Origin of the sequence: Mucilaginibacter sp. OK268, assembly GCF_900103125.1 — a bacterium.
Lineage (GTDB): Bacteria > Bacteroidota > Bacteroidia > Sphingobacteriales > Sphingobacteriaceae > Mucilaginibacter.
The window spans coordinates 288,358-342,293 of sequence record NZ_FNJV01000008.1; the positions used below are offsets into that span (position 1 = coordinate 288,358).

Sequence of the window (53,936 nt, forward strand, 5' to 3'; positions counted from 1 at the left end):
CTAATACCGACTGGCAAAAAGAAGTAAGCCGCACCGGTTATTCCCAAAACCATAATGTGGCCCTTAGCGGCGGTTTTAACCAAACAGCCTACAGCGCCTCTGTTAATTATTTTGATGATAAAGGTATCCTGAAAGGCAGCGCTTTAAACCGTTTAACTACCAAAATAGCTGTAGAGCAAAAGGCCTTTAATGACCGGTTAAAATTGGGTTTATCAGTAAATAACGCCACCAGCAATTCAGACATCATCCCTAACCAAAATATTGTACTGTACAATATGCTGCGTTACCTGCCGACCGTTCCGGTAATGCAAAACGGCGCGTATACCGAAAATTTGCAAAGGGTACAATACTATAACCCGGTAGCTTTACTGGCCGATGCTTATCAAAAAACCAAAAGCAAGCTAAACCTGATCAATGCTACTGCCGAGCTGAAACTACCTTTTAACTTTACCTACAACATCAGCCTATCATCACAAAGCGAACAGGTAAACGGCGGTGCTTATTACAATAGCAAATACACGCTTGATCAGGGTGTAAATGGTGAGGCTTACCGTTCTTCATTTGAAAACAGCCGCAAAGTAGGTGAAACTTTTTTGACCTATGCTAAAGCTACCGGCAAACATGATATCAATGTGCTGGCAGGTTACAGCTTGCAGCAGGATGTTAACGGTGATGGTTTTCAGGCCAACAACCGCAACTTCCCTACAGATGATATCGGTTATTTGAATATTGGTTTAGGCTCGCCACAAGCAGGATTTGTGACCGACTGGGGGCCAAACCTGTATCAAAAACTACGCTTAATATCCTTCTACAGCAGGGCCAAGTACAGTTATGATAATAAATACCTGGTACAGCTGTCATTAAGACGCGATGGTTCATCGGCTTTTGGCGCCAACAACAAATGGGGTACTTTCCCGTCAGCCTCATTAGGATGGAGGATCACTGAAGAATCATTTATGCAGAACCAGCATCTATTTAATGATCTGAAACTGCGCGCCAGCTATGGTATCACCGGTAACTCCCTGGGTTTTGATCCACTGATATCACAGATCAAATACGGTTCGTCAGGTGCATTTTATTACAATGGTACATTCACCAACTCCATAGGCCCATCACAAAATGCCAATCCCGACCTGAAATGGGAAAAAACCACCATGTACAACTTAGGTCTGGATTTTTCGATGTTCAAAGGCAGGCTAAGCGGTACTATCGAAGCTTATGACAAAAAGACCAACGACCTGATCTATTTCTATCCGGTATCAACCACTCAATACTTTGTAGGTACTTTAACAGCCAACGTGGGCTCCATCTCCAACAAAGGTTATGAGATTACTATTGATGCGACACCCGTACAATCGAGCAAATTCCGCTGGAACACCTCTATCAATATAGCGCATAACAATAACAAACTGGTATCCTTATCAAATAACAGCTTTAAGCTGGATTCGATACCACAGGCAGAACCCGGTGGTCAGGGCGAAACCGGCTACAAGGTGCAGATCCTGAAAACCGGTTATCCGGTTGGTCAGTTTCTGTTGTATAAATACGCGGGTAAAAACGCAGCTGGTATATCACAATTCTACAGCCGTAGCGGCGGTGTTACTACCACCCCAACATCTAAAGATTATTATTACGCAGGCAACGCGCAGCCAAAATTACTCTTCGGGTTTAACAACAGCTTTACTTATGACAATTTTGACCTGAACGTATTTATCCGTGGCTCATTAGGTGGCAAAGTATTGAACGCTACCCTGGCCGACCTGAACCGTACCAGCGATGTAAGGAGTTATAATCTGCCCGTTTCATCAGCTAACGAATCGCCAAAGGATGTTAACGCTTACCTGTATTCCGACCGTTATATCGAAAGCAGCTCTTATTTAAGGTTGGATAATGCTACCCTGGGTTATACTTTCCCTAAGTTCACTCCGGGCATCCGCAACCTGCGTTTGTATGTATCAGGCAACAACCTGGCCGTTATAACGGGTTACAAGGGTATCGACCCTGAAGTTTCATTAGGAGGGCTTACGCCGGGTATTGATAATAAGAACTATTATCCGCGTACCAGGGCTTTCCTGTTCGGTTTAAGTGCATCATTTTAAATCATCCCCATTAAGAGATCAACATGAAAACTTCCATTCATAAATACTGCGCCATATTTTTAACCGCGCTAACCATATCGTCATGCACCAAGGTTGATGTACCGGTTGAAACCGAATTAACCCCTGCTAACTTCCCTGTAACGCAGCAACAATTTATCCTGGCATCAGGAGCTGCTTACGCACAATTGAGAGGCTCTTTTGCCCAAGCTTACTGGCAAATGCAAAGTCTAAGTACCGATGAGGCTATTATGCCCGCAAGAGCCGGCGGATGGCGCGATGGCGGCCGCTACCAACAATTACACTATCACAGCTGGAATGCCGACCTTCCGGAGGTACAAGACGCCTGGACATGGGGATTTGGTACCATAAGTACCTGTAACCGTGTTATTGCAAGCTTTGCCACAGCTCCTGATAACGCGGCCAAAACCATTACCATTGCCGAACTGCGGGCCACCCGCGCCATGGTATTCTTCTTTATGATGGACCTATATGGCAATATCCCGGTAGTAACCACTTTTGGTTCGGCTGATAAACCTTCTACCACCGCTCGTAAAGATGTGTTCGCCTTTATTGAAAAGGAACTGAATGCGGTGATCCCCAGCCTGAGCCAGGTGGTTGATCAAACCACGTATGGAAGACCGACTCAATACACCGCTTACGCCATATTGGCCAAAATGTATCTGAATGCACAGATTTATACAGGTACAAGCCGTTATGATGACGCAGTGAAGATGTGTGATAACATTATCCAATCGGGCAAATACAGCCTTGAAGATGATTATATCAAAATGTTTTATCCGGATAACGGTCCTAAGGACAAGGAATTTATTTTCGCTATTCCTTTTGACCATGCACAAGCACAAGGTGAACAGTTTAGCTGGTACAGTCTGCACCCTGCGCTACAGGCCAAATACGGTTTATTGTACCGTTTGAGCAATCCATGCAGCACTATACCATCTTACTACGCACAGTTTAACGACCCTAATGATATCCGTACCAGTATCTGGCTTATTGGTAAACAATATGACTTTGCCGGCAACCCGATCATTATTAAAACCACAAAAAAAGGTCTGGACGCCTCCTACAGCGGCCCGGATCCTACCGCGCCTGTTGATTTCCAGCTAACTTTTACACCTGATTTGACCCTGGTTGATGTACCTACCTTTGAGGTTGGCGGCGATGAACTGGGTAAAGCCAAAGGTATCCGTAACAACAAATACTACCCGGATGTTACGGCTACAGATCGTAACCAGAGTAATGACGTACCGGTATTCCGCTATGCAGATGTATTGCTGATGAAAGCTGAAGCTATTTTGCGTGGAGCAACAGCAACTAATGGTGATAGCCCTTTATCATTAGTTAACCAGTTAAGGGCAAAACGTAAAGCCGCTACCTGGTCAAGTGTCGACTTGCCAAATCTTTTACAGGAACGTGCCCGTGAGCTGAACTGGGAAACCTGGAGAAGGAATGACCTGATCCGTTTTGGTAAATACGAAGAGTCATGGGGTTATAAAACCGACAACAACGTAAACAAACGTCTTTTCCCTATTCCCTCTGCCGAAATTATCCTGAATTCAAAACTGCAGCAAAATCCGGGATACTAATCATACTTATCTAAACTTTATCACAGCCCTTAGCATTTAGCTAAGGGCTTTTTTATTGACCAAAATTTTATAAATAGCACATAAAATTTTATAAAACATATCCGTTATAATGCTTTAACTTTGTTGTCAGATGAAAAGAGCAGCCGTTTTAAGCATAGCAGCATTTTACCTGTTACTCACCACAGGAATGTTTGTATGCCTGGTACATTGTACCGGTCAAAGCTTAATGGGCAACAAAATGGCTATGCAGGCCATGAATCACAAGGCCGCACATCATCATCATAAACACAATTCAAAAAGCGATGATTGCGATTGCTGTAAAAAGCATGGCAATTATGTAATTAAAGAAAATATAAAACCGGCTGGTGTTGATGTACAATTACCGTTCTTGGCTATCGTTACCAGGCCATTTCAATCTATTCCGGCTGCTACACATTACCTCGTTTTAAATACATTTAAGCTAAGTTCAGGTAAGGCCCCACCGGATTTATCGGGCAAAGCAATAGCTATACAACAACGTTCTCTCCAGATCTGATAAGTAATCCTATTTTAATTTGGGGCGACATTACGCCTTGTCATTTGAATCATATGGTTGTTAACCCGTTAACTACCGATTATAATCATCAAAAAAAATAATTGCTTTTTAATCTTAAAAAATCATGAGAACGTTAAAATCCATCATAATACTCTTCACCGCACTGATCACTTATTCAACCGTTAAGGCCCAGGATAAAACAGCCAACACCGCTGTAAACAATGTACTGAGCGCTTATCTGGATGTTAAGAATGCGCTTACTGCCGATAACAACGCGCAAACAAAAGCAAAAGCTAAAGATCTGTTAACAGCCATTACCGCCGTGCCCATGGATAAGTTAACTGCCGATCAGCATAAATTGTGGATGACCTACGCTGAGAAACTGGAGTTTGATAGCCGCCATATCAGCGAAAGCGATGCCATTGATCACCAACGCGAACATTTCACCAGTTTATCCAAAAACATGTACGCCGTAGTTAAAGGCCTTAAACTGAACACCAACACAGTTTATGAACAATATTGCCCTATGAAAAAGGCCACCTGGTTGAGCGAAACCAACGCCATTAAAAATCCATATTACGGCAAGCAAATGCTAACCTGCGGTAAAACAACAGAAACACTGGCTCCCGTTGCCAAATAACAAACAGGCTTTTTATGAAGACTTACCTTTTAATATGGGTAAATCTGTTCCTGGTGGCTACTGCTTTCGGTCAACATCATACGTCTATGAAAATGGATCAGGGTGCTGGCGGTAAGCGGGAGCCTTTCTACACCAAAATAGGCAACAGGGAGATTTACCATTTATATATAGGCGATACCACGGTAAATTATACCGGTAAAGCCAGGCCCGCAATGGCCATTAACGGATCGATACCGGCGCCTACCCTTACCTTTACCGAGGGTGATACCGCTGAAATCTACGTACACAATAACATGATGATGGAAACATCCATCCACTGGCATGGGCTGATATTACCTAACCGGTACGATGGTGTATCTTACCTCACCACATCGCCGGTAAAGGCTGGTGAAACACATCTGTATAAATTCCCGCTGGTACAGCATGGCACCTATTGGTACCATTCGCATACTATGACGCAGCAACAAAGCGGGATGTATGGCGCTTTTATTATTCATGAAAAGCAACCGTCACCCATTAAGGATTATACCTTACTGCTGAGCGACTGGACAGATGATAACCCCGAACAGGTACAGCGCCTGCTGCATAACGCTACCGACTGGTATGCCATACGCAAAGGCAGCACACAAAACTATGCTGAGGCTATTAAAGAAGGGCAATTTAAAACCAAGGTAGCTAATGAATGGAAGCGCATGACGGCCATGGATGTGAGCGACGTGTTCTATGATCGTTTTTTCAGCAATGGCAAAGCACAGAACACCGCCCCGCAGTTTAAAGCAGGCGATCAGGTAAGGCTGCACGTGGTTAATGGTAGTTCATCAACCTATTTCTGGCTTAATTATGCAGGCGGCAAGCTCACCGTAGTAGCCAATGACGGCGAAGATGTGGAACCAGTAAAGGTTGACAGGCTGATCATCGCTACTGCTGAAACCTATGACGTGGTGGTCACCATTCCTAAAGATGGCAGCTATGAATTTTTGGCTACGCCAGAGGACCGAACCAAATACACTTCGCTTTGGCTGGGTTCGGGTACGCAGCATAAAGCCACGCATCTGTCGCGCCTGAAATATTTTGAGGGCATGAAAATGATGAACGGGATGATGGACATGCAAGGCAATATGAAAGAGATGGATGGCATGACCATGACCAACCAGGTGATGGATATGAACACGGTGATGTATCCTGAAATAACCGGGGAGGCAGAAAAACCTGCTGATAAAAAAGGTCAGAAAGCCCATAAAATGGGCAGCATGAAGATGAGCGATAAAAAGGCTGATGATAAGGATATGAGTAGCATGAATATGGATGGCATGGACATGAGCAGTAATTCCTCCGATATTGTTACGCTGAATTACGGCATGCTGCGGTCAACCAAAGTGACTACGCTGCCCGAAGGGCCAACCAAGCTACTTCGGTTTGACCTTACCGGTAACATGAATCGTTACGTATGGACGATCAACAATAAAACGGTATCTGAATCAGACAAGATCCTGATCAAAAAAGGTGAGAATGTGCGCATCATCCTGTACAACAATACCATGATGCGGCACCCCATGCACCTGCATGGGCACTACTTCAGGGTATTGAATGGCCAGGGCGATCATTCCCCTTTAAAAAACACATTGGATATTATGCCGATGGAGAGGGATACCATTGAGTTTAGGGCAAGCGAAAGCGGCGATTGGTTTTTCCATTGTCATATACTTTACCATATGATGAGCGGTATGGGGCGTATCTTCAGTTATGAAAATTCGCCGCCTAACCCCGAGATCCCGGATCCAGCCGCGGCAATTAAAAAGATCTATGCCGATGACCAGCACTTTTACGCTTCGGCAAGGGTAGGATTGGAAAGCAATGGCAGCGATGGTACCGCTGCACTGGCCAATACCCGTTGGAAGTTTTCGACTCTGTGGCATCTTGGTCTGCATGATCATGATGGTTACGAAAGCGAAACCATGTTGGGCCGATATTTTGGCCGTATGCAATGGCTATACGCTTATGGTGGTTTTGATTACCATTACAAGAAAGAAAATGGCGAACCAGAAAAAAACCTGTTTGGCCAGGTAAGTAATAAAGACAACCGTAAAACGGTAGTTGCCGGTTTGGCTTATACGCTACCCATGCTGGTTGTGGCCGATGCCCGTATTGATGGCAATGGCAAGCTCAGGTTTCAGCTAAGCAGGGATGATATACCGCTTACCAGTCGCCTGCGTTTTACCCTTATGGGTAATACGGATAGGGAATACGCGGCCGGATTCAGGTATATTTTTACCCGCAATTTTGCGCTGTCCACTCATTATGACAGCGACATGGGCTGGGGCGGAGGTTTAACGCTTACCTATTAAGTCGCAAAAAGAGGTTTGTATCATCAATCATGATCAACCTCTTTTTCTTTGATCTATCCGGATACTTAATCACAAATTGATGTATAGTTTTGAATTGACTTTATAAACAAAAAGTGGGTTTACATGGTTTACACTTTTTACGGTTTACACTATTATAATTTACTGACAATCAAATAATTAATTTATTTTATCATCAAAAAGTGGGTTTACAGTGTAAACCATAAATTATGTAAATCCAATTTGTATAAATATGATCAGCTTAATTTCAACTCATAGCTGGCACAACACCAAGGGCGGTTAATTTGGTTTATGATACAGTCTCTTTTTCCGCCCCTGTTTATGCTTTCTTCGTCTTAATAAAATCAAGCACCTTTTGAGTTTCCTCGGGGTAAACCGCGATGTGGTGATTTCGCAACAGGTAAGGCGCGCTGGTTTTACCCTGAGAGCCTCCTCCTACCATAATCACATGCGATGATTGCTGCGGCATATGGCAGTTGATACAATAGTTATTAATTACCGCACCTATCTGCGGAGCCATTTTGCAAAAATTGTGCTTGGCCTCGCTATGGCAACTCAGGCACTTCTGGGTAAACATCCCTATACTTTTCTCCTGGTTAACATGCGGATCATGACAGGTATTGCAGTCCATTTTACTCATGATAAAGCATTTGCTGGTGGGTAGCAACGCACTCTGATTACCATGCACATCGGGGCTGGGATGTTTAGGATCATCAGGCAAAAAGGTCATTTCTTTAAACTTGGATAGAGTATCGCCCATATGAAAAGCATATGACGTACGCTGAAAATCGCCCTTTGTACCAGAATGGCAAACCGCGCAGGCATCCATCTTTTGCCCCCTTGTTAAAGATGCATAAGTGGTAATATACTTTGGCTTTTTTTCATCCGGATAAGCGGTATGGTAATTAACGTGATTAGCAGCCGGGCCATGACACCGTTCACAATCAATGCCATATATCAAGGAGGCTTTATCAAACCCTACCTGCATACTCGCCTGAGGCAGATCGCTGATATAGGAGGTGTGGCACTCCAGGCATTTACGCAAAATCGGCCGCTGAAAATTCACACGGGTCGGATCATACCCCGGGCTATTAGCCCAGCCATGTAAAGCCGTGAAGTAGGATACCGGCAATTCAAATAACTGGTTCTCTTTCCAATACAAATAGGTTTGGGCATTTACAAGGCCTACAGTTATCTCAAACTTCTCTGCCTCGGTTTGTTTACCGTTCATGTATCCAACCTGGTAAAGGCTATCACCTCGTTTTTCCATGGCTACATGCAGCCCGCTACCATAATCTAAAATGTTAAACCCTTTGATAAAACTACCTTTAATATTATCGGCTGAGGAGGGACGTGTCGTTTGAAAATGAGCGGTATGCGCATAGGAATTATAAATATCACTATGGCATTTAGCACAACTCTCTGAACCGGCAAATAACTGCCCGCGGGGATCATTCTCCGGAGCACCGGCGTTATAACACTGTGTTAAAATAAAACTTAAGGGGATAAGGGAAATTAAAACAAAAAAGAAGGTCTTTTTTTTAAGCATGTCCTTAATTCACAAATTGGATATGGTGGTTTAAATCTGATTTTATCGGCTGGGGTAAGCTTGTAAAATCAACAACAATTTACTTCAATAATTATATAAAACAAATAAAAAAACAAAGGGCCGCCACATCACGCGGCAGCCCTTCTATATAAGCGGTTATATTAATTATAGCCTGGGTTTTGTTTTACCTGGCTGCCATTGGTTGTCTCGTTCAATGGGATAGGTAAAATTTCATTCACACCTGCTTTAAAGCCTTTAAACGATAAAGCAGTAGGTGCTTGTCCCCAGCGTACCAGGTCAAACCAGCGATGACCTTCGGTAGCCAGCTCTAAACGTCTTTCGGTATACACATTTTGCAGAGTTGCCGCTACAGATGGTAAACCCACACGACTACGCACAGCATCAAGTAAAGTTTGGGCACGCGCAGTGCTGCCACCACCGTTCAAATCGGCTTCAGCTTCCATCAGGTAAGTATCAGCCAAACGGATCTCGATGTAGTCATTAGGCCAGTTCAGTTCGGTAATACCAGTTGTTACTTTATTGGCGTTTATAGGCGCGTATTTCTGTATAAAGTAACCAGTATTCTGATAGCTTGGCGCATAGCTTGTTTTAGTAGCTTTGGTTAAGCTATCGATATTTACAATGGTGTAACCATAACGCGGATCGCCTTTCATGGCATCAGCTAACTGGGTAGTAACCGGGCTAAAGCCATAGCCACCGCTGTAGTAAATTGGACCGGTATAACTTCTTGGGCCAATCATTTGTACATACACGTTTGATTTAAACTGATCCCAGTTGCTCCAGGTATAGCTTTGTGTACCAGAGTGTACCAATTCAAAGATAGATTCACTGTTGAACTTGTTTTTGGTACTGAATATATCACCATAGTTAGGCAGCAGTTTATAGCTGTAATTGGTATTTACATCGTTTAATAAACGTGCGGCATCTGACCATTTTTTTTCGTACAGGTAAACTTTACCTAAAAGGGCCTTTGCAGCACCTTGAGATACACGACCATTCTCTGAAGCGATAATAGTTACTGGTAAACCATCAATAGCTGCCAACAGATCCTTTTCTATCTGCGCATATACAGCATCGGCAGGTGCCTGAGGTTGTTGATACACGTTGTTGATATTTAAAGTAGTTAGTATTAACGGTACGTTTTTAAATAACCTTACCAGGTCAAAGTAATAGTGCGCGCGCAGGAACTGGCCTTCGGCTGTATATCTTTTTAATAGGTCGGCACCTAAACCCGGCACTTTAGGTAATTGCTCCAATAGCACGTCGGCGCGGTTTACACCCTGAAAATTGATAGCCCAGAATTGGTTTTGAGGGCCAACAGTTGGCGACAGGGTATAGTTATTAATAGCCTGCCAGGCGGGTACGTCTGATGAGCTACCACCACCTGCGTAACAATCATCCGATGCAGCGTTCAATGCTCCCAGTGGTGATGAGTAGGTATTATCAATACCGCCTGTTTCGGTAACCAAAGGGTCATAAGCAGCCACTACAGCGGTAAGCGCCTCCGCAGGGTTAGCGTAATAGTTTGACTGAAGGAACTGTCCTTGTGGCGTTAATTCCAGGAATGATTTTTTACAGGAAGCGAAAGCACCTACACCCAGCAAAATTGCTCCCGTATATATAATATATTTTGATTTCATGATCAATCTTGTTATTTGTTATTATAAAGTAATGTCTAAACCAGCCATAAATGTGCGGGCCTGAGGGTAAATACCCATATCAATACCACCACTTATTTCAGGGTCATAGCCTTTGTAACCGGTGATGGTTACCAGGTTGTTGCTGCTTAAAAATACCCTAACCTTTTTAACATCTGCAGATTTTAACCAGCTTTGTGGCAGGTTATAACCTAACTGCAAGGTTTTGATACGGAAGTAAGCGCCATTTTGCAGATAAAAGTTTGATGGGTTTTTAAAATTCTGGTTTGGATCAGCATCAGTTAAACGAGGGTAGTTGCTACTTGCATTTTCTGGCGTCCATGCATTTACAGCCGCTATAGGGTAGTTTGCCGAAGCAATATCTAAACGGCGGTAAGCCTGGTAAATTTTATTACCCCAAACACCCTGACCAAATATTTTAATGTCAAAGTTTTTGTAGCTGGCGTTAAAGTTTACACCATAAGTAAAGGTAGGCAGCGGGTTACCCAGGAATTTACGATCTGACGAAGTTATTTTACCATCACCATCTACATCAGCCCATTTAAAATCACCTGGTTTAGCATTAGGCTGTATTAACTGACCATTTTTGGTATAAGCGTTAATTTCTGCCTGTGAGTGGAATACACCTAACTCCTGGAAGCCATAAAATGCCCCCACCGGCTGCCCAACAGCGGTACGGCCAATTTCATAAGTTGAGCTTTGTACACTACCTACAGTAAAGTAGTTGATTTGATTGCCCAGGCTGGTTACTTCGTTGTGGTTATAAGATATGTTACCACCTACGTTATATTTAAAATCACCTACTTTACCGGTATATCCCAGGCTTAACTCCACACCCTTGTTTTCCATATCACCAACGTTGGCAAATGGCTGACCACTAAAACCGGCATAAGTTGGTAACTGCACATTTTGCAGCATACCCTTGGTCAGCTTCCTGTAAACATCAAAGGTTACGCTTAAGTTATTGAACAAGGTAGCATCGAAACCGAGGTCGGCTGTACGGGTTTCTTCCCATTTCAAATCCGGGTTAGCCGGTGCATTAGGACTGTAACCTACAATCAGGTTATCGTTACCAAATACATAATTACGACCACTACCAATAGTTGCAGCATAAGCAAAATCGCCAACGGCCATCTCATTACCTACAATACCGTATGAACCACGCAGTTTAATAAAATCAACAAAGGTATTTTTCGGGAACCAATCTTCGCGGCTGATCACGTAACCAGCTTCGGCTGATGGGAAGGTACCGTAAACATTGTTGCTACCAAACCTTGATGAACCATCGCGGCGGATGATACCCGTGAACAGGTATTTTTGATCATAATCATAAGTAACCCTACCAAAAAACGAAGCCAGTGTATGTGGTTGAGCAATAATACCCGTAGCTATCCTGTTAGCTGCTGGTAAAGCGAACCCGGTTGAAGCGTCGGCAAATGAATTTACCGGCTCACCAATGAAAGTACCACCCAGGCCTGATGACGTGATTTTCTGCGCACTGGTACCCACTAAAGCAGATAAATTGTGCTTACCGAATGAACGGGTATAAGTAGCTGTATTATCCCAGTTCCATGACAGGTTTCTGTCGTTTTCCTGATACTGTGAAGTGTTCGAAAGGTTGCTTGTACTTGAGTTTAGATAATAAAGCGGTGTAAAACCATCTTGCCCATAGTATGATTGTTTAGCACCTATCTGCGTACGGATCTTTAAACCCTCAATAGGTTCAATCTCGGCAAAAGCATTACCCAAAAGATTGGTAGCGTAACTGTAATTACCTACACGGGTTTGAGCATATGCAAAAGGGTTGGTGATCTCCTGCGATACATAGTTGGATATACCATATGGCAATCCCTGTGCATTTCTTACTATGTAATTAGCCTGATCTGTATAAACAGATGCGTTTGGTTGGGCACCAATATCACTTACTGTTACCGGGGTAAGTGGATCGAGGTTTAAAGCAGAGCTAAGCGGACCGCCAAATACACTATTAGTATTACCTACACTTTTATTGCGATTGTAAGAGTATGTAAAGTTTTCACCAATAGTGAACCATTTTTTTACTTTATAAGTAGTATTGGTTGTAAAGTTGAATTTCTTGTAATCAGAAATATCAGGCATTACTATACCTTTTTGATCAAGGTAACCAAAAGAAGTATAGTAAGTAACTTTATCAGTAGCACCGCTGATATTCAGGTTATGATTCTGAATCAAAGCATTGTTACTGAAGATCTCATTTTGCCAGTTGGTACCCGCACCTAATGATCCTGGATTGGTGAATATAGGAGCTTTGCCATCATTAACCTGTGCTTCATTTCTTAAAGTGGCATACTGTGACGCATTGGCCAGTTTAACCTTACTTACCGGCCCCTGAAAACCAACATAGCCGTTATAGCTAATTACAGCATCCCCTTTTTTACCTTTTTTGGTAGTGATGAGGATAACACCATTTGATGAACGTGAACCGTAGATAGCTGCAGACGCATCTTTCAAAACCTCCGTTGATTCAACATCATTAGGGTTCAATAACGATATGTCATCAACAACAACTCCGTCAACAACATATAACGGCTCGCTATTTATTCTTGATGTAACACCCCTTATACGTATTTGCGGAGCAGCGCCAGGCTGTCCGGAGCTTTGTACAACGCTTACCCCACTAACGCGACCTCTTAAAGCATCATCAATACGAGTTACCTGCTGATCTTGTATATCGGCAGCTTTAACACTGCTGATAGCACCTGTAACGGTAGCTTTCTTTTGTGTACCGTAACCTACCACAACAACCTCGTTCAGGTTTTTAACGTTTTCAACCAGGGTTATGGTAATGGTGGTTTGGTTACCAACAGTTATCTCCTGGTTATTATAACCAATATAGGCTACTACCAATACCGATGACGGACCGGCTACATTCAGTTTAAAATTACCGTTCAGATCTGTTGACACACCATTTGTAGTGCCTTTTTCAAGAATGCTGGCTCCAATAATGGGCTCACCACTTTGGTCAACAATTTTACCGGTTATTGGCGTTGTAGCAACATCCGTTTCTGTATTTGCCGGAGTAGTTACAGGAGATGGGGCTGTTTCATCAACGGCGCCGGCTTTACCCAGGATGATCCTGCCATGCAGTACTTCATAGCTTATGCCTTTACTTTTTAATACTTCGTCAAGCACATTTTTAAGCGACTCGTTTTCCATGTTAACAGAAACCTTCTGAGTGCCGTTGATAGCTGTGCTGCTGTATATAAACTTAATATCATCATTCTTTTGCAAATGAGTTAATACATCAACCAGGGTGGTATTATTTAATGATATACTTACCTTTTTATCAAGTATACCCTGGGCACTCAAGGGGTTTGAGTATGCCATACCGGTTAACATGGTTGATATCAGAATTTGAATAAATGTTATCCTCATGATTTGATACCAGGGAATGGGTGTTCGTAAACGAAATTTCATATATTTGTTATGTTTCTTTTTAAAAATGAGACAATTAACGCCCCGCCACCATTAAAAATGGTGTCAATTGATTTGGGCTAATCTGAACTTAGGAGTGGTCGTAACACTTCTAAGTTTTTTTATTTATACCAGTTTTCTTACTGGCTTATAACTGATTTTTAGGCTTTTGTTCTCTCTTTCATTCAATCATGGGTTTGGTTAATAGTTGGTTTATTTAAGTTCGATGGTGTTATTTTTTATTTCGTAATCAATACTTAACGACTTATTAAGAGCCTCCAGAACGTCGGGCAGGTTAAAGCCCGTAAAATCGGCGTTAAGCATATAGTGGTTCAATTTTTCGTTGGCTACAACAATGTGTGTTTTATACCTCGCGTTTAGTACAGGTACAATATCTTTCATCAGTTTATTATCAAATAACAAATCCTCGTGGTTCCATATTTTAAGCGCACTTTCATCAGATTTGGTAACTGGCTTTAGCGTATGATCATATGCAGAGTATATCGCTTTTTGATGAGGATAAAGCATCACATCCCCATTTTCTATATTTAACCGGGTGTTGTTTATATTCTGTTTGGTTTTAATACTCACGGATACTTTACCGGTAACTACAGCCACATCAGCTTCGCTGCTTTGCTCATTGTCACGCACGCGGAAACTTGTCCCCCAAACTTTGGTGATAATAGAATGACTACTGATTATAAAAGGACGTTCTGGATTCTTAGTGACCTCAAAAAAGCATTCGCCCGACATAAAAACCATACGTGACGATGCTGCAAATTCCTTTGGATATTTTAATTGTGCGTTGGGGTTTAACCAAACCGTACTACCATCGGGAAGTTTTGATTTATAAATACGGTGGGAGTTATTAGTGATAGCAACCATTTCCTGCTGGTTACTGGCCAGCATATCTTGGTTACCCGTATTTGTTTGACGGTATAAACCTATCATTATAGCTATCAATAACATGGCAGCCACTGCACCTACCCATAACCAGGTATTACTTCTCTTATTTATTACAAGCGCATCCTGATCATTTACAGCATCTATATTGTTCAGTATACTGTTATATATCTTTTCTTCCAACTCTTTTTGCTGAGCGGCATTCAGGGCCGAAGTATAATTAGCATCATGTTCAAATGACAGGTACCATTGTTTTACCTGGGCAGCCTCATCATCCGTGCATTCGCCATTAATATACCGTTCCAGTAATTCAATAGATAGATGTTCTTTCATGAAAAGAAAAAAATTCGGTTTATACTATGATTGACGTTTGAGAAAGACACATCCCTTAGTCGGTTTGAAACTTTTTTTAAAAAAATTATTTTAGCAGCAAAAACAGCATAAGAGTAAGGTAGTGGGTAAGGGTAAGCCTTATTTGTTTTATAGCTTTGGTAAGATGCTGTTCTACCGTTTTCTCGGATATGCCCAGGTATCTGGCTATTTCTTTATTGCTTTTATGTTCTTTACGGCTCAGCTCAAATACGGAGCGGCATTTATCTGGCAGATGGCTTATTTCTTCATCAATGGTATAAACCAGATCTTTTAACATGATGGAATCTACGGTTGAGTTATCAACCTCGGTATGTACAACTTTAAAAGCTTCTTTATACCTTGAACGCACCAATTCCTTGCGATAAATATCAATAACCTGGTTAGCTATGGCCGAATACAGATATGCACCTATAGTAGTATTGATTTGAAGTACTTGCCTTTTTGTCCAAAGGTTAGTAAAAAGTTCCTGTACAACCTCCTCTGCCAGCTCTCTGTTCTTTAGCCTCTTATATGCCTCGTCAAATAGTTTTTTCCAGTACCGGGAGTATATCTCATGGAATGCACCAAGCCTGTCTTGCTTCAACAATCGTATCAGTTCCTCTTCGGACAGCTCTTCTGTGAAATCAATCATAACCTAGGTAACAGCAGGTTAATAAGACGTAATTAAAATATTAACCAATCGACAAAACTGAAAAAAAATCAACAACCTATCAAGTCTGGATTGTAATAGTTTCGTTGATTTTTTATTTTTCCCCGTAACATTTTAGCTATTAAAAGTTTACAAAGTGTTATTAAAACACTTTGCTGTATAAAAACGGACTTACAACTACATTATTATTTACCTGGTTAAGAATAATCAAAAGCAACAAAATTGCATTTATTAATTATATTTGCTTCAATTTAAACAGACTGAAGAATGAGCGTGACAGCAGCAAAGCCCGTTACCATAATCACCGGCTTTCTCGGCGCCGGTAAAACCACTTTCCTGAACGGGTTGATAGCCTACAAAAACACTGAGAAACTAGCCGTGATTGAAAATGAGTTTGGCCAGGAAGGGATAGATGGGCAATTGGTTATTTGTGCCGATGATAAGCTGTTTGAACTCAGCAATGGCTGCTTGTGCTGCACTTTGAATGAAGACTTTTACTCGCTGCTGGAAGTTTTATGGGAAGGTCGCGAAGAATTTGATGAACTGGTGATAGAAACCACTGGCATAGCTAACCCAGCATCGGTAGCAGCGCCCTTTCTCACTAATGCTAATGTGCCTTATTATTACAAACTCAAACGGGTAATATGCCTGGTAGATGCCCGTAACATTGAACAACAACTACGCGAAACCGACGAAGCACGCAATCAGATCAGCTTTAGTGATATTTTACTCATCACTAAAACAGACATGGTGACCGCTGAACAACTGCCCCATATTGAAAATATTTTGAGAGGTATTAATCCACTGGCTATTGTATTATCTGGTCATCGTGAATGTTATCCTTTTGACGAAATTTATCAGGCAACACGCGAGGCTGTAATTGAAGTTAAATTGCCTAAAGTAGGCAACCGGACCTTTGCACTGCAGCGCCACCAACATGAGGATCTGGTTTCATTAAGTTTTAATTTCAATGAACCATTTGACCTGCAATTGCTATCACACCGCTTAACCGTTTTCCTGAATTTTCAGGCTAAAGATGTTTACCGGGTAAAAGGCATTTTTAATATTCACGATCAACTACAAAAAATCATCATACAATCAGTCATGAACGACCTGGCTGTTGCCGCCGGCGATACCTGGGCAAATGAAGTTGAAAGAAACAGCCGGATTGTATTTATCGGTAAAAACCTGGAGCCTGCCGGCTTTGAAAAAATGTTACGACAATGCTTATACCGACACATTTAAATATACCCGTGTACATTACCTGGAACCCCAATCCCAACATTTTTGACCTTGGCTTTTATGCCCTGCACTGGTATTCCGTTTTGTTTTTAGGCGGCTTTGTACTGGGCTACCTGATCATTAAACAGCGTTTTAAAACTGCTTGTATTAACCCCTACCTGCTTGAACGCCTTACTCTTTATACAGTAGCCGGCAGCTTGATTGGCGCCCGGCTGGGCCATTGCCTGTTTTACGACTGGGAATATTATCATTCGCATATCATAGAAATAATTTTACCTTTTCAGTTTACACCCCATTTTAAGGTCACCGGTTATCAGGGACTGGCCAGTCACGGTGGTGGCATTGGTATATTTATAGCACTTTGGCTTTACCACCGCAAGTACCATAAGGATATAAACCTGCTGTGGGTAATGGATCAACTGGCTTTAGTAGTTCCGCTGGCAGGATGTTGTATCAGGCTGGGCAATCTCATGAACTCCGAAATTATCGGCCGTCCAACGCAAATGAGTTGGGCATTTATTTTTGTCAGGGATGATAGTGTTCCCCGACATCCCGCGCAACTTTATGAAGCTATGGCATATCTTGGTATCTTTATCATTTTGAACTTAGTAACCAGATACAGGCCATCAAAAAATGGTTTTCTGTTGGGTTTATTTCTGACTTTGGTATTTACGGCCAGATTCCTATTAGAAGGTATAAAGGAAGATCAAGTGGCCTTTGAAGCCCATATGTCATTAAATATGGGACAATTATTAAGTATCCCTTTTATTGTGGCGGGCATTATTCTAATGATCCTTAAAAGCAGAAAAGGTACCGTAATACGTGATAAGGTGGAAACGATATAAACAAAACAGGTAGCTTGAATATTCATGCTACCCGTTTTGTTTTGAACAAGCGATTGCTTAATTTTTATGTATATCCAGCTCGCTGATCAGGTTATCGGCATGACCCAATTTATCCATACACCATAACACATAGCGAATATCTACACAAATAGTTCTTTTGTACTTTTTGTCGAAAGCGATATCTCCGCTCATGGCTTCCCAATTACCATCAAACGCCAAACCGATCAATTCACCATTGCCGTTTATAACCGGTGAGCCAGAGTTCCCGCCTGTAATATCATCGTTGGTGATAAAACATACAGGCACAGTCCCATCAACGGCATACTGACCGAAATCTTTTTTCTTGTATGCATCGATCAATGAGGACGGGAGATCAAATTCGCTATCGCCGGGTTTATACTTTTTCATCACCCCATCCAAATTGGTGGTAATATTATACTGCTTACCATCTTTGGAGGCATAATCCTGCACGTTACCATAACTAATACGCATGGTTGAGTTAGCATCGGGATACATCAATCTGCCCTGGTTTTTCTCAAGTAAAGCTTGCAGGTACAGCTTATCCAGCTTTTCTTTTTGCTCTTCAAAATTGCTAACCTTTGAACCAAAAGCATTACGGGCATAAGCCCTGGGGCTCACCTGTCTGGCGTATTGGTATGCTGGGTCGTTACCCAATGTTTCGATAGATGGGTTTTGCATGAAGGCCTTAAATTTATCAGGGTTAATCACGATGCTCTTACTCCAAAGCTCATCAGCGAATTTTGTAAATGAATCTTCAACAGTAGCTCCCTTGTATTTCTTAACAATGTCTTCAATAAATTGCGGGTGCTGATCTTTCGGAACGCCGGCATAATAAGTAGCCATGATCTGCGCGAAGATTTTTTTATCGGCCGTTTCATTATAGTTACTTACATAACCATCATTTACTTCCTTGAGGTCTTTTTTTAGATCTTCAACAGCCTTAGCATCATCCTTACGAGCCTGAAGCCCCCTTAAAATATTATAAGTAACCAGCGTATTATATACAAACCCGGGGGCCAACAAACCCTCTTCTACAAATGTGCGATGAATGGCATAAGGTTCATAGGTAGCATACATTTTCTTATAGTTATCCATTAAACCTGAGTAGGTCGGCTTATCAGCGGCCCATTGTGTGAACTCGGCCTCTTCTTTCAATTTTTGGTCATAAATATTCAGCTGCTTTAACTGTTCGGTTTGACCAATAAAGTATTTCCAATAATTGGCTATCTCGGCATATTTTGATGATAACTTAAGGCGGATATCCACACTCTTATTCATCTCCTCTTTCCAAGCCTTGAGGCGGATATCACGCAATTTTACAATTACCGGATTAGTTTCTTCAGTAGCTAATCTAACACCATTTGATGTCAGGAACCTGTCTGTATGGCCTGGGTATCCATATACCATGGCAAAATCTCCATTTTTAACGCCCTTGATAGATACCGGCAAAAACTTCTTAGGTACCAACGGCACGTTATCAGTTGAGTAAGCGGCCGGTTTACCATCTTTACCGCTGTAGATCCTGAAAATAGAAAAATCACCTGTATGCCTTGGCCATTCCCAGTTATCGGTATCACCTCCGAATTTACCTATTGATGAGGTGGGGCACCAACCAGACGAACATCGCTATAGGTTTCATACAGGTACAAAAAATATTGGTTGCCGTCGAAAAAATCTTTGATAGCCCCCTCATAACCACTGTTCCTGGTGGCATCAACTATAAGCTGATTTTTAACCTCTTCCAGTTTTTCTCCACGGTTGGATTCTGTAGCACCTTGCAAAGCGGCAGTTACCTGCGGGGTTACATCTTCCATTCGCACCAAAAACTGTACAAATAATCCAGGTATAGGCTTCTCTTCGGCATAGCTTTTAGCATAAAAGCCATTGTCCAGAATATCATTCTGTGATGTTGAATTGGCTGATATAGCCTCGTAACCGCAGTGGTGATTAGTAAAAACCAGTCCTTTGTTGGATACTACTTCACCTGTACAGAAACCCCCACCTAATGAAACGATGGCATCCTTTATACTGGCTTTATTAATGTTGTACAGATCTTCTGGGGTTAGTTTAAAACCCTGCTTCTTCATCTGATCATAATTTTTACCTATCAGCATAGGAATCCACATCCCCTCATCAGCTTTAGCTGCCTCCATAAAAACAATTGGAAGCAACAATGTCACAATCATTAATTTAAGTTTACTCATACTATTGGTTTAATATTTAAATGTAGTTATTGTCTATCAAATCCTTATTAATAAATGCGCTTGCTGCTGTCCCCAATGCAACCGACATGGATACCGCGCGCATAGGGGTAGTGCTATCGCCAGCGGCATAAACTCCGGGTATATTGGTGCGACCAAAACCATCTACATTAATATAACCCGCATCCGTAAGGTCGCATCCGAGCTTCCCGGGCAGGTCGCAGTGCTGTATAAAGGCCGGGCGATTATATAAAGCATTTATCAGATAAATCCTGTCATTTTCCAGTGATATGCCTTTGATATAACCATTTTCATGTACTATTTCCCTCACCTTGCTTTCCTCAATATTAATATTGCGCGACTGCAATGTTTTCATCTGTTCTACACTTAATGTTGATGCTCCATTGGTAAACAGTGTAAGATCTTTTGTCCAGTTGTTGATAAGCTTAGCATACTCATAACCTCCGTCTCCATTTCCTAAAATACCGGTAGGTTGCTGCCGAACTTCATAGCCATGACAATAAGGACAATGTATTACAGAAATGCCCCAACATTCAGCAAAGCCAGGTATATCTGGCAAAATATCTTTTATGCCGGTAGCAAAAAGCACTTTCTTTGCAATATACTTTTTGCCGGATAGCGTTTGTATGCGAAAACCATCTTCTTTTGCTATAGCATTTGTAACGGTATCTGCAATTAGCTTGACTGTGTTATACATCGAGAGTTGTTCAAGAGCTATTTGAGTAATAGCTGCCGGTGTTTCGCCATCACGGGTCAAGAAGTTATGCGAATGCGGGGTTTGCCGGTTACAAGGCTTACCAGAATCAATCACCAAAACCTTGCGCAACGCCCGCCCTAAAGAAGTGGCCGCAGACAGTCCCGCGTAACTGCCACCAATAATTATCACTTCAAAATCTGTTTCGAAACTATTCATCACTTCATTTTATTATTTCGGTTGAAAGTAATAAAGAATAAATACAAATGCAACTTTATTGCATTTGATGAATAATTATGATAAAACAATGAATCACAGGCGAATAATCTGCCAGATTTCTAACCTACATTTTTCTTACATATCAGGGAATGAGTACCAATGTTACCTGGCTTATTTTTCTTGAGTATCCTGAATATAGGCCTGCTTCCAGTAAGCTTCGATATTTTCTAATGAACGGCCCTTGGTTTCAGGAATGAGCTTAAAAGTAAGCCACAACGCAGGTGAGCAGCAGAGTGCGAATAGCCAAAACGTCCATGAGGATCCCAGGCCTTCCAGCATAATGGGTGTTAGTTGCCCTACTAAAAAGTTACCTACCCACAATGATAGTGTAGCCAAAGCCATAGCCTTTCCCCTGATAGCATTAGGAAATATTTCACCTACAACCACCCAGCAAACCGGCCCGAAAGAGAATGCGAAACAGGATATAAATGTTATTATAAAGATCAATATCCATGGCCCGGTAGTTATTCCGAGTGCGAACAAGGCCCCGATAATGAGCAATGAAATAACCGCGCCCCCAATACCAACAAACAGTAAAGGTCTGCGCCCCCATATATCTATGGTAAAAATGGCTACAAAAGTAAATACCACGTTAACCAGTCCTATGGTTACCTGCCCGCCAAGCGCATTGTTAAGCGTGAAACCAGCCTGCTCCAAAATTCTGGGGCCATAATAAATAACCGCATTAATACCACACACTTGTGACAGGAAGGGCAACAATAAGCCTATCCATAAAGCCTTACGATAAACCGGGGTGAATAGTTCTTTAATAGAACCTTCATTATTATCGCTATCTAGTGTTTTAAAGGCATCTATTTCTTTCTGTGCAGCTTCCGCACCATCAATTTTAATCAGGATAGCTTTTGCTTTTTGCTCCTGGCTTTTTAACAATAACCACCGTGGTGATTCAGGGACTAAAAACAGGCAGATCAAAAATATACCAGCGGGTAATGCCCCCAAACCCAGCATACCACGCCAAACCTCGGTCGAAAATATTTTGTTTATATCAGCATTATTAAATACACCTGATGTATGGCTTGCCAAATAAGCGTTTGAAAAATAAGCCAGCACAATACCAATGGTTAAGGCGAGTTGATATAATGATACCATCATTCCACGGAAGCGCGATGGTGAGAATTCAGAAATATATAGGGGCGATACCATAGAAGCTACGCCAATACCCAAACCGCCTATTAACCTGAATATAATTAAAGTAGTAAATGAATTTGAGAACATGCAGCCCAAAGCCGATGCCAGAAAAAGCACTGCCGAAATGATCAGCACAATCTTACGGCCATATTTATCGCTCAATTTGCCAGAAAGGCTAACACCTATGATACAACCTAATAATGCACAACTTACAAACCAGCCTTCGCTAACAGCATTTAAATTAAAATCGTGTTTAACCAGGCTTACCGTCCCTGAAATTACAGCGGTGTCAAAACCAAATAAAAATCCGCCGAGAGCGGCCACAAGACATACGAGATACAAGTAAGTGCTATTTTGTTTTACTGTCATGTGGCTAATGCTTATTTTAAAAAGGCTTTGATCACTTTTGCCCGGCTTTTACCCAGGTTAGTTAATGTATAGGATTGTGCCGCTGCCGGTACCACAAAAGTTTCGGCGTAGGCAAAAGTTTGTTCGGTTCCATTGGCTGTTTTTATAGCAATGGCCGATCCTTCAACCAACATCATTACGTGGCATTGGTTATGGATTTCAACAGTGATCTCTTTGTCAAATTCCATCCGGTGAACATCATAAAAATGCTCCTGGTGTGTGGGTACATGCACCAGTTGCCAGTCTTCTCCCTGCTGGATAACCTCTTGTTTAGAAATAAGCTCCGCCTGGACTTTTTCACCTTTACGATCAAAATTAAGGTTATTAAAGGCGTGATCAATGTTAATGGGGCGGGGGTTACCATCAAGGTCAAGCCTTAGCCAATCGTACATCTTAAAGGTGAAAATATAAGGTGTGGCGCTGATCTCAAGCACCAGGTTATTGGCCCCTGCGCTATGCACGGTACCGTTTGGGATCAGGAACAGGTCGTGTTTTTTAGCCGCATGCGCCTGAACATAATTCGTGATTTCTACTTCCTTATTTTCACGCTGACTGGTTTCTAATACCGATCTGAACTTTTCGGGTTGAATGTTGTCTTGAAAACCAAGGTAAACCTCAGCCTCGTCCTTACAATCCAGTATATAATAGGTTTCGTCCTGGGTTATGGTCTCACCAAAATTATCCTGTATATATTTTAGTGAAGGATGGCACTGGATAGACAAGTTACCACCGTCATAAGTATCCAGAAAATCAAAACGAATGGGAAACTCGTCGCCAAATTTTTGTGCGTGAACACCCAGCACCTCTTGTTGGTTATTAAACATCAGGAAATCAAAAGATACCTCGAGCAAGTAACCGTCGCTTTCAAACACCAATCCATTTTCCGGCACAATCAGCTCAAAAGACCAGGCATAGTTAACCACATCCTTATTGATATTTTTGATATGCTCACGTATCCAATGACCACCCCATGCTCCCGGTTCAAACCAGGGCCTAACCCTGATCACCGACTGGCTAAGCTGGTTCAGACCATCTGTAAGATCGGCTTTGTACATCCAGTTAATATCATTTGCCCACTGCCCATCAGCTATAACGGCTATTTTATCAAGTATTTGTTTTTTATAATTATTGAGTAAAACCCAGTCGACAAAGTAAAAACGTTTGTACATGTAAAATGGTTCATTAGCCCCATTGGCACCCAGGTTGGTTATAACTCCTGCTCTCATTCGAAACTGCAATTCATTTTTTGGCAGATCGATATAAATTACCGGGGCATCCCAACCACTCAACGCCGCTCCAGGCCCCATCACTATGTTAAGATCTGCGGCTTCATTTGGTAATTGCTCTGTTAACTTATCCAGCTCATACAAATCGTGAAGAGACAAGGTACATTTAGTTCCCCAAACAGCATCCGGAGCCCCTAAGAATGGTTCGATCAATGTCTCAACTACTTGTGCAGGTTTTAAATATGCTGTAGTTTCTATCCAATTAACCGTTAATCCATCCGCTATAAAATATTCGTTTAACGATGTCTTTATTATATCCCATAAAACTCCTGCATAACCATCAATGATCACTCTTTTTTTTCTGATGATGTATTGTGCCAATGAATGATAGCCGTTAAAAATTTTCCCTCCTCCCAGTGAACGAACTGGGTAAACATTATATTCATCCTGTGTAATATTGTTGTTATTTAATCTTACAGGCATTAAAAATTGCGAAGTTCTTCGAATCTGCTCGTAGGTGATTTTGTGTAAGGCTGGGGTATTTGAAGGGCTTGGATTAGTATTCATTTATTTGTAATAATGTACATACATATTAATTTATGCCTGTAAAAATCCTTGGAGGATTTTTTCCTATAAGTAAACATCCATAATCCGTCGACTTATTATTTATTATGTACAAACATATAAATAAATTCATCGTACAAGTAATTTCTAATTAATTTATTTTTGTACTTAAAATATATGGTTGCCAAATACTAAAAACTGTTTCAGCACGTCTTTATGTAGCAACAAATAAACTTGTTGAATAAAATGGTTATTATTGTAATTTACACTAATAAATGAAATACGCTATAGATCATAAAAGTCCTATTCCTTTACACGTACAGGCCGAAGCCCTTTTAAGAACGTTGATAGCAGAAGAAGAGTACCAGGAAGGTAAACTTTTGCCCAATGAGGTCGACCTTGCCAAAAAACTAGCCATATCACGTACAACTTTAAGACAAGCAATTAACAAACTGGTTTTTGAAGGATTACTGGTGCGCAAAAAAAGGTTCGGTACCAAAGTTGCCCAGGCTGCAGTTAGCTCAAAGTCAAACAACTGGTTAAGCTTTTCGCAGGAAATGGCGTTAAGAGGTATCCCGATCAAGAACTTTGAACTGCACGTTACCTGGGTATTCCCGGATGAGGCTCTTGCAAAATTCTTTGAAATAAAAACCGACCGCAAAATATTAAAAATGGAACGGGTAAGAGGCCGTACCGATGAGCCATTTGTTTATTTTGCTTCCTATTTTCATCCCCGTGTTGGCCTTACAGGCGATGAAGATTTTAAGAGACCATTATACGAAATGTTGGAGCAGGATCATTCCGTTATCGCCACCTTATCAAAAGAAGAGATCAGTGCAAAATCAGCCAATACCTCTATTGCCGAGAAATTGCGGATAGCCGTTGGCAGTCCGGTACTATTCAGAAAAAGATTTGTTTTTGACCAGGGTGAACGGCCAATTGAATACAATTTAGGATATTATAAAGCAGATAGCTTTGTGTATACTGTAGAGAGTACCCGGTAAATACCCAACCTATCATTATATTTAATTTGATGCCTGACTCATCAAATTAAATTTTCACATCATTCCTTCCTTTATTTTTTATAACCTGCTGCATCTGGCGAATAGCTGGTTACACTATTACTTTATACTAAGTACGTGGCCTCTTAGGATTAAACGCTACTAAATAGGTTAGTTCCTCATTCAAACCATTACGCGTTCCTTCTTTGCGGTCTTCCTGGTGGCTTGGCTGATCAAGCCTTGATTTAATTGTATGAAAAACCTGTAATAATATTTCCGGGAATATTCTGGCTGCGATGGTTGGATAGTAATCCTTTTGAATTTTTATTCGTTCGGTATCGGTCGCCATACTTAATTCCCAGTTATCTTCTCCTTTAAAACCATGTTCTTTGGCTGTATTCAACAAATCGAACATGTACATACGGGTTTGCTTTTCTATTGCTTGCTTGTCAACTATCATTATTTCTTTGCTTTAATGTTTACAACAGCAACGACAATTCATGATACAATAACATTGTTTTTAAACAAGGTAAACAAATGCTTTGCTCATTTTGGCGGTGATGCTGGTATTGTTTTATTAGCTAAAACTTAATTATCACCGTGTCAGAAAATGGCAATGCCTAAGAATTTATTTAGTGGTATGAAAGGAATTGCTTAAAGATAAGCATATTTTATGGCATCAGCGGTTTTAATTTAGCTGGTGCCCTAAAAACAAAATGCGCTCCGGGTTTTACCCCGGAACACACTTGTTTTCCAAAAACTATAACCGCTTATAGTGGAAATCTTTAACCGACCTAATTAATATAACTGCGGCGGCACCAACTAAATGGTTTTACAGGTGTAAAATTAACACGTATTCCGTCATAATTAGTATATTTTTAAAAAATTACTTCTTACGTTATTAACGAATCAGTATCTTTTGGTTTGTTGGGATTCAGCTGAGCAAAGAAACTATACCGAAGATCTTCGGTTATTTGTTCGCTTGTTTTGATAAGCATAATTCCGGATTTTTGCGCTTGTTTCATACCATGCCCAGAAACAGGAAAGAAAGAAACCCGAAAAACCGTCTTTGTAGCCCCTTGCAGCGATAAAACTGTTACGGAATGATCGGAAAGGCTGCAATGCTATTTCACGAGGCGTGCTCCGGATTCCGTTTTTAAAGCGGGCTTCCCCTTCGTTACGCAGATACCTGGAATGTTTCTCAAAAAGTTTCCTGAAACCTATCATCCAGTAATGATGAATAAAATTTTTGCCCTTAAAAACAATATCGTAGGTGGTATATCCCTCTTTTATTTTTCGACCCAGGTGAATAAGCTCCCGGAATTCAAAGCGATTATGATTTACCAATAATATTCTCCGGTTTATGCCGCCCCAGTTAGTACCGTAAAGCCTTTTCCCTTTAAAATAAAAGATCCAGGGTGAGCTAATCGCTCCAATATTTTCAAGTGGTACTCCGCCATTAAAAATATGATGAATTTCGGCGACCAACTCTTCGCTCAGTACCTCATCCGGATCAGTGATCAACACCCATTCATGTTTTGTTGATTTGGAATATTTGGCATGTATCCACTCGCAACTGTCAACCCGGGCATGATCAATTACTTTCGCGCCGAATCGCAAGGCTATTTCTTTAGAATCATCCGCAGAGCCCAGGTCAAAGTATAAGATCTCATCACAGAACGACAATGGTTTTAAGGCCTGCTCCAATAACCGGGCTTCATTGTACCCTACAATAATGGCGGAAACAGGTAGTTTATTAATCATAGTTGAACCAGTGATAGCGAACTAAAGTAAATAATTTTATACATTAGTTCGCTATTAAATCTATGTCAGATAAGCCTTTCTTTTCCATTATAATACCGGTTTTTAATAGTGCAGCCACACTATCAAATGCTTTAGGCAGCATTCTGAGTCAAACATTTACTAACTACGAGGTAATTATAATCGATGGTTTGTCCACAGACAATACTATGTCCATCATCAATAGCCATGTCAAAGATTTACCGCTTAAATATTTAACCGAGCCAGATAAAGGCATTTATGACGCCATGAACAAAGGGATAAAACTAGCTGAAGGTGGTTGGTTATATTTTATGGGTGGTGATGATATATTGTATGATACAAGGGTATTATCGACTATACACCTAGAGTTAAGTAACAAGCCATGCCACCTGATATATGGTAATGTTATTGGTCAGTTATCAAACACAAAATATGCTTACGATACAGTGGACAAAGTTTTAACAGAAGGCCTGCATCACCAAAGCGCGTTTTATAAAAGAGATCTTTTTGACGAGTTAGGTACCTACAATAACTCCTTTAAAATAGCAGCCGATTATCATTTCACCTTAAAAGTATTTGTCAGCAAATTATACAAAACACAATATGCAAATATCGATACCTGCATCTATGGCGAAAGTGGTTTTAGTTCTCATAACTATGATTACAGGTTTTATAGCTATCACTACAGGTTCTTGTCAAAAAACAATGCAGTAAAACAAACCGGGGTATTTCAAAAGTGCCTGGACGATTCTGTGTACTGCTGTTTATATTTGGCGATGAACAAAACAGACCTATTATTTGCCTGGCAAAACCTGCTGTTTTACCTGTTTCAAAAAAACGCATTTACTTTTAAATACAGAATAAAAAAAGGCCTCCAAATGCTCCGTTGGAGCATACTTAGCAGCAAGTAAAATTCAGGTCCTTTTTAGATCCCAGCCCTTCCTTTCCTCAAAAAGCCAAAATCATAACATTAAAGGATAGTTTCGGTCAATTTTATTGAACCTTGTTTAAATATCTTTGTTAAAAATATTCGCGGCTAAGGCTGCTTGTATGATCATCTATTATAAACATCTGTCATGGCTAACCCATTTAAAGAAACCAGTGTCGACGAAATAAACCAGGTAATGCAGCGCTCATACGCCGCGTTCGGGATCTATCGAAAAAAGAGCATCGAAGAAAAAAGTACCTTCCTGGATACCATAGCCCAGGAGATAGAAGCGTTGGGCGATGCCCTGCTGCAAAAAGCATCCGAAGAAACTAACCTGCCCATTGGCCGCCTAACCGGCGAACGTGCCCGCACTACCGGACAGCTGCGCATGTTTGCTACCATGCTGCGCGAAGGTAGTTGGGTAGAAGCCACTATTGATACCGCACAACCCGAACGCACACCCATGCCCAAACCCGATCTGCGTAAAATGCTGATCCCCCTGGGCCCGGTAGTAGTTTTCGGGGCGAGTAATTTTCCCTTCGCTTACTCTACTGCCGGCGGCGATACCGCCAGTGCACTGGCCGCGGGCTGCCCGGTAGTTGTAAAAGCCCATCCGGCCCATGCCGAAACTTCGGAAATGGTGTATGAGGCTATAAAAAAAGCCATAGCCATCTGCAATATGCCTGTTGATGTTTTTCAGCATGTACACGGCACTTCGTTTGAAAGCGGCAAAGCGTTGGTACAAGCTGAGCATACCGCGGCGGTAGGCTTTACCGGCTCAACCGCGGGCGGTAAAGCACTGTTTGATTATTCGGCGCAAAGAGCAAACCCGATACCGGTATTTTCTGAAATGGGCAGCATCAACCCGGTGATATTTTTACCGGATACCCTGCAAAAAAACACCGCCGAATTGGCCGCACAATACACAGGTTCTATTACCTTAGGTATGGGGCAATTCTGCACTAATCCAGGCTTAATGCTCGCGGTAGAAAGTCCGGCCCTGCATGATTTCCTGGAACATTTAAGCACCGGCATTAAGGCAGTACAGCCCGCCAAAATGCTGCACGCCGGTATCCATTCAGCTTATCAGAAAAAAAGTAACGCCGCACTTAAACAGGATGGCGTAGCCCTGGTTGAACAAGCCCAAGCTACAGCACACGATATAGAAGCATTGCCCATCATCGCCCAGGTAAGCGGCGAAACATTTTTGCAGAACCCACTACTGCACGAGGAAGTTTTTGGCCCTTACTCGCTCATGGTAAGCTGCCGCGATGAGCAAGAACTGATAGCGGTTTTAAAATCAGTATCTGGCCAGCTCAGCACCACCATAATGGGTACAGAAAAAGACCTGATCGACCATCCAGAGCTGATAGATCTGCTGCCATCTATCGCCGGCAGGATATTGTTTAACGGTGTACCTACCGGGGTGGAGGTTTGTGCCAGCATGGTACATGGCGGTCCTTCGCCAGCCACTACCGATAGCCGCTTTACAGCTGTGGGTATTAATGCGGTAAAACGCTGGGTTCGCCCGGTATGTTATCAAAACTGGCCCGATAGTCAGTTGCCGCCGGCCCTGCAGAATGCCAACTCACTCGGCATTTGGCGGATGGTTGATAATGAGTGGAAAAAGTAACCCCCCTGAGGGGGCGAAAAAGTGGGTTTACATGGTTTACACTTTTCATGGCTAACACGCATCTATACAATTGATAACCAACTACATAGATTCATTTATGCAAGAAAAACTGGGCTTACATGTAAACCATGGAGATGTGGGTTTACAACATTTGTGGATTGGAGTCGGCCGACTGTGGTGATACTCTTCTTTTTAAAACTATGTCATTGCGAGCGATAGCGTGGCAATCTCCTCGCAATGACATAGTGGAATTATTTACGCCATTTCCTTTATAAAAATTTCCTTGATGCTTTCTATCTCTTTGGCGTAGATGGTTTTCTTGCGCATGGAAAAATACAGAGTATTCTCTACCTTTTTCCGGCCTTCCCATATTAGTTTTACATCACCGTTTTCTATCTCCCGCTTGCATAAAAAATCAGGGATCACCGCCAGGCCTGTACCACTGCTCAGGCACCGTACTATCGAATTTAAATTCGGCACAATAAAATTGGGCTTAAAGTTAGGCCGCCTGTTAAAGTTGTTGTACCAAAAACGCAGCCAATGCTCCATATCGCCCGTAGTACCATACCAGCGCTGCGCGCTAAGCCATTGTTCTAAACCAGCCATATCGTCCTGTGCCAACAGTTTATCAAATTCGGCACAGTCAATATTTTTCCCGGCAACCAGTACAATGGTCTCTTTGGAAAAAGGGATGTATTCGATGCTTTTATTACTGCCTTTTTCCGGGGTAATGATGAGGTCGAGGATACCATTGTCCAGGTCGGCCAGCATCTGCGGGTATTCGCCAAACTTAATGATCACGTTAAAGGGCAGCGTAGCCAGGTAAGGCTCCAGCGTGATCTGGAACGTTTCAAAACACATGCCTATGCTAATGGTGGGCGTATCCTTTTCGGTACTGCGGTGGAAATGCTTTTCGGCCAATTCCAGCTTTTGCAGTGCTTCCTGGATATAGTTATACAGGATCTTGCCCCGCTCGGTCGAAACCATTTTTCGCGAGGTACGGTCGAACAGTTTATAACCTACATAAGCCTCTAACGAACCCAGGTGCAAACTCACGCCAGGCTGCGATACATACAGCGCTTCGGCCGCGCCGGTAAGGGTTCCGGTTTCGTATATCGCTTTAAAAGTCCTGTACCACTCTAAATTTACCATGATCCTACTATTATAATTATGATACAAATGTATGATTTAAATTATTTTAATAGTAGATAAATCCGACATAATTTTGTGCCATCAAAATTAAATACAACAATATGAAAAAAATATTTGTAATAAACGGAGGACAAAAATTTGGTCATTCCGGAGGTCAATTCAACAAAACCATCAGCGATGCCAGCGTCGAATTTTTCAGCAATCAACCTGGTTATGAGGTAAAATATACCGATGTTAACGATGATTATGATCCGGCCGAAGAAGTTGAAAAATATGTTTGGGCCGATGTGGTGATCTATCACACCCCTATCTGGTGGTTCCAGGTGCCGCATGCGCTAAAACAATATATCGACCTGGTGTTTACCGAAGGTCATGCCAAAGGTATTTACCATAGTGATGGCCGCAGTTCAGAAAACCCGGCTATTAATTATGGCACAGGCGGCATGCTGCATGGCAGGGAGTACATGATCACTTCATCATGGAACGCCCCGCGCGAAGCTTTTACCCTGCCTAATGAATTCTTTAACGAAACCAGTGTAGACGACGGCGTACTGTTCGGTTTTCACCGCATGAACGCCTTTACCGGGATGACGCCTTTAAAAAGTCTGCATTTTCACGATGTAGAGAAAAATGCCGACGTACAGCGCGACCTGGCCATCTATATTGATCATCTTACCGAAAATTTCATCACTACCCAAAAAATACAAGAACATGAGCATTTACTTAACTGCAATAGTTAAAAGCATACCCGGCGAGGCCGAAACTTTAAAAGCACATTTACTGGAATTGGTAAGCCATTCCACCAAGGAAACCGCTTGTCTGCAGTATGATCTGCACCAGGCCGAAGATGAGAATACGTTCATCTTTCACGAAGAATGGAGCGATGCCGCCGGACTGGAATTACATAACAACCAACTGCACATCCAGCGCTTTATTAGCAACACCGCCCATCTGCGCGATGGCGATATTTTGATTTACAAAACCCAGCCGGTAAAATAAGCCCGGCAACACAACAAATGGAATACAGAAAATTAGGAAATACAGAGCTGCAATTATCAGCCATTACTTACGGCGCATTTGCCATTGGCGGTAATATGTGGGGCGGTAACGAAGAACAGGAATCGATCAAAGCCGTACAGGCATCTATCGATCATGGCGTTACCACTATTGACACCGCGCCGTTTTATGGCTTTGGTTTAAGCGAAGAGCTGATAGGCAAAGCCGTGGCCGGTTACGATCGCAGTAAAATACAATTGCTTACCAAATTTGGCCTGGTATGGGATCAAAGCAACAACGGAAAAGGCGAGTTCTTTTTTGACGCCGCCGATGATAATGGGAATAAGTTACCGGTTTATAAATATGCTGCTAAAGACAGCATCATCCGCGAGGTGGAAGCCAGCCTGAAACGCCTGGGCACCGACTATATCGACCTGTTGCAAATTCACTGGCCAGATGCCGCCACCCCCATAGCAGAAACCATGGAGACGCTCGAACTGCTCATTAAACAAGGCAAGATAAGGGCGGCAGGTGTGAGCAACTACAGTCTTCAGCAAATGGAAACCGCGCAGCAAAGCATTCAACTGGCATCAAATCAGGTGCCTTACAGCATGCTTAACCGCGCTATTGAACAGGATGTGGTGCCTTATGCTATGGAGAACCATATCGGCATTATCGCTTACAGTCCGCTGGAGCGTGGCCTGCTGACCGGCAAATACAAACCCGATTTTAAACTGAGTGATGATGATCATCGCAACGGCTATTTCAACCAGTTTTCGATAGGGAAAGTAAACCTGTTTTTAGAGGCTATCCGCCCGCTGGCGAAGGAAAAAGGCGCGAGCCTGTCACAACTGGTATTACGTTGGACAACCCTGCAGCCAGGTATCACCGTGGTACTGGCAGGCGCCCGCAACGCCGCCCAGGCCATTGATAACGCTAAAGCGGTTAACTTTACGCTTTTGACAGAGGATCTGGCTTTTGTTAATAAGACATTTGAGGGAATTTTTGGGTAAGGAAAGCGCCCTTCTATCACACGCGTCATTGCGAGGAACGAAGCAATCTCTATGCTATACAGAGCCGACTTTTCTGATCGACCTGCTTGTGTAGAGATTGCTTCGTTCCTCGCAATGACGTGTAAAGAACAGAGAGCCCAAACAAGAGGCTCTACCGCGGCCTATATTTCCCCACGGCGGTTTTCTTAAACTCTGCCACCTCTTCAACAGCATGTTCATTGGCCCAGGTTTCCAGAGCGGACAGTGCGGGCCCCAGGGCCTTTCCTTTTTCAGATATGCGGTAACTCACTTCTGGCGGGAACCCATGTTTTTCTTCTCGGATGATGAGGCCGTCGGCTTCCATTTGTTTTAAATGATCAAGCAATACCTTTTTGGCCACCTTAGGAATGATGCGCCAGAGTTCGGTAAAACGCATTTCGGCATTGTGAAACAAATGATACAGGATGATGGGTTTCCATTTACCCGAAAGTATGTTTAAGGTAACATTAAGACCGCAATGTCTGAACTGATTGTAACTCATGGTAACCAAATAGTGAACTGGTTACTAAAAGGTAACCTTCTTGGGCTTGCTAAATGATAGCCCGATCTTTGAAGCGTCAAATTTAAATGCTTTACCATGAACTTGCAATTATTGCGCCACGCAACCCAGATATTATCTGCCAATGGCAAAACCATCCTCATTGATCCGATGCTGGCCCCCAAAGGCAGCTATGATCCTTTTCCAAATACCGGTAATACTTTAAGAAATCCATTGGTCGATCTCCCTGTTGACGAAAACGAGCTGAAGTTATTGATTGACCGTGTAGATGCCGTACTGCTTACCCATATACACATCGACCATTGGGATATTACCGCCCGGGAACTATTGCCCAAAGATATTACCCTGTTTTGTCAACCTGCCAATACCGAAACGATCCGGGAAGCAGGCTTTACCAATGTTATCCCCGTTAATGACGAATTGGTTTGGGAGGATATCCGCATCAGTCGCACCGGTGGGCAGCACGGAACAGGCGAAATAGGGGAACGCATGGGTACTGTTTCGGGCTATGTGATCAACTATGCCGGCGACAGCATCTATATTGCCGGCGATACCATTTGGTGTCCAGAAGTACAGGATGCGTTAGATAAATATCAACCCGTTCATATCGTACTCAATGGTGGCGCCGCCCGCTTTATAACCGGCGATCCTATTGTAATGGATATAAACGATATCATAACCGTTTGTAATTACGCGCCCAAAGCCTGCGTTTATGTAGTGCATCTGGAAACCGCTAATCACTACACGGAAAACCGTGCCGATATCAAAGCGAATTTAGCAGCGCATAACCTTATACAGCGATGTCATGTACCTGATGATGGCGAGTGGTTTATATAACCCCTCACCGTCATTTGATATTTATTTTTTGCCTCCTGGCCAATTACATACAATTTGCCTTACGCCTGGGTTACCATTTAAAGATCATTAAGTAAAATTTTCTGCATTTGGTGTAGGGGTAAAAGCTCATGTTGGTGTCACAGCCTCAAACAACAACATGGAAAGAGTCCGCGAAACAATTATTGCTTTACTGATGATCTTTTTATTGATAGGAACACTGATCGTCATTTACAGTTTATTGATCTGGCAGGAACTGCCTAAAATACTGACACTGGTTTTACTTTTTTCACTGGTATTACTAAAAAGCTGTATTGCTCATCTGCATCATGATCAAACCACCCGCGAATTAACTTACACTGATATCAGGGCCATTAAATTCTTTTTACTGAGCATACTGAGTGCCTTTTGTGTGGTGATATTTATTTCGTACTTGCTTAACAGTCAGCAGCAGCCAGCCGAACTGGCCTTTGGAACAAGTTTACTGACTATAAAAAAAGCGCTCGACTTTTTGCCCTCCGACTAATTCCCTGTACACAAATGTTTTTTTATTGCTTAAACCTTTTCATCAGATCAGGTGTCATCAGGGGGAGTTTAATTTTATAGCGATAGCCGCCATCAAAAGTATCCTCCTCCTTTAAAAACTCATGGCCTTTTTTGCTTATCCAAAAAGTCTGCGTGTAATGCTTGCCCTGGGAATCGCCTTCGGTAAACAGTTTCCAGCAATCAACCCTATCATTGTTTAAAGTGCTGAGCAAGTCGCTACCGATTACTTTATACAACATGTATGCAGGGGGCTGTAAACCGGCATCATAAAAGTTAATGGCAAAGGTTTTACCAGCTGCCAGTGGCAGCATCTCAAAAGTTTCGATATCCAGGTTCCAGTTAAAATTGGGTTGTGTAAACGCAAGGGAAAAGTTTTTAGCTGTATTATCCTTTACACTGTCGGCCCCGGTAATTTTATCCACGCCCCAGTTATAGGCCTTTGTTTTATTGTTAATGGTTTCTGCATGGTAAAGCGGTGCAAAATCAGCCGTTCTGTTAACCGAATACACCGACCGGTAGGCCAACGTATCGCTGCCAAACCAATGTTGGTTTACGGTAAATACCTCTTCGCCATTACGGTTTTCGATGGAAGTATTACGTATCCAGTACCAGAAACGTAAGTTCTTTTTGTTTTTCAGCATTTGAAAATACACCAGGTATTGGCGGTTGCCCGGTTTCAGTACCTGTGTCATCAGTCGTTTATCAGTCAGTCGTATGGTATCGGCCTGTGCCCATACCGGTTTTAAATTACCCATTAGCGCCCATAGCAAGGCCAAAGTGGTAATAATAAATTTAAAGATGGAGCAGTCGGTTCTCATGATAGTTAATTGTTAAGGTTATTACTATTTAATGATCAAAGCTGTTGTTTATCGATTGTCACTAAAAATCATTTCAACTGGTGTAGGCCTATTTTTAACCATAAGGGGGATACTTTCAACCAAGCTACTATAGACCAAGTAGTTGACTCTCAGAGCCGGTTAGTTGAATAAAGCAAGGTAAGCGTTGAAAAAAAAACAGAACCCCAAAAAACCTTTGTAATTTTAGGCATGATGCAAGTGTTTAAGGGTAAGGCTACAATTACCCAACTCCAGTGGCTGGTCTGGATTTCTGTTTATATTATACTTTTCCTGTCGTTCACCTCTATGGATGGCATTAAGGAAAGTGTGTTTTATACCAACATGTACATTGTTTATTATGTATTGATCATATACGGCAACATCCGATTTCTGTATCCACGTTTTTATGAAACCCGCAGGTATGTTTTGTATGCACTGCTTTCCCTGCTCCTGTTATTCGTTGCAGGCATAGGCCGGGGTTATTTGAGTACCTATTTTTATAACACCTATTTTGCCAAACCCGGACAAACCGAGCCGATAACATTTCCCGCCTTATTGAAATTTGTTTTGGGTGGCGGCTTGATATTCGCGCTCAGCTTTATATTCCGTATCGCTATTGCTTACTTTAAATTAAAGCAGCAAACCGAAGAGATCATGGTACAAAAAAGCCAGGCCGAGCTCAACCTGCTCAAATCGCAGGTACAGCCTCACTTTTTGTTCAATACGCTCAACAATATTTATTATGAGGCTTACCGCGAAGCTCCCCGAACAGCAGCGCTGATAGAGCGCCTATCAGACATTATGCGTTATTTTTTAGATGAAAGCCCGCTAGACGAAGTTTCCATTAATACCGAAGTTAAATTTTTGGAGAATTACCTGGAGCTGGAAAAGATCCGTATCCGTCATGAAGTGCAACTCACCTTCACCAAACAATTTAATACCGATTTGCGTATCCCGCCTATGCTGCTGATGACTTTTGTGGAGAATATTTTTAAGCATGGCATCGATAAATCAAGCCTGGATAATTGCATCAAAATTTCGCTGGTTCAGGAGGATAATTACCTGATGTTTGAAACCGTTAACCGGATCTATGACAAGCCAAAGCAAAACGGGAGCAATGGTTTTGGTATCACTAATTTGCGTAAAAGACTTACCTTGCTTTATCAAAACAATTTTGAACTGGATACCCATAAAAACGAACAATCATTTACGGCTTTTTTAAAGATCCCTTTAGCGTGAATTTAAGTTGTATTATTATTGACGATGAACCCAATGCGGTAAAACTGCTGGAAATGCTGATTGGTCAAACCACGCAATGGCAGCTTTTAACCAAGTGCTACAACGGTTTGGAGGCACTCGCTTTTTTAAAAGAGAACAAAAACAAGGTTGATTTTATATTTTTAGATATCAACATGCCCCATCTGAGCGGGATGGAGCTTGCTGCCCTGTTACCAACCGATACAAAAATTATTTTCACTACAGCCTACTCTGAGTTTGCTGCCGAAAGTTATACTTTTAAAACCATTGATTACCTGCTGAAACCTATTACCCTGAAACGTTTCCTGGCGGCACAGCAAAAAATAGAGTCGTACTTTGGTAAAGCCCCGGCAGCGGTCGCCATGCCTGTACAAGCCGACCAGGAATACTTTTTTGTAAAATCGGGCAAGGTGCTGCGCAAGATCCTGCTGGAACATATCCTGTATTTCGAAGGCGAAAAGGAATACGTGCGGGTAGTGACCCATACCGATCAACTATTGATCTATCGCCGCTTAAAGGATATTGAAGAACAGCTTACAGTACCATTTGTGCGGGTACACAACTCCTATATCGTCAATACCAAACAGCTCAACAAGATCCAGGATAACCACATCTACATTGGCGACAAGCACATCCCCGTGAGCGAAAAGTTTAAGGATGGCTTTATGGCGGTTATTAATCAAAGGATATTTTGAGGGGCAGATTTATTCTCTTACGCGTCATTGCGAGGTACGAAGCAATCCCTAAGCTGTACAGAGAAACATGCTTGGTTGCCCCTGCCTGTGTAGAGATTGCTTCGTACCTCGCAATGACGCGCATATCTACGATACCGTAATCTCGCCCCTTAAATCAAGCTCCATATAATATTTTACCTGGGCCGGATCATCAAACATCCCCAGCAGGTACATCATTTTGGTTACAGCCGATTCAAAGGTCATATCATAGCCATTAGCTACGCCTATATCTTTCAACTGGCGGCTGGTATCGTACCTGCCCAGTTCAACCGTACCTACTTTACATTGCGAAATATCCACGATAACCTTACCGCTGTCAATAGCGCCTTTTAGCAAATCAATAAACCAACTATCTGTAGTTGTATTGCCTGCTCCAAATGTTTCCATTACTATACCCCTTACATCGGAGTTTAGAATAGTCTCCACCACTTTAGTACCAATGCCCGGATATAGCTTTAATACGGCCACATCACTCACCAGGTTATTATGGATAATAAGTTCAGAACCCTCCTGTGGGTGCCGTATATCATTGGCGCTGAAACGCAGGTGAACGCCTGACTCAGCCAGTATAGGGTAGTTAGGTGAACGGAACGCCTCAAACTTGGACGAATTATATTTAAACGCCCGGTTACCACGGAACAGTTTATAATCAAAGTAAATGCAAACCTCTGGTACACGCGCACGGTCGCCTTTTTTTGATTTGGCAATCTCAATGGCCGTCATTAGGTTTTCCTTGGCATCGGTGCGTATAGCGCTTATAGGCAGTTGTGAACCGGTAAATATGATGGGTTTACCCAGGTTTTCGAGCATAAAGCTTAAGGCCGATGCGGTATAGGCCATCGTATCGGAACCATGCAATATCACAAAGCCATCGTTATCGTGGTAGTTTGACAGGATGATGCCAGCCAGTTCGCTCCAGATAGCCGGGTTCATGTTTGATGAATCAATGATCTCATCAAAAGAGTGAACCTTAATTTTGCAGTTTAATTTTTCAAGTTCCGGAACATTATCCATGATATGCTCAAAGTCGATAGGTTTTAAAACTTTGGTCACAGGATCGGTCATCATTCCAATTGTCCCTCCGGTATAGATGATCAGTATCTGGCTCATGAAATATTAGTATGCTGTATAAAATTCAATAAATAATTTTGTTAAATACCAAATAGCCTTTTTGAATTTTCGGTGGTTGTATCGGCCACTTTATCCAGGGGTATTTGATGCAGCTCCGCCACCTTTTGTGCAATGTAGATCAGGTATGAACTTTCATTAGGCTTGCCGCGGAACGGAACGGGTGTAAGGTACGGAGAATCTGTTTCTAAAACTATATGTTTCAAGTCAATTTCGGCTACAACTTTATCCAAACCCGAATTTTTGTAGGTAACCACCCCGCCTATACCCAGGTAAAAGCCCAAAGCCGTTACCTTTTGGGCCTGCTCCAGCGTGCCGGTAAAGCAGTGGAATACACCACGCAGGTTTTCGTCCTGCTCCTGTTGCAGCACCTCGTATACCTCATTAAAGGCATCACGGCAATGGATAACGATAGGGAGTTTAAGACTTTTTGCCCAGTTGATCTGTTGACGAAAAGCTTCTATCTGCTCATTCAGTGTGGTTTTATCCCAGTACAGATCGATACCGATCTCGCCGATGGCTACAATTTTATGTTGCTGATGAGCTTCCCGAATATCGTTAAGTTCCTGTTGCCAGTTTTCTTTTACCGAGCAGGGGTGTAAACCCAGCATCGGAAAGCATTGGCCGGGATAAGCCTGCACCAGGTCAAACACCATTGGCACGGATTCCCTGTCTACATTGGGTAAAAACAGGCGGCTGATGTCATTGCTCAAGCAGCGATCCATTAAGGCCGTACGCTTATCGGCAATGGTTTCGTAATATAAGTGGGTGTGCGTGTCGGTTAGTACCATAATGCAAAAATAAAAAAGCCTTCTGTTTTTTGGCAGAAGGCTTTTTTATTAATTTGTCTTTTTAGTGAGCGTTTTTTTGTAAACCCGTTTTTTAGCCGGGCTAACTACACCGGTTTTAGCCGGGGCATGTTTGCCTGGTTTAACCTGTACCAATTCTATATCAAATATCAATGTGCTGTATGGTGGTATATCCTGACCGGCGCCCCTATCGCCATAAGCCAGGGTCGATGGAATGATAAATTTAGCTTTTGATCCTTCGTTCAGTAACAGCAAGCCTTCGTCCCAACCAGGTATTACCTGCTGCTGGCCAAGCACTACGCTTATCGGCTTATATTCACGACCTGGTTGATCCAGACCCGCGCTTTTAGCATCGGCTGCAATGCTTGAGTCAAATACTTTTCCATTTAATATACGCCCGGTATAATTTACCAGTACCGTATCGCCAGCTAAGGGTTTGCGTTTTACTGATGGCTTGGTAACCACATATCTTAAACCAGAGCCAGTTGGTATCGCGTTTATCTTATTGGCAGCTAAATAACTGTTGGCCGCTGTTAGTTCTTTATCTTTTAGTTTTTGTCCTTCAGTATTCTTCTCAACAATAGCTTCATTCAACGATTGGATCTTTTCTATCTTAATAACAAAGGTTAAATAACTGCCTTTCGGAAAAAACGGAGGACGGGCCTCTTCATGTCCTTTAAAAACAGAGTCGGTAGGTACTTTAACCAGGGCGCTGTCTTTAGCGGCCAGCAAAGGGAATACCTCCATCAGGTCACCTACGTTTTGTGATGCTTGTATTTGCGCCTGTACCGGCTTACCGGATTTATAGGTACTGAACAATAGCGAATCTTTATCCGTAGTTTGGATAAAGTTAAAGGTGATCACGTCGTTCTGTTTTGCTTTTACACCAGTGTTGCTGGTAAATATCTTATACAAGGCACCATTGGCAGTCTTTTTCAGATCGGTTACTTGCGCCTTTACGCTTATGGTAAATAAGGCAATCAGGGGCAGAATGAAATAAATAGCACGTTTCATATTAACAAAAAAAAGCCTTTTTGCCCGCGGGCAAAAAGGCTGTGTTCAATTTCTTTTAATTATTTAGTTGGTGGCGGTGTTAATTGCGGTACAACCGGTTTTGGAGCGTTAGGATTTGGTTTAACTACATCAACCATTTCCATTTCAAACACCAATGGAGAGTATGGACCGATTGGGCCAATTCCCTGATCTTTATAAGCAATGTCAGATGGAATGATGAATATGGCTTTTGCTCCTTTGTTTAACAATTGCAAGCCTTCGTCCCAACCTGGTATTACTTTGGCCTGGCCAACAGGGATACGGATAGGTGCAAACTGACGCATTGGATCAACAGGTATTTTTGCTTTAAGAGCTTCTGCTTTAATGCTGGTATCAAATACTTTACCGCTAACCATTTTACCGGTATAATTTACTACCGCGGTGTCGCCAACTGCTGGTTTTTCGCCAGTACCAGGAGTGGTAATAATGTATTGCAAGCCAGAAGCTGTTTTGGTCAATGTAAGGTTATGATCAGCAATATATTTTTTGATCTTGGCTGGTTCCTGTGCTTTTAAAGCATCGCCTTGTGATTTGATATAATCCATTACACGGCCACGGAACACCTGCTCATTAAGAGCGCCTTTAGCTATCACTTTTTCAACTTTAACTACAAACACCAGATATTTGCTTTTAAAGCCCGGAGGACGTTGCTGACCACCTTTAAATATCGAATCGGAAGCTATTTTAAAAGTAGCGCTATCACCTTCGCCCAGTAAACCAATACCTGCTACCACATCACCTTTGGCTTGTGGTTTTGGCATAGCCATTCTTGTAGGCTGGCCGCTTTCATAAGTACTGTTTAGCACAGAGTCGCCATCGGTTTTTACCACCATGTTAAGGCTTATAAAGTCGCCTTCTTTAATTTTGGCTCCACCTTTAGAAGTGTGAATATTATAAAGCAAGCCGCCATCGCCCTGCTTAAATCCACCGTTGCAACTTGCTAAACCTATAGCCGCAAGAGACAAGAACATCAATTTTCTTTTCATTTTTACTGTTTTACTGTATTAATAGTTTTTTATATTCTGGTAATATTAGTTTAAACTGTTGTATAACCTGTTCAAGGCTGTCTTCAGAATGACCGCCGGCCGCATTACGATGACCGCCACCACTAAAGTATTTCTTAACGATCTCATTAGCCGGAAATTCTCCTTTGGAGCGCAGCGAAAGTTTTACCTTATCGCGTCGTTCTACAATAAATGCTGCCAGGCGTATACTCGCCATGGATAAAGCATAATTCACAATTCCTTCGGTATCTCCGGTATCAACGTCATATTTCTCAAGATCGTCTTTACTAACTGCAATAATAGCAGTATTATATTCGGGCAGCACTTCCAAACAATTGGCCAGGCAATGCCCCAGGAACCTGAGCCGGCCTTCTGACGCGCTATTGTAAACCAGCTCATGTATGCGCCAGTTAACCGCGCCCGCGTCAATCAGATCGGCTACTATACGATGTACGGTTGAGGTAGTATTGGGTAACCTGAATGATGCCGAATCTGTCATGATGCCGGTATACAGACAAGTAGCTACATCTTTATTAATTAATTCAGGATGTTTCAGCTCATTCACAATAAAATCATAAATAAGCTGGGCGGTAGCACAGGCGTTGATGTTCCAATGGCGGTAATCATCAAAATCTTCGGGCTCCAGGTGATGGTCGATCATGATCTTGTAGGCACTGCTTGCACCTACCAGCTCACCCATTTGATTGATCCTGCCCAAGGCATTAAAATCCAGACAGAACACGATATCGGCATCAGCAATGAGCGTTGCCGATTGTTCCTGATGCTCGGTATAAATAATAACCTCCTCGTTACCAGGCATCCAACTCAAAAAATCGGGATAATCTGTAGGGGTGATCACCTTAGCATGATGGCCCTGCTGTATCAGATAATTATATAAACCTAAGGACGAGCCCATCGCATCACCATCAGGTTTATGATGGGTAGTGATCACTATTTTTTGAGGCTGTGCTAAAAGTTCTTTAAGCGAGGCTAAATCTAACATCAATTTTAAAAAAGAGTTGCAAAGCTAAATAAATAAATTAAATACAAACCATCTAATTTAATTCAAAACGCTTTATGTTACAGATGTAAAAACCTATTTTTGCGCCAATTTTAAAAAGCAATAATGAAACCATATAGTATCAGGTAATTAGTATCAAGTATCAGGACAGTTTCTAAAAGTGACATTAATAGGTTACAAGAAATCTTGATACTTGATACTAATTACTTGATACTAATTAATTAAAACAAACCATTTCAATGAAAACCAACAGAACTTTTACCATGATAAAGCCCGATGCGGTAGCAAACGGCCACATTGGTGCGATTATAGACAAGATCACAAAGAGTGGATTCAAGATCATCGCTCTTAAATATACTTCATTAAGCCCCGAAAAAGCAGGCCAGTTTTATGAAGTGCATAAAGAACGTCCTTTTTATAGCGCCCTGGTTAACTTCATGTCATCAGGCCCGATCGTAGCCGCTATATTGGAGAAAGACAACGCTATTGAAGATTTCCGTAAACTGATCGGCGCTACCGATCCGGCTAAGGCAGAAGAAGGTACCATCCGTAACCTGTTCGCTAAATCAATTGACGCGAACGCTGTTCACGGATCTGATTCTGATGAAAACGCTGATATTGAAGGCAACTTCTTCTTTTCGGCTTTCGAAAAGTTTTAGTTGTACATAGCACATAGCTACAGTATGACTGCATTTGTAAAAAATAACATCCTGCGAAGGCAATCATAATTATAGGCTACCCTGGTAAAAAAATTCCCGGAAGTACCTTCGCAGGAAAGTTATTTAATTAACAAAGGCAAAGACCGTGCTAGTAATGCTCACATTACTGAATGTGGCATGCCCCTCGGAGGTGGTAACAGATTGCCCATTGAACGTAAAAGTATGCGTTCCGGGTGCGGAAATATACATGTTTACATAATAGGTGCCGGCCGTGAGGGGGCCATAGGAAGAACCGCCAGGGCCAAAGTAAGAGCTAATATTAGTAGGCCCATACAGGTAAATGGAGCCATTATAGCTGGTGTTATTACCCAAATTTAAACCAATACTAAAAAATTTATTGATGTGGATGTGTTTTTTTGCCTGAGTATTTTGCAAGGGTAATAAGGCAAATGAACAGACTACGAGCAGTCGAATGAGTGTTTTCATAACAGTGATTTTTAGGTTTGGGGATAGCTTTAAATTATCCAGGCTGGTTTAAGGTTTAATAACACAAATATAAAAAACCTTGGCATAAATGTCTAAAAAACATGTAAAATCTAAATCTTCACAGCAAATGCGGAAATCAAAGGCAATTTCTTCTTTTCGGCTTTCGAAAGATTTTAACTTTTAGATAACTTACCAGTGTAATTCAGTTAATTACACCGGTAAATGTTATTTTCTTGTTTTAGTTTGGTATATGTTTTGTAGATTTACCCAACAGGGTTAATATTACATTTTTATAGAGTTTATCCTGGATTAATAAACCCGGTAATTTTTAAAGCTATACTGTATGAAACTATTTCTGAAATGTATCATATACCTCTTACTCATCGTGTGCCTGGCAGCAGCTTCTATTCTGTTATATAAAGCCCACCCCGAGGTTCAGCTGGCTTTTATCATTCCAGGCATATTCATTTTTGCCTACTCCATGATCAGTGATGATATTAGTGTAAAGCATAGGCTTCGTTTTTCTAAAGAAAAATAACTTCCTCAACCAGTATCCCGTTTGCTTTTTCGTTTATCTTATCCATGATCTGGGCGCGCATCATCATGAGCTCGTTTTTGATCACCGATGATTCGATACGCAGAAACAATTTTTTATCGCGGATAAATAACTCTTTGGTACGGTTGGCCACAGGTTTACCTACCAACTCGGGCCAGGCGGCCACTACAGCAGTTTCGTCAAAGCGGCGTTTAATTTTATAAACGTTCAGCATTTGGTCAATAGCATCCTTTAACGATTTGTCATTTGCTTTACGCATCAATTACCCCTCCTGTTACTTTAAATAGTTTTACGTCTACGTTTATTCGCTGAAAAATGTCCTGTACGCGATTTACGCTTGTATCGGTGATAAATACTTGTCCAAAATCATTATTGGATACCATTTTCATCAACTTGGTAACGCGTTCATCATCCAGCTTATCAAAAATATCATCCAGCAGCAGCAAAGGCTTAAACCCTTTTTGCTGATATAAAAAAGTATACTGCGCCAACTTAAGCGCTATTAAAAACGACTTTTGCTGCCCCTGTGATCCAAATTTTTTCATTGACATACCATGGATGCCAAATTGCAGATCGTCCTTATGTATGCCCACGGTGGTACGCTCCAGCGCCCGGTCGCGCTCCACATTCTTTTTTAACAAAGCCGCGAAATCATCCTGTAGCAGTTGCGATTCATAAACCAATTCAACACGCTCGGCCCCATCACTTAAAAAACTATAATGACTGTTAAAAATAACGGTAAAACTTTCCATAAAAGCTTTACGTCTTTCAAATATACGGTTGCCGGAACCCGTAAGCTGCTCATCGAGTACTTCCAGCAAGCTGGGGTCATAACGGCCGGTATCAGCAATCAATTTTAACAGCGCGTTGCGGTTAGCCAGCACCTTATTATAGGTAATGAGCTCATCCAGGTAATGATTATCGGTTTGCGATATTACATTATCAACAAATTTTCGGCGCTCTTCGCTCCCTTCGGTAATAATACTGGTATCGTATGGGGAGATCATCACCAGCGGTAGTAACCCTATGTGATCGGCCAGGCGCTGATAGTCCTTTTTATTCCGTTTAAACTGTTTTTTCTGGTTACGTTTAACAGAACAAGCCACCGCTTCAGTTTGTTTATTTTTATTAAAAACACCGGTGATAATAAAAAAATCCTCGTCTTGCTTTATCTGCTGGCTATCTATCGGGTTAAAATAACTTTTACATAACGACAGGTAATGAATAGCATCTAACAGGTTGGTTTTGCCGGCTCCATTGTTACCGGTAAAGGCATTCACCCCCGCGCTAAACACAAGCTCGGCCTCCTGGTAATTTTTAAAATTGATAACTGACAGTTGCTGCAAATACATAACGGGGAGGCAAATTTAGTTAGAATTGTTCATTAGTTCAGTAGTTCATTGCTTCATTATTTTGTCTGAACCATGATTTGCCTGATTTGGGGATTACTACGAAAAAAACAGGAGAATCCTTTGATTGCATAATCATGGTTCAGAAAAAATAACAACTTAAATAACCCATTATTCCCCAATAATCTTTGGTATAATTGGGCGTAAAATCATCTCCATAAAGATTTAATACAAAAGCTATTGCCAGAAATTTTGAAAACCGTAACTTTGCACACTTAATTTTAGAACAACAATGTCAAAAACCCAGGCGAACACCAAAGCTGCATCACCAGAAAATAATTTTGGACAAAGCGGAAATTTCGTGCGCGAGAATCAAAAAAGCCTATTATTTATAGGTGGGGCCATCATTGCCCTTATTGCTATTTATCTTTTATATCTGAAATTATATTTAGGTCCGCGCGAAGTTCAGGCTGCCGACCAAATGCACGTTGCGCAGGATTTTTGGGCCAAAAAAGATTGGGACAAAGCCATTAAAGGCGATGCCAGCTATCCGGGTTTTGAAAAGATCATTACCGAGTACAGCAATACCAAGGCCGCTAACCTGGCTTATTTTTACTTAGGCACCGCTTATTTAAACAAAGGCGAATACCGTAAAGCGCTTGATAACCTGAACAACTATCGCGGCGACGACAGCATGGTAGCTGCCGAAGCATTGGGTAGTGCCGGTGATGCTTATGTAGAACTAAAAGACTATGATAAAGCAGCCTCATCATTTAACAAAGCTGTTGATAAAGCGAAAAACAAATTTTTATCGCCTCTTTACTTAAAGAAATTAGGCTTGGTTTACGAAGAACAAAAAGATAACAAATCAGCCACCGAGGCTTACAAAAGGATAAAAACAGAATATCCTGAAAGTGCCGAAGCGCAAAATATTGACGAGTATATAGCTCGTACCGAAGCGAAACTTTAATTGTTTAAAGGTTGCAATGTTTAAAGGTTGTAATGTTACGAGAGCTGAATCTCCCGTAATTTTATAACCTTTAAGCGTTTAAAAGGAGTACGTTCTTAACCTTAAAACTTTTCAACTTTTTAACTTTACAACAAAATGGCTACACAGCTTAAAAACCTATCAGATTTTTCAAATACCGAGATCCCATCAGCAAAGCCATACCGCTTTGGTATTGTTGTAGCCGAATGGAATGCCGAAATTACCAATGCCCTTTACCAGGGTGCCTATCAAAGCCTGGTAAATAATGGCGCCCTGCCCGAAAACATTGTAGTATACCCGGTACCCGGCAGCTTTGAGCTTACATCAGGCGCCGACTTGTTGTTAAAAAAAGGCGGACTGGAAGCGGTGATATGCCTGGGTTGTGTGATACAAGGCGAAACCCGTCATTTTGATTTTATTTGTAATGCTGTGGCAAATGGTGTAAGTAATGTTGCCATAAAATATTCAAAACCTGTTATATTTGGTGTATTAACCACTGATAACCAACAGCAGGCTATTGACCGTGCCGGTGGCAAACATGGTAACAAAGGTGATGAGGCTGCTATTACAGCTATAAAAATGGCCCATCTTGCCGAAACATTAAACAACTGATCAACGTAAAAACCTGTATCAATTAATACGATGAAAAAAATTATTTACATAGCGTTTATAGCCCTGGTAGTTGGTTGCACGATCTCGTCATGCTCCAATAAACTATGCCCAGCTTATGGTTCATATCCTAAAAGCCGTCGTTAACAGGCAATTGTCATTTTTTATTTTCATTTAAAGCTATAGGAAGTTTTTTGCGTTATTTTGTGTTTTAATAACACTTATAGCACTGTACACTATATCATTATCTTTATGAATTGGATTTCGTTGGAGTCGGTAGATCAATTGAATAGCATTAAACAACACCAGGGCTACAGTCTGATATTTAAACATAGCACCCGCTGTTCCATCAGCATGATGGCTAAAAAACGTTTTGAGTTGGACTGGGAAGATCTTCCCGAAGACATGCCCCTTTATTTTTTAGATCTCATCAGTTATCGTGATCTGTCAAAACAAGTGGCCGAAATTTTCCAGGTACACCATGAATCACCGCAGCTGCTGCTGATCAAAGATGGTGAATGTGTACTCGATCAATCTCACGGAGAGATCTCGGTTGACGAAGCCCTGTCGGTTTTAAACTAGCAGTTTCTTAGTATATACCCCACTCGTCATTGCGAGGTACAAAGCAATCCCTACATAAGCAGGTTAACTATGTACGTTTGCTCTGTACAATATAGAGATTGCTTCGTACCTCGCAATGACGTAGGTTTTTATTCTTGTTTCCTGATTCTTATCTCTTGATTCTGATCCCCCTATTATAATTTATTCGTAAAACTTGTACTATAGCCCATAAAGGGTTATTTGGTTTTTAATTACATTTGTACCATGATTGATTTGCCGGTAATTCCTGCTGTTAGCCAACAACCCCAACGCAAGCCAGATTGGCTTAGGGTAAAGCTGCCTATTGGAAAAGAGTATACACATGTACGCAGTTTGGTTGATGAACATAAGCTGCACACCATATGCGAGAGTGGTAATTGCCCTAATATGGGTGAGTGCTGGGGAGCCGGCACAGCTACCTTCATGATACTGGGTAATATTTGTACCCGTTCCTGCTCGTTTTGCGCCGTAGCAACCGGCAGGCCATTAGCCGTTGATATAGACGAGCCTAACCGCGTAGCTACTTCGGTAAAACTAATGCAGGTAAAACACTGCGTGATCACTTCTGTTGATCGTGACGACCTGAAAGACGGCGGATCCATTATCTGGGCCGAAACTATCAACGCTATACGCCGCGAAAGCCCCGATACTACATTAGAAACTTTATTGCCCGATTTCAGGGGTAACTGGGATAACCTGGCACGCGTGCTGGAAACCCGCCCTGAGGTAGTCTCACATAACCTGGAAACCGTACGCCGCTTGACCAAAGAGGTTCGCATCCAGGCTAAGTATGATCGTAGCTTGGAGGCTTTAAAACACGTATCAGAAGCCGGTTTACGAACCAAATCGGGCATTATGCTGGGTTTAGGCGAAACCGAAGACGATATTTTAGAAGCCATGGACGATTTGCTGGCGGCCGGTGTACACATACTTACTTTAGGCCAATACTTACAGCCAACACGCAACCATCACCCGGTGATTGACTGGATCCATCCCGATCAGTTTGCCCGGTTAAAACAATTTGGATTAGATAAAGGTTTCAAATACGTAGAGAGCGGACCACTGGTACGTTCATCCTATCATGCAGAAAAGCATCTGTTTGATATGTGATAATTCCTTTATATATTCACACTGTTGAGTAAGAAACATAAAATATCGCTGACCGAGGAGCAGTTGGTTTTTTCATTGAGAAATCATGAGAAAATTGCTATTGAAGCGTTATATGATATGTATTCTGCTGTATTGTTCGGCGTAATTTCACGCATTGTTGTCGACACCGCCATTGCCGAAGATGTTTTACAGGAAACTTTTGTAAAAATCTGGCACTCCTTCTCCAGCTATAGCACCGAAAAAGGCCGCCTGTTTACCTGGATGGTAAATATCGCGCGCAACCTGGCTATAGATAAAATCAGATCAAAGGATTTTAAGAACCAGAATAAAAACCAGGAACTTGAAAATACCGTAAATTCCATTGACGAGCAAAGGAGCACGGTTTACAAGCCTGAGTTGATGGGTGTTAAAGATCTGGTTGATACATTAAAGCCTGAACAAAAATCAATAATCGATCTGGTGTATTTTAAAGGTTACACGCATGTGGAAGCTGCTGATGAATTAGGCGTTCCGCTGGGTACCATTAAAACGCGGTTACGAATGGGTATACAGCAACTCAGAAAACATTTTAATTGAAGTAGTGGAAGATATAAGAGCATATATAGAAACAGGGATACTGGAACTTTACGTTCTGGGGGATGTAACCCCCAACGAAAAGTTGCAAGTGGAAGAGATGGCCCAAAAACATCCTGCCGTAAAAGCGGAACTGGATGAAATTGAGCGCTCCCTGGAACTGTACGCTCAGGAAAATGCTGTTGAACCTTCAGAAAATTTACGTGGCCGGGTAATGGGCAGTATCCTTACCAATTTAGGCGACGATAATAACTTCCCCGAAAAGCCACACCCCGTTAACCATAAGTTGGTGGAATTAACTGCACGCAAGGAAAACAACTTTTATAAATATGCCTTTGCTGCCAGTTTGGCTTTGTTGGTAGCCAGTACCATTGCTTTGGTGAGCGTTTACTCGCGCCTCAAAAACTCTAACGATCAGTTGGAGGCTATGCAATTGCAAAATCAACATTTTAGTAACCGCGTAAATTTAATGGACAGGGAACTGGGCATTTTCCGCGACCCATCTTTTAAATTATTGAAACTACAGGGAACAGCTAAAACCCCGGCATCAGTAGTAATGTTGGCATTTAGCCCTTCCAAGAAAAAAGTAATGATCGACATGGGCAATGTTAAACTGCCCGAGAACGATAAAGATCATCAATACCAGCTTTGGGCATTAGTTGGCGGCAAACCGGTTGACCTGGGTGTTTTTGATGCCAAAAATGATTCGACCGGTATGAAAGAGATGAAGTCGATAGCGCTTGCCGATGCTTTTGCCGTAACCCTTGAGCCAAAAGGCGGCAGTGTTAACCCTACCATGGATCAAATGATGGTTCTGGGTAAATTCTGATCCTCGCTATCCTCCCATTTTATTGCATTTATCATACTATGGCTCCCGTAGTCCATTCCCTATTCCCGATAGTTTTAACAAATTTTAACACAGTTTATACCCCAATTAAGGCTATTTTAAGCTATTTTTGGAAACAAACCAGTACCTTATCATGTTATTTAACAATTATTTAACCGAAATCCACACAAAATATTTGTTTTTTTGTAACTATTAGGGTAGTTGATGCGTCTTATGTATAGTTAGATCGAAAAACCTAATGAATATCATAAATCTAACGCCATAAATTTGAGTATTTAGTTCTTTATAAGATCAGTTAATAGTTAATCAAAAACGGTTGTATCAATACTTGCAACCGTTTTTTTTATGCTATTAATTTGGCCATGGTGATTGGCAATTGCGCGGTGAGCTTACCCGGCAAAACCACATTCAACCTATTAGGCAAGGCCAATTCATCGCCGGCTTTGCCGTGTACATAAATACCAATAAGGCAGGCTTGCAAGGGAGCATATTTTTGAGCCAACAATGCGGTAATGATGCCGGTTAACACATCACCCATACCACCCGACGCCATAGCCGCATTACCCGATGAATTAAAGTAAGCCCGCCCCTCCGGCGATAAGGTTATGGTATAATCATTCTTTAAAACGATATGGATATTCAGCTTTTTAGCCTGCTGCATACCTGTTTGCAACCGCTGCCACCAGTTTTTATGCTCGCCAAACAAACGATCAAACTCTTTCATGTGAGGTGTTAGCACGCTTCCTTCCGGTAATTTTTTCAATAAGTCGGGATGTTCTGCCAACAAATTAAGCGCGTCGGCATCCACAACTATGGGCTTTTTATAGTTTTTGATCAATGCCGATAACAATTGAAGGGCATCATCAGCTTTGCCCAGGCCAGGTCCAATGGCTATCGAACTAAATTTATCCCATTCAATTTCGGGCAGTTCATTTTCATTGCGCACAATGGCCATAATTTCGGGCAGATAGCTATTGAGGGCGATGAGTCCGCTTTCGGGTACGCAGGCAGTAGTAAGCCCCGCACCGGCATGAGCAGCGGCCGAAGCGCTCAGCAGGGCCGCTCCCATGGTTTTGGTCTGCCCGGCTATGATAAGGGCATGACCGTAAGTCCCTTTATTACTAAAATGTCGCCGAGGTTTCAGTCCGGCTTTTACATCCTTTTCCTCTATAAACTGGTAAGGTGAGTTTATGGATCGTACATACCCCTCGTCAATGCCGATATTTACCGTTTCCCAGCAATGAATATAAGGGGCCGATTCTGGCAGCAAAAAATTGATCCTTGGTTGCTGAAAGCTGATCACCAGATCGGCTTCAATAGCTATGGCCTCCGGTTGTATCTCTCCGTCGCAGAAAAGCCCTGTGGGCACATCAACAGCCACAACCGTTTTGTTTAGGGCATTGATATGTTTAACCAATCGCTCATAATCGCCGGTAAGCGGTTTATTTAAACCGCTTCCTAAAAGGGCGTCGATAATGATGGTGCTGCTTTCCTCAGGTAGATCGTCGCCTTTATTTATTTCCGTTACCGGGATATCAATTTGCTTTAAACGCTCCAGGTTTATATCAAAATCGGCAGAGGTTTTATCACTACAACGCACAATCTTTACGGTCAGTTTTTTATAATGATGCTGATGGAGTATGCGTGCAATAGCCAACCCGTCGCCGCCATTATTGCCTGTGCCACAGTAAAAACTGATCGATTGTTTTTTATCCGGAAAATGATTGATGAACCAGCCCACAAATGCTTTAGAAGCCCGCTCCATCAGATCAACAGAAGAGATGGGCTCATGAGCTATAGTATAGGCATCAGCCTGGCGTACTTGTTCGGCAATTAATAAAGGCAGCATATTATTCTAAAGTAAGGAATAATATGTTTTGTTTTTGTAAAGTTCCTAATGCGCAAAACTAAACTTCCCCATCAGCACAGCGAGGTTATTACCAATGGTCATCGGTTCACCACACAAGGCCTCGTTACCCAGCAAGGCAAATAGTATGGCTTCCTTGGCATCGGGATCGATTCCCAGGCTGCCGGTATCGGCAATTTGGGTATCGGCCAATGCCTGTTTTAAATAATTAATTACAAAAGGATTTCGGGCACCACCGCCGCTTATAAATACATGCAGATCATGGGCCTTGATATTTGTCCGGATAAAATGTTCAATAGCTACCGCGGTAAACATGCTTAAGGTACTTACCAGGTCCTCGTTTTTAATGTGTTCTGTACCTGTACGTAACTGAGCCTGCTCCACATAAGCCAAACCAAATAATTCCGGACCCGTGGTTTTTGGAGCCGCTTCCTCAAAAAAAGCATGATTGAGCAATGCCCTGAGCAGGTCTTCATTTACTTTACCACCATAGGCAATAGCCGAATCTTTGTCATACGCCGTATTAAAAAATTTACGACAAGCCGCATCGATCAGCGTGTTTCCAGGACCGATATCTGTGCATAAGATTTGATTGGCATCGCCATTGGCAGGCAGATAGGTGAGATTGGCTATCCCTCCTATATTCAATAGTATCCGGTTTTCGCCGGGTTTACTGCCCAACAGCACGTCGCCATATAAAGCCAAAGGCGCACCTTCGCCACCTGCGGCGATATGTTTCTGCCTGAAATCACTGATGGTTAATATCCCGGTTTTTACCGCCAGATGATCACCATCACCTATTTGCAGGGTGGCATTTGGGTAGTTGGCCCGATGGTGCAGCCGCTGAGGCGCATGGTAAATGGTTTGCCCGTGACTGGCTATAAAATCAACCGTACCTGCATCTACACCCCAACCGGCCAATGCTTCCAAAACCAGTTGGCCATGATAGTTACCTATAAAAGCATTCAGTAAAGTTACCTGCTCCAGGTCGGCCGTTTTGCGGGCAAAAACCTGTTGCACTTCGTCCTTAAAACTTTGCAGATAAGGTATGGTTATAAATTGCAATAGCTCGAACTGGGTTTGCAGACCGCTGCCGGTAAAACTGCACAGGGCGATGTCGAGCCCATCCAGCGAAGTACCCGACATGAGACCAATACCCAATTTTTTATTTTTTTGGGCGATATTGAACAGCTGCTGCAGATTTTGATTAAACGGTAACATGGCTTTAAATTACGATTTGTTGCGGGGCTTTGCAAAAGTTAAATTAATAAAAGGCCTCACCCCGACCCTTCTTCAAAAGAGAGGGCTTAACACAAACGTTTGCGAATCAAAGTCCTCTCCTTTGGAGAGGATTTACACTAAATTAATAGCTGCACTACATAAATATCTGATATATTTGTTTTGGAACAAGCATATAAACTTATTAATACTGATACATGGCCCGATTAAATTTATTGGAAGAGACCCGGTACGAGAAGCTGCCGGTAAGCGTTTATGGTACCCAGCAACAAGCCTCGGTAGCGGTGGCTGC

At 42.1% G+C, this 53,936-nt stretch carries 48 protein-coding genes and 2 pseudogenes (1 of these 50 running past the window's edge); 26 read left to right on the forward strand and 24 right to left on the reverse strand.

Features of this window, described 5'->3' with window-relative positions; all coding sequences use genetic code 11:
- From BLR84_RS23010 to BLR84_RS23030, 5 genes are all read left to right on the forward strand, one after another.
- Positions 1 to 2,099, forward strand: partial view of a TonB-dependent receptor gene (locus BLR84_RS23010; RefSeq protein WP_090472604.1) — the 3' portion only. It extends 1,096 nt beyond the left edge of the window; 2,099 of the gene's 3,195 nt are visible here — the last part of the coding sequence; its start codon lies off the left edge, out of view; the stop codon is at positions 2,097 to 2,099.
- A 23-nt stretch (positions 2,100 to 2,122) separates the two neighbouring features.
- On the forward strand, positions 2,123 to 3,703 hold the full coding sequence (locus BLR84_RS23015) for a RagB/SusD family nutrient uptake outer membrane protein (RefSeq protein ID WP_090472605.1): 1,581 nt from the start codon (positions 2,123 to 2,125) through the stop codon (positions 3,701 to 3,703).
- A 130-nt stretch (positions 3,704 to 3,833) separates the two neighbouring features.
- Complete coding sequence (locus BLR84_RS23020; protein WP_090472606.1) at positions 3,834 to 4,238, forward strand: HYC_CC_PP family protein; 405 nt, start codon at positions 3,834 to 3,836, stop codon at positions 4,236 to 4,238.
- Positions 4,239 to 4,362: 124 nt separating this feature from the next.
- Entirely contained in the window at positions 4,363 to 4,878 is a 516-nt protein-coding gene (locus BLR84_RS23025) for a DUF3347 domain-containing protein (protein ID WP_090472607.1), read from the forward strand.
- Positions 4,879 to 4,892: 14 nt separating this feature from the next.
- The gene (locus BLR84_RS23030) at positions 4,893 to 7,223 is read left to right on the forward strand and encodes a multicopper oxidase domain-containing protein (protein ID WP_218128455.1); all 2,331 of its coding nucleotides are present in this window, start codon (positions 4,893 to 4,895) and stop codon (positions 7,221 to 7,223) included.
- 337 nt (positions 7,224 to 7,560) lie between these two features.
- Here BLR84_RS23030 and BLR84_RS23035 read toward each other — a convergent pair whose 3' ends face one another.
- From BLR84_RS23035 to BLR84_RS23055, 5 genes are all read right to left on the reverse strand, one after another.
- On the reverse strand, positions 7,561 to 8,790 hold the full coding sequence (locus BLR84_RS23035; protein WP_090472608.1) for a multiheme c-type cytochrome: 1,230 nt from the start codon (positions 8,788 to 8,790) through the stop codon (positions 7,561 to 7,563).
- Positions 8,791 to 8,951: 161 nt separating this feature from the next.
- Positions 8,952 to 10,451, reverse strand: coding sequence for a RagB/SusD family nutrient uptake outer membrane protein (locus tag BLR84_RS23040; protein WP_090472609.1), 1,500 nt, complete (start codon positions 10,449 to 10,451; stop codon positions 8,952 to 8,954).
- Between the two features lie 21 nt (positions 10,452 to 10,472).
- A complete protein-coding gene (locus BLR84_RS23045; RefSeq protein ID WP_218128456.1) occupies positions 10,473 to 13,883 on the reverse strand; it encodes a TonB-dependent receptor in 3,411 nt (1,136 codons plus the stop codon).
- 252 nt (positions 13,884 to 14,135) lie between these two features.
- Entirely contained in the window at positions 14,136 to 15,158 is a 1,023-nt protein-coding gene (locus BLR84_RS23050; protein WP_090472610.1) for a FecR family protein, read from the reverse strand.
- An 85-nt stretch (positions 15,159 to 15,243) separates the two neighbouring features.
- The gene (locus BLR84_RS23055) at positions 15,244 to 15,828 is read right to left on the reverse strand and encodes an RNA polymerase sigma factor (protein ID WP_090472611.1); all 585 of its coding nucleotides are present in this window, start codon (positions 15,826 to 15,828) and stop codon (positions 15,244 to 15,246) included.
- Between the two features lie 285 nt (positions 15,829 to 16,113).
- Between BLR84_RS23055 and BLR84_RS23060 the strand changes: the two genes are divergently transcribed.
- Together BLR84_RS23060 and lgt are read left to right on the forward strand one after the other, a co-directional pair.
- The gene (locus BLR84_RS23060; RefSeq protein WP_090472612.1) at positions 16,114 to 17,091 is read left to right on the forward strand and encodes a CobW family GTP-binding protein; all 978 of its coding nucleotides are present in this window, start codon (positions 16,114 to 16,116) and stop codon (positions 17,089 to 17,091) included.
- Positions 17,070 to 17,933 carry a prolipoprotein diacylglyceryl transferase gene (gene lgt, locus BLR84_RS23065; protein ID WP_090472613.1) on the forward strand — a complete coding sequence of 288 codons (864 nt, stop codon included), beginning with the start codon at positions 17,070 to 17,072 and terminating at the stop codon, positions 17,931 to 17,933. Before BLR84_RS23060 ends, lgt begins: the two co-directional genes overlap by 22 nt.
- A 57-nt stretch (positions 17,934 to 17,990) precedes the next feature.
- Here the strand turns inward: lgt and BLR84_RS23070 are convergent.
- The 4 genes and pseudogenes from BLR84_RS23070 to BLR84_RS23085 form a co-directional block, all read right to left on the reverse strand.
- Positions 17,991 to 20,158, reverse strand: a pseudogene (locus BLR84_RS23070) (S46 family peptidase).
- 16 nt (positions 20,159 to 20,174) lie between these two features.
- Positions 20,175 to 21,089 (reverse strand): NAD(P)/FAD-dependent oxidoreductase, encoded by a 915-nt coding sequence (locus BLR84_RS23075; protein ID WP_090472614.1) that lies wholly within the window; start codon positions 21,087 to 21,089, stop codon positions 20,175 to 20,177.
- Between the two features lie 171 nt (positions 21,090 to 21,260).
- Positions 21,261 to 22,667: a sugar porter family MFS transporter gene (locus tag BLR84_RS23080; RefSeq protein WP_090472615.1), complete on the reverse strand. Its 1,407-nt coding sequence runs from the start codon at positions 22,665 to 22,667 to the stop codon at positions 21,261 to 21,263.
- 11 nt (positions 22,668 to 22,678) lie between these two features.
- The gene (locus tag BLR84_RS23085; protein ID WP_255367025.1) at positions 22,679 to 24,415 is read right to left on the reverse strand and encodes a class I mannose-6-phosphate isomerase; all 1,737 of its coding nucleotides are present in this window, start codon (positions 24,413 to 24,415) and stop codon (positions 22,679 to 22,681) included.
- Between the two features lie 356 nt (positions 24,416 to 24,771).
- Between BLR84_RS23085 and BLR84_RS23090 the strand changes: the two genes are divergently transcribed.
- Entirely contained in the window at positions 24,772 to 25,500 is a 729-nt protein-coding gene (locus BLR84_RS23090) for a GntR family transcriptional regulator (RefSeq protein WP_090472617.1), read from the forward strand.
- Between the two features lie 127 nt (positions 25,501 to 25,627).
- Here the strand turns inward: BLR84_RS23090 and BLR84_RS23095 are convergent, their stop codons facing one another.
- Both BLR84_RS23095 and BLR84_RS23100 read right to left on the reverse strand, forming a co-directional pair.
- Positions 25,628 to 25,957 carry a hypothetical protein gene (locus tag BLR84_RS23095; protein WP_090472618.1) on the reverse strand — a complete coding sequence of 110 codons (330 nt, stop codon included), beginning with the start codon at positions 25,955 to 25,957 and terminating at the stop codon, positions 25,628 to 25,630.
- 491 nt (positions 25,958 to 26,448) lie between these two features.
- On the reverse strand, positions 26,449 to 27,261 hold the full coding sequence (locus BLR84_RS23100; protein WP_090472619.1) for a glycosyltransferase family protein: 813 nt from the start codon (positions 27,259 to 27,261) through the stop codon (positions 26,449 to 26,451).
- Between the two features lie 62 nt (positions 27,262 to 27,323).
- Between BLR84_RS23100 and BLR84_RS23105 the strand changes: the two genes are divergently transcribed.
- Both BLR84_RS23105 and BLR84_RS23110 read left to right on the forward strand, forming a co-directional pair.
- Entirely contained in the window at positions 27,324 to 28,190 is an 867-nt protein-coding gene (locus BLR84_RS23105; protein WP_090472620.1) for a glycosyltransferase family 2 protein, read from the forward strand.
- Positions 28,191 to 28,355: 165 nt separating this feature from the next.
- On the forward strand, positions 28,356 to 29,840 hold the full coding sequence (locus BLR84_RS23110; protein ID WP_090472621.1) for an aldehyde dehydrogenase (NADP(+)): 1,485 nt from the start codon (positions 28,356 to 28,358) through the stop codon (positions 29,838 to 29,840).
- 255 nt (positions 29,841 to 30,095) lie between these two features.
- Here BLR84_RS23110 and BLR84_RS23115 read toward each other — a convergent pair whose 3' ends face one another.
- Positions 30,096 to 30,992: a LysR family transcriptional regulator gene (locus tag BLR84_RS23115; protein WP_090472622.1), complete on the reverse strand. Its 897-nt coding sequence runs from the start codon at positions 30,990 to 30,992 to the stop codon at positions 30,096 to 30,098.
- A 101-nt stretch (positions 30,993 to 31,093) separates the two neighbouring features.
- Here BLR84_RS23115 and BLR84_RS23120 point away from each other — a divergent pair, with 101 nt between their 5' ends.
- From BLR84_RS23120 to BLR84_RS23130, 3 genes are read left to right on the forward strand one after another with little or no spacing between them, the layout of a single operon-like run.
- Positions 31,094 to 31,732, forward strand: coding sequence for an NAD(P)H-dependent oxidoreductase (locus BLR84_RS23120; RefSeq protein WP_090472623.1), 639 nt, complete (start codon positions 31,094 to 31,096; stop codon positions 31,730 to 31,732).
- Positions 31,704 to 31,991 (forward strand): putative quinol monooxygenase, encoded by a 288-nt coding sequence (locus BLR84_RS23125; protein ID WP_176852136.1) that lies wholly within the window; start codon positions 31,704 to 31,706, stop codon positions 31,989 to 31,991. The genes BLR84_RS23120 and BLR84_RS23125 overlap by 29 nt, the downstream gene beginning before the upstream one ends.
- Before the next feature lie 17 nt (positions 31,992 to 32,008).
- A complete protein-coding gene (locus BLR84_RS23130) occupies positions 32,009 to 33,001 on the forward strand; it encodes an aldo/keto reductase (protein ID WP_090472625.1) in 993 nt (330 codons plus the stop codon).
- A 151-nt stretch (positions 33,002 to 33,152) separates the two neighbouring features.
- Here the strand turns inward: BLR84_RS23130 and BLR84_RS23135 are convergent, their stop codons facing one another.
- Positions 33,153 to 33,521 (reverse strand): winged helix-turn-helix transcriptional regulator, encoded by a 369-nt coding sequence (locus BLR84_RS23135; RefSeq protein WP_090472626.1) that lies wholly within the window; start codon positions 33,519 to 33,521, stop codon positions 33,153 to 33,155.
- Positions 33,522 to 33,617: 96 nt separating this feature from the next.
- On the opposite strand from BLR84_RS23135, the gene BLR84_RS23140 reads away from it, so the two are divergent.
- Together BLR84_RS23140 and BLR84_RS23145 are read left to right on the forward strand one after the other, a co-directional pair.
- Positions 33,618 to 34,376, forward strand: a complete 759-nt coding sequence (locus BLR84_RS23140) for an MBL fold metallo-hydrolase (protein WP_090472627.1) — start codon at positions 33,618 to 33,620, stop codon at positions 34,374 to 34,376.
- A 157-nt stretch (positions 34,377 to 34,533) separates the two neighbouring features.
- The gene (locus BLR84_RS23145; protein ID WP_143013976.1) at positions 34,534 to 34,899 is read left to right on the forward strand and encodes a hypothetical protein; all 366 of its coding nucleotides are present in this window, start codon (positions 34,534 to 34,536) and stop codon (positions 34,897 to 34,899) included.
- A gap of 22 nt (positions 34,900 to 34,921) precedes the next feature.
- On the opposite strand, the gene BLR84_RS23150 is transcribed toward BLR84_RS23145, so the two are convergent.
- On the reverse strand, positions 34,922 to 35,737 hold the full coding sequence (locus BLR84_RS23150) for a DUF3108 domain-containing protein (RefSeq protein WP_090472629.1): 816 nt from the start codon (positions 35,735 to 35,737) through the stop codon (positions 34,922 to 34,924).
- Between the two features lie 228 nt (positions 35,738 to 35,965).
- Here BLR84_RS23150 and BLR84_RS23155 point away from each other — a divergent pair, with 228 nt between their 5' ends.
- A complete protein-coding gene (locus BLR84_RS23155; protein ID WP_090472630.1) occupies positions 35,966 to 36,994 on the forward strand; it encodes a sensor histidine kinase in 1,029 nt (342 codons plus the stop codon).
- Positions 36,991 to 37,707 carry a LytR/AlgR family response regulator transcription factor gene (locus BLR84_RS23160; protein ID WP_090472631.1) on the forward strand — a complete coding sequence of 239 codons (717 nt, stop codon included), beginning with the start codon at positions 36,991 to 36,993 and terminating at the stop codon, positions 37,705 to 37,707. The genes BLR84_RS23155 and BLR84_RS23160 overlap by 4 nt, the downstream gene beginning before the upstream one ends.
- Positions 37,708 to 37,833: 126 nt before the next feature.
- Here BLR84_RS23160 and BLR84_RS23165 read toward each other — a convergent pair whose 3' ends face one another.
- Genes BLR84_RS23165 through BLR84_RS23185 form a run of 5 tightly spaced genes read right to left on the reverse strand, consistent with a single transcriptional unit; the run spans position 37,834 to position 42,743 of the window.
- On the reverse strand, positions 37,834 to 38,856 hold the full coding sequence (locus tag BLR84_RS23165; RefSeq protein ID WP_090472632.1) for an asparaginase: 1,023 nt from the start codon (positions 38,854 to 38,856) through the stop codon (positions 37,834 to 37,836).
- 41 nt (positions 38,857 to 38,897) lie between these two features.
- A complete protein-coding gene (locus tag BLR84_RS23170) occupies positions 38,898 to 39,665 on the reverse strand; it encodes a TatD family hydrolase (RefSeq protein ID WP_090472633.1) in 768 nt (255 codons plus the stop codon).
- A 48-nt stretch (positions 39,666 to 39,713) separates the two neighbouring features.
- The gene (locus BLR84_RS23175; protein ID WP_090472634.1) at positions 39,714 to 40,697 is read right to left on the reverse strand and encodes an FKBP-type peptidyl-prolyl cis-trans isomerase; all 984 of its coding nucleotides are present in this window, start codon (positions 40,695 to 40,697) and stop codon (positions 39,714 to 39,716) included.
- A gap of 59 nt (positions 40,698 to 40,756) precedes the next feature.
- A complete protein-coding gene (locus BLR84_RS23180; protein WP_090472635.1) occupies positions 40,757 to 41,722 on the reverse strand; it encodes an FKBP-type peptidyl-prolyl cis-trans isomerase in 966 nt (321 codons plus the stop codon).
- Between the two features lie 10 nt (positions 41,723 to 41,732).
- Positions 41,733 to 42,743 carry a DHH family phosphoesterase gene (locus tag BLR84_RS23185; protein WP_090472636.1) on the reverse strand — a complete coding sequence of 337 codons (1,011 nt, stop codon included), beginning with the start codon at positions 42,741 to 42,743 and terminating at the stop codon, positions 41,733 to 41,735.
- A 257-nt stretch (positions 42,744 to 43,000) separates the two neighbouring features.
- Between BLR84_RS23185 and BLR84_RS23190 the strand changes: the two genes are divergently transcribed.
- Positions 43,001 to 43,420: a nucleoside-diphosphate kinase gene (locus BLR84_RS23190; protein WP_090472637.1), complete on the forward strand. Its 420-nt coding sequence runs from the start codon at positions 43,001 to 43,003 to the stop codon at positions 43,418 to 43,420.
- A gap of 123 nt (positions 43,421 to 43,543) precedes the next feature.
- Here the strand turns inward: BLR84_RS23190 and BLR84_RS23195 are convergent, their stop codons facing one another.
- Positions 43,544 to 43,906: a hypothetical protein gene (locus tag BLR84_RS23195; RefSeq protein WP_143013977.1), complete on the reverse strand. Its 363-nt coding sequence runs from the start codon at positions 43,904 to 43,906 to the stop codon at positions 43,544 to 43,546.
- A gap of 343 nt (positions 43,907 to 44,249) precedes the next feature.
- Between BLR84_RS23195 and BLR84_RS23200 the strand changes: the two genes are divergently transcribed.
- Positions 44,250 to 44,444 carry a hypothetical protein gene (locus tag BLR84_RS23200; protein WP_090472639.1) on the forward strand — a complete coding sequence of 65 codons (195 nt, stop codon included), beginning with the start codon at positions 44,250 to 44,252 and terminating at the stop codon, positions 44,442 to 44,444.
- Here the strand turns inward: BLR84_RS23200 and BLR84_RS23205 are convergent.
- The gene (locus tag BLR84_RS23205; protein WP_076376360.1) at positions 44,431 to 44,721 is read right to left on the reverse strand and encodes a DciA family protein; all 291 of its coding nucleotides are present in this window, start codon (positions 44,719 to 44,721) and stop codon (positions 44,431 to 44,433) included. The genes BLR84_RS23200 and BLR84_RS23205 overlap by 14 nt on opposite strands.
- Complete coding sequence (locus BLR84_RS23210) at positions 44,714 to 45,814, reverse strand: DNA replication/repair protein RecF (protein ID WP_090472640.1); 1,101 nt, start codon at positions 45,812 to 45,814, stop codon at positions 44,714 to 44,716. Before BLR84_RS23210 ends, BLR84_RS23205 begins: the two co-directional genes overlap by 8 nt.
- A gap of 289 nt (positions 45,815 to 46,103) precedes the next feature.
- Here BLR84_RS23210 and BLR84_RS23215 point away from each other — a divergent pair, with 289 nt between their 5' ends.
- From BLR84_RS23215 to BLR84_RS23240, 6 genes are all read left to right on the forward strand, one after another.
- Positions 46,104 to 46,781, forward strand: a complete 678-nt coding sequence (locus BLR84_RS23215; RefSeq protein ID WP_090472641.1) for a tetratricopeptide repeat protein — start codon at positions 46,104 to 46,106, stop codon at positions 46,779 to 46,781.
- Positions 46,782 to 46,916: 135 nt separating this feature from the next.
- On the forward strand, positions 46,917 to 47,411 hold the full coding sequence (ribH, locus tag BLR84_RS23220; RefSeq protein ID WP_090472642.1) for a 6,7-dimethyl-8-ribityllumazine synthase: 495 nt from the start codon (positions 46,917 to 46,919) through the stop codon (positions 47,409 to 47,411).
- A gap of 249 nt (positions 47,412 to 47,660) precedes the next feature.
- Positions 47,661 to 47,990 (forward strand): bacillithiol system redox-active protein YtxJ, encoded by a 330-nt coding sequence (gene ytxJ, locus BLR84_RS23225; protein WP_090472643.1) that lies wholly within the window; start codon positions 47,661 to 47,663, stop codon positions 47,988 to 47,990.
- Positions 47,991 to 48,233: 243 nt separating this feature from the next.
- Positions 48,234 to 49,118, forward strand: coding sequence for a lipoyl synthase (gene lipA, locus BLR84_RS23230; protein ID WP_090472644.1), 885 nt, complete (start codon positions 48,234 to 48,236; stop codon positions 49,116 to 49,118).
- A 24-nt stretch (positions 49,119 to 49,142) separates the two neighbouring features.
- On the forward strand, positions 49,143 to 49,694 hold the full coding sequence (locus tag BLR84_RS23235; protein WP_090472645.1) for an RNA polymerase sigma factor: 552 nt from the start codon (positions 49,143 to 49,145) through the stop codon (positions 49,692 to 49,694).
- Between the two features lie 4 nt (positions 49,695 to 49,698).
- Positions 49,699 to 50,520 (forward strand): anti-sigma factor, encoded by an 822-nt coding sequence (locus tag BLR84_RS23240; protein ID WP_090472646.1) that lies wholly within the window; start codon positions 49,699 to 49,701, stop codon positions 50,518 to 50,520.
- 361 nt (positions 50,521 to 50,881) lie between these two features.
- Here the strand turns inward: BLR84_RS23240 and BLR84_RS23245 are convergent, their stop codons facing one another.
- A complete protein-coding gene (locus tag BLR84_RS23245) occupies positions 50,882 to 52,387 on the reverse strand; it encodes an NAD(P)H-hydrate dehydratase (protein ID WP_090472647.1) in 1,506 nt (501 codons plus the stop codon).
- A gap of 45 nt (positions 52,388 to 52,432) precedes the next feature.
- Entirely contained in the window at positions 52,433 to 53,626 is a 1,194-nt protein-coding gene (locus tag BLR84_RS23250; RefSeq protein WP_090472648.1) for an anhydro-N-acetylmuramic acid kinase, read from the reverse strand.
- 215 nt (positions 53,627 to 53,841) lie between these two features.
- On the opposite strand from BLR84_RS23250, the pseudogene BLR84_RS30635 reads away from it, so the two are divergent.
- Positions 53,842 to 53,936: pseudogene (locus BLR84_RS30635) on the forward strand (glucosamine-6-phosphate deaminase); the annotation flags it as partial.

Bases quoted from the DNA above. Each gene is read 5' to 3' on its own strand.
- BLR84_RS23125 (WP_176852136.1), top strand. From the start codon at position 31,704: ATGAGCATTTACTTAACTGCAATAGTTAAAAGCATACCCGGCGAGGCC.
- BLR84_RS23180 (WP_090472635.1), bottom strand. From the start codon at position 41,722: ATGAAAAGAAAATTGATGTTCTTGTCTCTTGCGGCTATAGGTTTAGCA.
- BLR84_RS23045 (WP_218128456.1), bottom strand. From the start codon at position 13,883: ATGAGGATAACATTTATTCAAATTCTGATATCAACCATGTTAACCGGT.
- BLR84_RS23120 (WP_090472623.1), top strand. From the start codon at position 31,094: ATGAAAAAAATATTTGTAATAAACGGAGGACAAAAATTTGGTCATTCC.
- lgt (WP_090472613.1), top strand. From the start codon at position 17,070: ATGCTTATACCGACACATTTAAATATACCCGTGTACATTACCTGGAAC.
- BLR84_RS23095 (WP_090472618.1), bottom strand. From the start codon at position 25,957: ATGATAGTTGACAAGCAAGCAATAGAAAAGCAAACCCGTATGTACATG.
- BLR84_RS23170 (WP_090472633.1), bottom strand. From the start codon at position 39,665: ATGGTACTAACCGACACGCACACCCACTTATATTACGAAACCATTGCC.
- BLR84_RS23130 (WP_090472625.1), top strand. From the start codon at position 32,009: ATGGAATACAGAAAATTAGGAAATACAGAGCTGCAATTATCAGCCATT.
- BLR84_RS23190 (WP_090472637.1), top strand. From the start codon at position 43,001: ATGAAAACCAACAGAACTTTTACCATGATAAAGCCCGATGCGGTAGCA.
- BLR84_RS23185 (WP_090472636.1), bottom strand. From the start codon at position 42,743: ATGTTAGATTTAGCCTCGCTTAAAGAACTTTTAGCACAGCCTCAAAAA.
- BLR84_RS23050 (WP_090472610.1), bottom strand. From the start codon at position 15,158: ATGAAAGAACATCTATCTATTGAATTACTGGAACGGTATATTAATGGC.
- BLR84_RS23145 (WP_143013976.1), top strand. From the start codon at position 34,534: ATGGAAAGAGTCCGCGAAACAATTATTGCTTTACTGATGATCTTTTTA.
- BLR84_RS23215 (WP_090472641.1), top strand. From the start codon at position 46,104: ATGTCAAAAACCCAGGCGAACACCAAAGCTGCATCACCAGAAAATAAT.
- BLR84_RS23025 (WP_090472607.1), top strand. From the start codon at position 4,363: ATGAGAACGTTAAAATCCATCATAATACTCTTCACCGCACTGATCACT.
- BLR84_RS23015 (WP_090472605.1), top strand. From the start codon at position 2,123: ATGAAAACTTCCATTCATAAATACTGCGCCATATTTTTAACCGCGCTA.
- lipA (WP_090472644.1), top strand. From the start codon at position 48,234: ATGATTGATTTGCCGGTAATTCCTGCTGTTAGCCAACAACCCCAACGC.
- ytxJ (WP_090472643.1), top strand. From the start codon at position 47,661: ATGAATTGGATTTCGTTGGAGTCGGTAGATCAATTGAATAGCATTAAA.
- BLR84_RS23175 (WP_090472634.1), bottom strand. From the start codon at position 40,697: ATGAAACGTGCTATTTATTTCATTCTGCCCCTGATTGCCTTATTTACC.
- ribH (WP_090472642.1), top strand. From the start codon at position 46,917: ATGGCTACACAGCTTAAAAACCTATCAGATTTTTCAAATACCGAGATC.
- BLR84_RS23085 (WP_255367025.1), bottom strand. From the start codon at position 24,415: ATGCCTGTAAGATTAAATAACAACAATATTACACAGGATGAATATAAT.
- BLR84_RS23165 (WP_090472632.1), bottom strand. From the start codon at position 38,856: ATGAGCCAGATACTGATCATCTATACCGGAGGGACAATTGGAATGATG.
- BLR84_RS23115 (WP_090472622.1), bottom strand. From the start codon at position 30,992: ATGGTAAATTTAGAGTGGTACAGGACTTTTAAAGCGATATACGAAACC.
- BLR84_RS23205 (WP_076376360.1), bottom strand. From the start codon at position 44,721: ATGCGTAAAGCAAATGACAAATCGTTAAAGGATGCTATTGACCAAATG.
- BLR84_RS23035 (WP_090472608.1), bottom strand. From the start codon at position 8,790: ATGCTTAAAAAAAAGACCTTCTTTTTTGTTTTAATTTCCCTTATCCCC.
- BLR84_RS23075 (WP_090472614.1), bottom strand. From the start codon at position 21,089: ATGAATAGTTTCGAAACAGATTTTGAAGTGATAATTATTGGTGGCAGT.
- BLR84_RS23055 (WP_090472611.1), bottom strand. From the start codon at position 15,828: ATGATTGATTTCACAGAAGAGCTGTCCGAAGAGGAACTGATACGATTG.
- BLR84_RS23155 (WP_090472630.1), top strand. From the start codon at position 35,966: ATGATGCAAGTGTTTAAGGGTAAGGCTACAATTACCCAACTCCAGTGG.
- BLR84_RS23080 (WP_090472615.1), bottom strand. From the start codon at position 22,667: ATGACAGTAAAACAAAATAGCACTTACTTGTATCTCGTATGTCTTGTG.
- BLR84_RS23140 (WP_090472627.1), top strand. From the start codon at position 33,618: ATGAACTTGCAATTATTGCGCCACGCAACCCAGATATTATCTGCCAAT.
- BLR84_RS23195 (WP_143013977.1), bottom strand. From the start codon at position 43,906: ATGAAAACACTCATTCGACTGCTCGTAGTCTGTTCATTTGCCTTATTA.
- BLR84_RS23110 (WP_090472621.1), top strand. From the start codon at position 28,356: ATGGCTAACCCATTTAAAGAAACCAGTGTCGACGAAATAAACCAGGTA.
- BLR84_RS23020 (WP_090472606.1), top strand. From the start codon at position 3,834: ATGAAAAGAGCAGCCGTTTTAAGCATAGCAGCATTTTACCTGTTACTC.
- BLR84_RS23040 (WP_090472609.1), bottom strand. From the start codon at position 10,451: ATGAAATCAAAATATATTATATATACGGGAGCAATTTTGCTGGGTGTA.
- BLR84_RS23210 (WP_090472640.1), bottom strand. From the start codon at position 45,814: ATGTATTTGCAGCAACTGTCAGTTATCAATTTTAAAAATTACCAGGAG.
- BLR84_RS23060 (WP_090472612.1), top strand. From the start codon at position 16,114: ATGAGCGTGACAGCAGCAAAGCCCGTTACCATAATCACCGGCTTTCTC.
- BLR84_RS23100 (WP_090472619.1), bottom strand. From the start codon at position 27,261: ATGATTAATAAACTACCTGTTTCCGCCATTATTGTAGGGTACAATGAA.
- BLR84_RS23090 (WP_090472617.1), top strand. From the start codon at position 24,772: ATGAAATACGCTATAGATCATAAAAGTCCTATTCCTTTACACGTACAG.
- BLR84_RS23250 (WP_090472648.1), bottom strand. From the start codon at position 53,626: ATGTTACCGTTTAATCAAAATCTGCAGCAGCTGTTCAATATCGCCCAA.
- BLR84_RS23200 (WP_090472639.1), top strand. From the start codon at position 44,250: ATGAAACTATTTCTGAAATGTATCATATACCTCTTACTCATCGTGTGC.
- BLR84_RS23105 (WP_090472620.1), top strand. From the start codon at position 27,324: ATGTCAGATAAGCCTTTCTTTTCCATTATAATACCGGTTTTTAATAGT.
- BLR84_RS23135 (WP_090472626.1), bottom strand. From the start codon at position 33,521: ATGAGTTACAATCAGTTCAGACATTGCGGTCTTAATGTTACCTTAAAC.
- BLR84_RS23030 (WP_218128455.1), top strand. From the start codon at position 4,893: ATGAAGACTTACCTTTTAATATGGGTAAATCTGTTCCTGGTGGCTACT.
- BLR84_RS23245 (WP_090472647.1), bottom strand. From the start codon at position 52,387: ATGCTGCCTTTATTAATTGCCGAACAAGTACGCCAGGCTGATGCCTAT.
- BLR84_RS23150 (WP_090472629.1), bottom strand. From the start codon at position 35,737: ATGAGAACCGACTGCTCCATCTTTAAATTTATTATTACCACTTTGGCC.